The 41,606-nt window shown below is 48.9% G+C and carries 44 protein-coding genes and 4 pseudogenes (1 of these 48 only partly in view); 29 read left to right on the top strand and 19 right to left on the bottom strand.

The genetic code is table 11. The annotated features are described in order from the left end of the window. Positions 1-120 (top strand): annotated as a pseudogene (locus ACLJRE_RS06650) (IS200/IS605 family transposase); the annotation flags it as partial. 252 nt (positions 121-372) lie between these two features. On the opposite strand, the gene ACLJRE_RS06645 reads toward ACLJRE_RS06650, so the two are convergent. Further along, on the bottom strand, positions 373-1,353 hold the full coding sequence (locus tag ACLJRE_RS06645) for an NAD(P)H-dependent flavin oxidoreductase (protein WP_000876799.1): 981 nt from the start codon (positions 1,351-1,353) through the stop codon (positions 373-375). Between the two features lie 173 nt (positions 1,354-1,526). Continuing rightward, on the bottom strand, positions 1,527-2,435 hold the full coding sequence (locus ACLJRE_RS06640) for a LysR family transcriptional regulator (protein ID WP_058214746.1): 909 nt from the start codon (positions 2,433-2,435) through the stop codon (positions 1,527-1,529). A 401-nt stretch (positions 2,436-2,836) separates the two neighbouring features. On the opposite strand from ACLJRE_RS06640, the gene ACLJRE_RS06635 reads away from it, so the two are divergent. Then, complete coding sequence (locus ACLJRE_RS06635) at positions 2,837-3,025, top strand: DUF29 family protein (RefSeq protein WP_023212747.1); 189 nt, start codon at positions 2,837-2,839, stop codon at positions 3,023-3,025. A 275-nt stretch (positions 3,026-3,300) separates the two neighbouring features. On the opposite strand, the gene ACLJRE_RS06630 is transcribed toward ACLJRE_RS06635, so the two are convergent. From ACLJRE_RS06630 to ACLJRE_RS06620, 3 genes and pseudogenes are all read right to left on the bottom strand, one after another. After that, on the bottom strand, positions 3,301-3,633 hold the full coding sequence (locus tag ACLJRE_RS06630) for a DUF1493 family protein (RefSeq protein WP_000253078.1): 333 nt from the start codon (positions 3,631-3,633) through the stop codon (positions 3,301-3,303). After that, a pseudogene (locus ACLJRE_RS06625) lies at positions 3,627-3,725 on the bottom strand (STM2901 family protein); the annotation flags it as partial. The pseudogene ACLJRE_RS06625 and the gene ACLJRE_RS06630, both read right to left, overlap by 7 nt. After that, positions 3,719-3,838, bottom strand: a pseudogene (locus ACLJRE_RS06620) (type II and III secretion system); the annotation flags it as partial. The pseudogenes ACLJRE_RS06625 and ACLJRE_RS06620, both read right to left, overlap by 7 nt. Positions 3,839-3,989: 151 nt before the next feature. Between ACLJRE_RS06620 and ACLJRE_RS06615 the strand changes: the two are divergent. From ACLJRE_RS06615 to ACLJRE_RS06605, 3 genes and pseudogenes are all read left to right on the top strand, one after another. Next, positions 3,990-4,238: a type II toxin-antitoxin system Phd/YefM family antitoxin gene (locus tag ACLJRE_RS06615; RefSeq protein ID WP_000885424.1), complete on the top strand. Its 249-nt coding sequence runs from the start codon at positions 3,990-3,992 to the stop codon at positions 4,236-4,238. Continuing rightward, positions 4,228-4,512 (top strand): type II toxin-antitoxin system RelE family toxin, encoded by a 285-nt coding sequence (locus ACLJRE_RS06610; protein ID WP_000221344.1) that lies wholly within the window; start codon positions 4,228-4,230, stop codon positions 4,510-4,512. Before ACLJRE_RS06615 ends, ACLJRE_RS06610 begins: the two co-directional genes overlap by 11 nt. Positions 4,513-4,630: 118 nt before the next feature. Further along, positions 4,631-4,912 (top strand): annotated as a pseudogene (locus tag ACLJRE_RS06605) (RidA family protein); the annotation flags it as partial. A gap of 57 nt (positions 4,913-4,969) precedes the next feature. Here the strand turns inward: ACLJRE_RS06605 and ACLJRE_RS06600 are convergent. Both ACLJRE_RS06600 and ACLJRE_RS06595 read right to left on the bottom strand, forming a co-directional pair. Beyond that, positions 4,970-6,043 carry an S-adenosylmethionine:tRNA ribosyltransferase-isomerase gene (locus ACLJRE_RS06600; protein ID WP_023212745.1) on the bottom strand — a complete coding sequence of 358 codons (1,074 nt, stop codon included), beginning with the start codon at positions 6,041-6,043 and terminating at the stop codon, positions 4,970-4,972. Between the two features lie 192 nt (positions 6,044-6,235). Then, a complete protein-coding gene (locus ACLJRE_RS06595; RefSeq protein ID WP_001293635.1) occupies positions 6,236-6,724 on the bottom strand; it encodes a MarR family winged helix-turn-helix transcriptional regulator in 489 nt (162 codons plus the stop codon). Positions 6,725-6,768: 44 nt separating this feature from the next. On the opposite strand from ACLJRE_RS06595, the gene ACLJRE_RS06590 reads away from it, so the two are divergent. From ACLJRE_RS06590 to ACLJRE_RS06570, 5 genes are all read left to right on the top strand, one after another. Further along, a complete protein-coding gene (locus tag ACLJRE_RS06590; RefSeq protein WP_023212744.1) occupies positions 6,769-8,277 on the top strand; it encodes an FAD-dependent oxidoreductase in 1,509 nt (502 codons plus the stop codon). Next, a complete protein-coding gene (locus ACLJRE_RS06585) occupies positions 8,267-9,508 on the top strand; it encodes an MFS transporter (protein WP_023212743.1) in 1,242 nt (413 codons plus the stop codon). The genes ACLJRE_RS06590 and ACLJRE_RS06585 overlap by 11 nt, the downstream gene beginning before the upstream one ends. 69 nt (positions 9,509-9,577) lie before the next feature. Then, positions 9,578-11,134 carry a PhoPQ-activated pathogenicity-related family protein gene (locus ACLJRE_RS06580; RefSeq protein ID WP_000476907.1) on the top strand — a complete coding sequence of 519 codons (1,557 nt, stop codon included), beginning with the start codon at positions 9,578-9,580 and terminating at the stop codon, positions 11,132-11,134. A gap of 176 nt (positions 11,135-11,310) precedes the next feature. Then, positions 11,311-12,597, top strand: a complete 1,287-nt coding sequence (locus ACLJRE_RS06575; protein ID WP_000824240.1) for an MFS transporter — start codon at positions 11,311-11,313, stop codon at positions 12,595-12,597. Then, positions 12,572-13,597 (top strand): zinc-binding alcohol dehydrogenase family protein, encoded by a 1,026-nt coding sequence (locus tag ACLJRE_RS06570; RefSeq protein WP_000864927.1) that lies wholly within the window; start codon positions 12,572-12,574, stop codon positions 13,595-13,597. The genes ACLJRE_RS06575 and ACLJRE_RS06570 overlap by 26 nt, the downstream gene beginning before the upstream one ends. A gap of 58 nt (positions 13,598-13,655) precedes the next feature. Here the strand turns inward: ACLJRE_RS06570 and ACLJRE_RS06565 are convergent, their stop codons facing one another. Together ACLJRE_RS06565 and ACLJRE_RS06560 are read right to left on the bottom strand one after the other, a co-directional pair. Continuing rightward, entirely contained in the window at positions 13,656-14,447 is a 792-nt protein-coding gene (locus ACLJRE_RS06565) for a FadR/GntR family transcriptional regulator (RefSeq protein WP_072196343.1), read from the bottom strand. A gap of 45 nt (positions 14,448-14,492) precedes the next feature. Next, a complete protein-coding gene (locus tag ACLJRE_RS06560; RefSeq protein WP_000976505.1) occupies positions 14,493-15,584 on the bottom strand; it encodes a choloylglycine hydrolase family protein in 1,092 nt (363 codons plus the stop codon). Between the two features lie 427 nt (positions 15,585-16,011). Between ACLJRE_RS06560 and ACLJRE_RS06555 the strand changes: the two genes are divergently transcribed. Genes ACLJRE_RS06555 through hypA form a run of 9 tightly spaced genes read left to right on the top strand, consistent with a single transcriptional unit; the run spans position 16,012 to position 23,242 of the window. Then, positions 16,012-17,115: a hydrogenase small subunit gene (locus tag ACLJRE_RS06555; RefSeq protein WP_001194448.1), complete on the top strand. Its 1,104-nt coding sequence runs from the start codon at positions 16,012-16,014 to the stop codon at positions 17,113-17,115. 2 nt (positions 17,116-17,117) lie between these two features. Then, complete coding sequence (locus ACLJRE_RS06550) at positions 17,118-18,920, top strand: nickel-dependent hydrogenase large subunit (protein WP_000331200.1); 1,803 nt, start codon at positions 17,118-17,120, stop codon at positions 18,918-18,920. Further along, a complete protein-coding gene (gene cybH / locus ACLJRE_RS06545; protein WP_000924456.1) occupies positions 18,871-19,614 on the top strand; it encodes a Ni/Fe-hydrogenase, b-type cytochrome subunit in 744 nt (247 codons plus the stop codon). Before ACLJRE_RS06550 ends, cybH begins: the two co-directional genes overlap by 50 nt. 5 nt (positions 19,615-19,619) lie before the next feature. Next, complete coding sequence (gene hybD / locus ACLJRE_RS06540) at positions 19,620-20,228, top strand: HyaD/HybD family hydrogenase maturation endopeptidase (RefSeq protein WP_000852663.1); 609 nt, start codon at positions 19,620-19,622, stop codon at positions 20,226-20,228. Next, positions 20,228-20,527 (top strand): HypC/HybG/HupF family hydrogenase formation chaperone, encoded by a 300-nt coding sequence (gene hypC / locus ACLJRE_RS06535; protein WP_000334904.1) that lies wholly within the window; start codon positions 20,228-20,230, stop codon positions 20,525-20,527. The genes hybD and hypC overlap by 1 nt, the downstream gene beginning before the upstream one ends. Then, the gene (locus ACLJRE_RS06530) at positions 20,524-20,934 is read left to right on the top strand and encodes a hydrogenase (protein WP_000155977.1); all 411 of its coding nucleotides are present in this window, start codon (positions 20,524-20,526) and stop codon (positions 20,932-20,934) included. The genes hypC and ACLJRE_RS06530 overlap by 4 nt, the downstream gene beginning before the upstream one ends. Before the next feature lie 17 nt (positions 20,935-20,951). Continuing rightward, entirely contained in the window at positions 20,952-22,013 is a 1,062-nt protein-coding gene (locus tag ACLJRE_RS06525; protein WP_023212742.1) for a hydrogenase expression/formation C-terminal domain-containing protein, read from the top strand. Further along, positions 22,001-22,888, top strand: a complete 888-nt coding sequence (locus tag ACLJRE_RS06520; RefSeq protein WP_001634162.1) for a dehydrogenase — start codon at positions 22,001-22,003, stop codon at positions 22,886-22,888. Before ACLJRE_RS06525 ends, ACLJRE_RS06520 begins: the two co-directional genes overlap by 13 nt. 12 nt (positions 22,889-22,900) lie before the next feature. Beyond that, positions 22,901-23,242: a hydrogenase maturation nickel metallochaperone HypA gene (gene hypA, locus ACLJRE_RS06515; RefSeq protein ID WP_000544772.1), complete on the top strand. Its 342-nt coding sequence runs from the start codon at positions 22,901-22,903 to the stop codon at positions 23,240-23,242. Positions 23,243-23,382: 140 nt separating this feature from the next. Here the strand turns inward: hypA and ompC are convergent, their stop codons facing one another. Then, positions 23,383-24,501 (bottom strand): porin OmpC, encoded by a 1,119-nt coding sequence (gene ompC, locus ACLJRE_RS06510; RefSeq protein ID WP_000758335.1) that lies wholly within the window; start codon positions 24,499-24,501, stop codon positions 23,383-23,385. A 715-nt stretch (positions 24,502-25,216) separates the two neighbouring features. Here ompC and ACLJRE_RS06505 point away from each other — a divergent pair. Further along, positions 25,217-25,759 carry a YybH family protein gene (locus ACLJRE_RS06505; RefSeq protein WP_023212741.1) on the top strand — a complete coding sequence of 181 codons (543 nt, stop codon included), beginning with the start codon at positions 25,217-25,219 and terminating at the stop codon, positions 25,757-25,759. A gap of 55 nt (positions 25,760-25,814) precedes the next feature. On the opposite strand, the gene ACLJRE_RS06500 is transcribed toward ACLJRE_RS06505, so the two are convergent. The 4 genes from ACLJRE_RS06500 to sad all read right to left on the bottom strand — a co-directional run bounded on the left by ACLJRE_RS06500 (position 25,815) and on the right by sad (position 29,731). Further along, the gene (locus ACLJRE_RS06500; RefSeq protein ID WP_023137026.1) at positions 25,815-26,729 is read right to left on the bottom strand and encodes a bestrophin family protein; all 915 of its coding nucleotides are present in this window, start codon (positions 26,727-26,729) and stop codon (positions 25,815-25,817) included. A gap of 255 nt (positions 26,730-26,984) precedes the next feature. Continuing rightward, on the bottom strand, positions 26,985-27,344 hold the full coding sequence (locus ACLJRE_RS06495) for a DUF4186 domain-containing protein (protein ID WP_000992454.1): 360 nt from the start codon (positions 27,342-27,344) through the stop codon (positions 26,985-26,987). After that, the gene (gene glsB / locus ACLJRE_RS06490; RefSeq protein WP_000090081.1) at positions 27,344-28,270 is read right to left on the bottom strand and encodes a glutaminase B; all 927 of its coding nucleotides are present in this window, start codon (positions 28,268-28,270) and stop codon (positions 27,344-27,346) included. Before glsB ends, ACLJRE_RS06495 begins: the two co-directional genes overlap by 1 nt. A gap of 72 nt (positions 28,271-28,342) precedes the next feature. After that, positions 28,343-29,731, bottom strand: a complete 1,389-nt coding sequence (gene sad / locus ACLJRE_RS06485; RefSeq protein ID WP_000178407.1) for a succinate-semialdehyde dehydrogenase — start codon at positions 29,729-29,731, stop codon at positions 28,343-28,345. A gap of 102 nt (positions 29,732-29,833) precedes the next feature. Between sad and ptrR the strand changes: the two genes are divergently transcribed. Both ptrR and ACLJRE_RS06475 read left to right on the top strand, forming a co-directional pair. Then, positions 29,834-30,706 carry a putrescine utilization regulator PtrR gene (gene ptrR / locus ACLJRE_RS06480; RefSeq protein WP_000366539.1) on the top strand — a complete coding sequence of 291 codons (873 nt, stop codon included), beginning with the start codon at positions 29,834-29,836 and terminating at the stop codon, positions 30,704-30,706. A gap of 115 nt (positions 30,707-30,821) precedes the next feature. Then, entirely contained in the window at positions 30,822-32,012 is a 1,191-nt protein-coding gene (locus ACLJRE_RS06475) for a sugar transporter (protein ID WP_000154621.1), read from the top strand. Between the two features lie 46 nt (positions 32,013-32,058). Here ACLJRE_RS06475 and ACLJRE_RS06470 read toward each other — a convergent pair whose 3' ends face one another. Next, on the bottom strand, positions 32,059-32,724 hold the full coding sequence (locus ACLJRE_RS06470) for a MarC family NAAT transporter (protein ID WP_000968968.1): 666 nt from the start codon (positions 32,722-32,724) through the stop codon (positions 32,059-32,061). A gap of 258 nt (positions 32,725-32,982) precedes the next feature. Between ACLJRE_RS06470 and marR the strand changes: the two genes are divergently transcribed. From marR to marB, 3 genes are read left to right on the top strand one after another with little or no spacing between them, the layout of a single operon-like run. After that, positions 32,983-33,417: a multiple antibiotic resistance transcriptional regulator MarR gene (gene marR, locus ACLJRE_RS06465; RefSeq protein WP_000843434.1), complete on the top strand. Its 435-nt coding sequence runs from the start codon at positions 32,983-32,985 to the stop codon at positions 33,415-33,417. A 19-nt stretch (positions 33,418-33,436) separates the two neighbouring features. Continuing rightward, positions 33,437-33,820: an MDR efflux pump AcrAB transcriptional activator MarA gene (gene marA / locus ACLJRE_RS06460; protein ID WP_000091194.1), complete on the top strand. Its 384-nt coding sequence runs from the start codon at positions 33,437-33,439 to the stop codon at positions 33,818-33,820. Between the two features lie 28 nt (positions 33,821-33,848). Further along, positions 33,849-34,064 (top strand): multiple antibiotic resistance protein MarB, encoded by a 216-nt coding sequence (gene marB / locus ACLJRE_RS06455; RefSeq protein ID WP_000783049.1) that lies wholly within the window; start codon positions 33,849-33,851, stop codon positions 34,062-34,064. A gap of 117 nt (positions 34,065-34,181) precedes the next feature. On the opposite strand, the gene eamA is transcribed toward marB, so the two are convergent. Beyond that, complete coding sequence (eamA, locus tag ACLJRE_RS06450) at positions 34,182-35,084, bottom strand: O-acetylserine/cysteine exporter (protein ID WP_000987754.1); 903 nt, start codon at positions 35,082-35,084, stop codon at positions 34,182-34,184. 227 nt (positions 35,085-35,311) lie between these two features. On the opposite strand from eamA, the gene ydeE reads away from it, so the two are divergent. Further along, positions 35,312-36,499 (top strand): efflux MFS transporter YdeE, encoded by a 1,188-nt coding sequence (gene ydeE, locus ACLJRE_RS06445; RefSeq protein ID WP_001068050.1) that lies wholly within the window; start codon positions 35,312-35,314, stop codon positions 36,497-36,499. 247 nt (positions 36,500-36,746) lie between these two features. Next, a complete protein-coding gene (gene mgtS / locus ACLJRE_RS06440) occupies positions 36,747-36,842 on the top strand; it encodes a protein MgtS (protein WP_000901531.1) in 96 nt (31 codons plus the stop codon). Positions 36,843-37,189: 347 nt separating this feature from the next. On the opposite strand, the gene ACLJRE_RS06435 is transcribed toward mgtS, so the two are convergent. After that, positions 37,190-37,582 carry a YdeI family stress tolerance OB fold protein gene (locus tag ACLJRE_RS06435; protein ID WP_000775494.1) on the bottom strand — a complete coding sequence of 131 codons (393 nt, stop codon included), beginning with the start codon at positions 37,580-37,582 and terminating at the stop codon, positions 37,190-37,192. 427 nt (positions 37,583-38,009) lie between these two features. On the opposite strand from ACLJRE_RS06435, the gene ACLJRE_RS06430 reads away from it, so the two are divergent. After that, on the top strand, positions 38,010-38,537 hold the full coding sequence (locus ACLJRE_RS06430) for a 2-oxo-tetronate isomerase (protein WP_001235363.1): 528 nt from the start codon (positions 38,010-38,012) through the stop codon (positions 38,535-38,537). 119 nt (positions 38,538-38,656) lie between these two features. Here ACLJRE_RS06430 and ACLJRE_RS06425 read toward each other — a convergent pair whose 3' ends face one another. Beyond that, complete coding sequence (locus ACLJRE_RS06425) at positions 38,657-38,839, bottom strand: general stress protein (RefSeq protein ID WP_000807642.1); 183 nt, start codon at positions 38,837-38,839, stop codon at positions 38,657-38,659. Between the two features lie 344 nt (positions 38,840-39,183). Next, positions 39,184-41,226: a peptidyl-dipeptidase Dcp gene (gene dcp / locus ACLJRE_RS06420; protein WP_053296632.1), complete on the bottom strand. Its 2,043-nt coding sequence runs from the start codon at positions 41,224-41,226 to the stop codon at positions 39,184-39,186. 138 nt (positions 41,227-41,364) lie between these two features. On the opposite strand from dcp, the gene ydfG reads away from it, so the two are divergent. Beyond that, positions 41,365-41,606 carry the start of a bifunctional NADP-dependent 3-hydroxy acid dehydrogenase/3-hydroxypropionate dehydrogenase YdfG gene (ydfG, locus tag ACLJRE_RS06415; protein WP_000636564.1) on the top strand. The gene runs 505 nt beyond the window's last position, so 242 of the gene's 747 nt are visible here — the first part of the coding sequence; it begins with the start codon at positions 41,365-41,367; the stop codon falls past the right edge of the window.

Below are 41,606 nucleotides of genomic sequence, written 5' to 3'. Positions count from 1 at the left end.
ACGGTGGGTAAGAACACGGCGAAGATACAGGACTACATAAGGCACCAGCTTGAAGAGGATAAAATGGGAGAGCAGTTATCGATCCCTTATCCGGGCAGCCCGTTTACGGGCCGTAAGTAACGAGGTTTGATGCAAATGTCAGATCGTATGCGCCTGTTAGGGCGCGGCTGGTAAGAGAGCCTTACAGGCGCATCTGAAAAACCTCCGGCTATGCCGGAGGATATTTATTACTGGCGCCGGTAGTCACAGGGTAGGGGAGGAATACAGCCTATGGCGTTTCAATGTCTGAAAACACTACCACATCTTGTGTCAGAGGGCCGCTGCGCGCCAGGCCGTTTCGCAAAGTTCGATTATTTTTGCAGTGTTCTGCCCTTAACAAATGGCCAGCTCGTTCACGACCTCAGCTACGCTCTTGATGCTGCGGATATTTCCGATGCCCGTGCCCAGCGCAATGTATCCTTCATCTGTATTACCTTCCAGCATGCCGATACGCAACCCGCGTAAACCTCCCATCGTCTGGGCCAGTTCTTCATTGCTTGCACCAGCTTTATCCATCGACACGAGCTTGTCAGCCAGCTTGCCAGGAAGTGAGCGGTAGTAATCTGGCAGGGTACGGAAAAGCAGCAAATCCAGGCCGTTAGCATTAATGATTTTATCCTTTACTGACTGCGGCACACGGCTTTCTTCTGTCCCAATAAACACCGAACCAGCAAAGACACCCTCTGCTCCCAGCGCATGGGCAGCACGGGCGGTACGACTATCGGTAATCCCGCCTGCAGCCATGACGGGAACACTCTTCACCGAGTCCGCAATCAGCGGCACGATCGAAAAGGTGCCAAGCGCGGTGCCAGGCAATGTGCCACCTTCATCAAAACCTGTTGCAACAATAATGTCGGCGCCGGCTTTTTCCGCTAAACGTGTATTTTCAGGTGTCGGATTAATATCGCGGTAAATAATTGCAATACCCGACGCTTTTAGTTCATTAAACAGCGAAGTGATAATAGCTCCTTCTCCGTAACCGGTATAAACAACAGCTTTTACTCCCTCTTCCTTTATTACCTGTAGGATAGGCGGAGTCCAGATGTCGTTTTCAGGGGTTGGAATAAGGTTCACCCCGAATGGTTTTTCGGTAAGTTTTTTGGTTTTACGAATTTCTTCACGCATTTTTTCTGCTGTTTCATCAGGTGTTGATACAGCAGTTTCCGCTGTTAAGCCCGCATTTGGGCCAAGCACACCCAAACCACCGGCGTTGCTTACGGCTGCAACCAGTCTTGCATCGGTAAGCCAGGACAATGGGCCTTGTATAACAGGTTTTTCGATACCCAGAATCTGGCAGATACGGTTGTACTTCATGACGTAATCTCCTTCGAACAAATTTTCAGCCAGCCTTTTAGGCGACTGTGGTAGTTAATTAATCTGAAGAAGATCTTAAGCCTCTTTATTGTTACGAAAAACCATCCAATCTTTAAAACAGAATTACTGATAAAGTAACAATAGCCAGGTCGGATATGCACGAAAGAGCGTTATCAGAGATGTGCATCCGGACCAAAAACCTCGCACAGCCAGTCGATGAATACACGAACTTTAGGTGCCAGATACCGACGATCCGGGTAAAGCAGTGAAACCGGTTTTGGCGGGGGCGGGAAATCAGTGAGGATCTCTGTCAGCTCTCCACTGGCAATAAAGGGTGCAAGCGACGGACGCAATCCGTGTAGAATCCCCAACCCCGCCAGCCCACATGAAAGAAACGCTTCTGAATTGTCTACCAGGATGCTGGAGGGTACTTTTATTGACGCAATACTGCCATCAACCGTGAATTTCCACTCCATTATCTGCAGGCTGTGATTACTGAAAAAATTTACAGCCCGGTGGGACTTCATCAGCTCATCGATAGAGTGCGGCGTGCCATGCTTCGCAAGATAAGATGGCGCAGCACAAGTCACCATGGCTGCCGTTCCCAGACGTCTGGCAACAAAACTGGAGTCATTAAGCTCACCAAGTCGGATGACGCAGTCCACACGCTCGGCAATCAAATCAATCTTGCGATCGGACGTGCCAAGTACAATCTCAATATTCGGGTATCGGTTCTGAAAATCTCCAAGAGCCGGAATGATGACTGCCCGGGCGAGCGTAATAGGGACGTCAAGGCGCAGGCGGCCTTTCGGCGGTTGCGTGCGGGAAAATAATCGCCGGACGTCGTCCAGCTCGCTTAGAAGCGACAGGCAACGCTGGTAAAACTCTTCCCCTTCATCCGTCATACTGACCTGTCGTGTTGTGCGATGCAGGAGCTTAACGCCCAGATCATGTTCCAGATTCTGAACGGCGCGGGTAACAGCAGGGCGGTGCAGCTCAAGCACCTCCGCCGCGCGGATAAAGCTCCCTTGCGCTACCACATTGACATAAATATTCATGGCTTCCAGCATATTCAGCTGCATCTGTTCTCAGTCCTCAACCATTATTTGTGTCGAAGGGGGAAGCTCCTTATAACATTCCTGTCTGCTGGAACATATCCCTTTGTGAGCTGATTGTTTTATCTGGAGTAACATACTGCTATCGATACATGACTTTTACCGGGTGGTTGAGGTAAGACATGTCATTTGTAAAATCGCTACCAATTCTTCGCAACCTTTTTGGATGTTCGGCGGCGTCGTATACAAAAACAAACAGGCCAGGCGATACGGTTACGCATGTGCAGGTCATGCCAGGCGCGACGCTAAAATACGAGCCGATTATGTTTGACCGCCGCCAGTGTACGTGGCGAGTGTGAATGCAAGACATTGGCAGACAGAGAATAAACAAACCTCGTGAAATGAGGTTCCCATTAATTTTTTAGCCCATGTCAGCGCAGCGCAGGAAAATTGCCCGTCGTCTGGAAAAAAGCCCGTTATTAAAACGGGAACTGTCGGAAATGGCTGTTGAGTCCTACGGCGATACCGTGTTATCTGCAGCGCGTGAAAAGAGTTTTCCGTCTGAAATGCCGTGGGCGCTCGCTGATACGCTGCGCGACGATTTCATCCTGGACTGACACACTGACAATGACGAACCGAACACAATAGCCGGTTTTTTTATGCCTGAGCGGCGTGTGCTGCGTGAAATCGTGTGCAGGAATAGCGGGTGCAAATCAACAGAATTCGCTCAGCGTCACGGCAGGGAAGGGATCAAACTTATGGGCCAGAAGTTTTTTGACATGCACGAATCCAGCCGCCTTAACATGTCTTTTAAATGTTCTGGTTCATTTAACATAATATACATTATGCGCATTAGAATAGCAGAGGGCGAAAAGCAGCCCCCCAGCGTGAATCAGTCATACAACCAGCGACCAGACCTGGCAGACGCAATGAGCATACCTATCGTGAACTCCGGCACCTGAGGAATATCGTTTTTGCGAAACGGATTAAGCAAATGCTTTAGCGGTGGTTCTGGCGGATAGTATGTTGTGATCGAGAAATTCCCTTTATCTACATTGAATGTCGTAAAAAAATCATCCATCAATGCCAGTGCTTCATCATCTTCTAACCGTAAATCTGAATCCAAATCTGTTGACGGTGTCAGTTCTTTTTTCTTAAAGAGGTAAATTCCATCATGGCTTCTTACCAGTTCATAAATCCGCTGTTCAAGAGCATCACTTACCATATTTTATCGCTTCCTCTGGCAATACGGTTGTAATCCCTGCCTGTACGATATGCAATCTGCGACACGTCAGAGGCCAGAATAATCCATCCGACTGTTCAGCAAGGCCACCAAGTAAAATAATATCACCATCTGCAAGGCTGACTTCGGTTGTTACATCACGCTTGATAAGGGTTGGCGAGTTATTAACGCCGGTTTCAGTGGTCACAAGTTAGGTTCTGGACATCTGAACTTAGCCTTGAAAAAACCGTCAGCTGCCCGCATCACTGACCGGGCTGGAGCTGAATCCCCTTCGTGAAGGATGCTTTTATTAGTACTATTAAAGGTGCTATATTTAGTCATCAACCAGGAGGTAAATTATGGCATTTCAAATTTTAACGACTACTGCAGCAAGCATTACAGAACTGAAACGTGATCCAATGGGAACTTTCAATGCCGGAGATGGCGCTCCAGTTGCCATTCTTAACCGTAATGAACCGGCTTTCTACTGTGTGCCTCCGGCACTTTATGCTCATCTTATGGATATTCTTGAGGATGAAGAACTCGGTCGTATTATCGATGAGCGTGCGAATGAACGCGTCATTGAGGTCAACATTGATGACTTATAAGCTGGCATTTAACGAATCAGCACTAAAAGAGTGGAAAAAACTGGGTCATACCATACAGGAACAGTTTAAAAAAAAGCTAAGGGAACGGCTTGAAAACCCTCGGGTTCCGGCTTCTCAATTACATGGAAGAAAGGATCAGTACAAAATTAAGCTGCGTGGTGCAGGATACAGACTGGTGTACAGCGTCGAAGATGAAATTATCACGGTAACTGTCATTGGTGTTGGAAAGCGTGAAAATGATGCCGTCTACAAAGTGACACAACACAGAAGCTAATCACTCAGGAAATGCTCTCTTTCCCCGTCAAGCGATACGACAAACAGGCTCAGTTCTTTTATGTGACTGCACCTTGACATATGTCACGTATATGAAACTATGGCCTACGTTGTGTATGGTAGGCAGTCACACAGACGGCACGCCGGAGTCTGATTTTCAAAAACAAGTGAGGCTTGCTTTTGAAAACCTGAAAGCAACACTGACTGCAGCAGGATGCACATTCGATGACATAGTGGATGTCACCACCTTCCATACCGATCCAGAGCAACAACTTAACGACGTGATGGCGGTGAAACAGGAGATATTTGCCCATCCCCCTTATCCTAACTGGACCGCTATTGGCGTTACCTGGCTGGCCGGCTTTGATTTCGAAATAAAGGTTATTGCCCGAATCCCCTGATGCTTATTCTCGGTAAAACCGGTAGCATTATGTGTACCGGTTTTATTTTATTCATCCCTACCCTTCATCCTGTATGATTAACATGCAATCACCAAACATATCGAACTTACATGACTGGATATGTTCTGAGGCATAGGCCTTCATGAGTAGATCAACCCCAGCAAATTGACCGGTTAACACCATATGCGTCGTTTTTGGCTGATGTAAGTTCGTTAGCAGGCAGTCAACCACTTTCAGTTGATAGCCTGGATGTATATAAAGCGCAGTCCAGCCAGAACTTGCTTTGAGGCAATTGTGTTCCCTCGAATACGCGGACTCCAGGCATCGTGTAACGGTAGTTCCTACGGCAAAAATACGTCCGCCATTTTGCTTCGCAGTATTAATGATATCCGCTGTAGCTTGTGGAACCTCGTAGTATTCTTCGTTGATAGTCACTTCCTCTACACATTTTGTTTGTATTTTTCTGTTGGACAACATTTCTGTTGATGCAACATGTAAAGTGATGAAGGATATTAACCCACCTTTATCTTTGATTCTTTGGATAAGATCCCAGGTAAAATGAATGCCGGCAGAAGGTATTTCCAAAGAACCATACTTTTTAGAAAAAACGGAACGGTAAGCATCTGGATATTTATAAAACAAGCTGGAGTCCACATACTCATCAAGACGCTCACCATGACTGGCTAAATAGCAAATTAAGGCCTCATGATTTTCCACGACGGCTCGGTACTGACTATCTTCGCTAAACTTTTGCTCTACCTTAATGGAAATTCCAGGGTTATCAACCAAATAGAAAACATCATTCGCGTTAAGCCTTTCTTTTAAAAGTCCGGAAATAATTACTCTATTATTTGGTAAAAATCCCTCTAAAACAATTTTAATTAACCTATTCTGTCTTGTTTTACAGATAAACATATGGTTTATTATAGTACTGTCGTTAAAACAGATTACATCACCTTCTTTGATATAATCTGTTACTTTACTAAAGTCTACCTTATGAATTTCCCCTTTACTCCGGTTGAGGACAAGCATTTTACACTTTTCCCTGTATGAATCATTGGCTATCCAATGAGGTCTGAGTGGGATAGTCATCTGATCGGTAATGCGAAAATCATATTTTTCGGTAAGCATATATTTACCCTTTGAAAAACCATTGATACGGCGATTGTTATATAGCCGTATTCTGCAGTATACGTTGGCCTTTCAAAGGGTGATAATTAACTCGATAAATGTTGTTGTTATATTTACTTTGCTGGCTATTTAATCAATGTCAGATACCGATATTAACCTGGACGATCGGATTTGACCGCCCTTTTCTTTTGCTTATTCCGGCATTGAAGCATCGCTATCCATTGCATCGGCAAACTTTTGCATTAACCGAACAAAGACATCAAGTTCCTCCTGAGGCCAGTCTTTAAAAACAACTTTGCCCATTTGCTCTCGAGCAGCGTCTATACGCTCCGTCATCGCCTTTCCTGTCCGGGAGATAACGGCCTCGCGTATACGACGATCGATGGCATTATGCTGCCGTATTATCAACCCCAGCTTCTCCAGTTTGGCGACCTGTCGGCTTACCGTCGTATAATCACGACCGGCACGTTCGGCTAACTCAACAACGCCAATCGGCCCTAAACGTTCGATACTAATAAGGATCGAAAATAGCGCACGATCGAGTTGAATCCCCGCCTCTGCAATTAATTTCTCATCATTACGAGGCCGGTTAAGCGCGCTCACCACGCGAATCAACGCACCGTGAAGCGCCTTCATTTGCTCGGAAATATGTGTATCTTGCACATTTTTATTTTCTGACATAGCATGTCTCCTCTTATGTGCATAATACACATATCGGAGAGACGATGACAAGATACACCACTACAGATGTACTGATCTGCGGCGCTGGCGTTACCGGGCTTACTTTAGCCATCGAACTGGCGCGTCACGGGGTCTCATTTCGCCTGATTGAGAAAAGAACGACGCCTTTTATCGGCTCCCGCGGTAAAGGTATTCAGCCGCGAACGCAAGAAATCTTCGAGGATCTTGGAATACTCAATAAAGTGGTCGCCGCCGGCGGGCTCTATCCCCGATTACGAACCTACCGTCACGACGGAAGCTATGTAGATTCAGATATTGCGCATCATACAAAACCGACCCACGCCGAACCCTACCATCTGCCATTGATGGTTCCACAGAACGTGACAGAAACGATTATGCGGGAGCAATTAAAAGCATGGGGACATCGGGTGGAGTTCGGCTGCGAATTACGACATTTTGCGCAAACCCCACGCACGGTCACCGCGTATGTTGCCGGGCCGGCTGGAGAAGAGGTCATCATCGCTCATTATTTGATAGGCGCGGATGGCGGCGGAAGCTTTGTCAGAAAGAAATTAGGCGTCAGCTTTTCCGGCCATACGTTGGGAATCCATGCGCTTGTGGCTGACGCTTCACTTTCCGGTCTGAACCGGGATGTATGGCACCATTTTAACGATGGCGATATGGCGCGAATGATAATGATTTGCCCTCTCGCCGGCACGCAGCTCTTTCAAATCCAGGCATTGTTGGCCCCGGACGACTCGCAGAATTTCTCAGCCGACGTGCTCACGGCTTTTCTTACTGAGCGAATCGGGCGGACGGATGTTCGCATCCATTCGATTCCCTGGGTATCGAAGTACCAGATGAATGCGCGCATAGCGGAACATTACCGTGTGGGTAAGGTATTTTTAGCCGGTGATGCCGCTCATGTGCATCCGCCGACGGGTGGACAAGGGTTAAATACCAGCATCCAGGATGCCTATAACCTGGGATGGAAAATGGCAGCCTCGCTGCGGGGCGCAGGAGAAGAGCTTCTCGATAGCTATGAACAGGAACGCCGCCCGGTAGCCGAATCACTGCTCCACCTTTCCACCCGATTACTTGACTCTCAAAAACAGGGCGGCATCAAACGAGAACGCGACGTTCAACAACTTGACATCCAGTATACCAACTCCCCCTTAGCCCACACGTTGCCCGAACGTCAGCATGGGTTACAAGCGGGAGAAAGAGCGCCGGATGCTCCTCTTTTGGGCGCCGGCGGCCAATCATTACGATTATTTCAGTTACTACAAGGCCCGGACTGGAATCTATTGGCCTACGAAACCCACGGTAAGGTCATCGATGCGCGGCGAGGTCTGCGTATTCATCACATTGGCGAGCAGGACGAGCTCATCGATACCCTGGGGCACTTCCGGGAGTCCTATCATCTGGCGCCGGGTCAATGCGTGCTGATCCGACCCGATGGCTATGTCGGCGCATTCTTTCACGGCAAACAGAGCAACGATATTGAAAATTATCTCTCTCGTTTTGCCATAGGGATTAAAGATGAATACTAATGTCTATGAGAACACCGACAGCGAAACTATCACCCCGCTCAACAAGCGGCGTATTTTGCCTGTTTTCCTGCTTGTCGGCCTTTACGCCGCCAGTACAGCGGCAGTGATGTCGGTACTGCCTTTTTATATCCGCGAGATGGGCGGTTCGCCGCTTATCATTGGAATCGTCATCGCCACTGAGGCTTTTAGCCAATTTTGTGCAGCGCCCCTGATTGGCCACCTTTCCGATCGCGTTGGCCGCAAGCGAATACTGATTGTCACGCTGGCTATTGCGGCGATAAGTTTACTATTACTCGCCAACGCGCAATGTATCCTGTTTATCCTGCTCGCCCGCACGCTTTTTGGCATTAGCGCCGGGAATTTGTCAGCCGCCGCAGCTTATATTGCCGATTGTACGCACGTCAGAAATCGGCGCCAGGCAATCGGTATCCTCACAGGCTGCATTGGTTTAGGCGGTATTGTCGGGGCAGGCGTTTCAGGGTGGCTATCGCGTATCAGTCTGAGCGCGCCGATCTACGCCGCCTTTATACTTGTCCTTGGGTCTGCCCTGGTCGCGATTTGGGGGTTAAAAGACCCGTCCACAACATCACGTACCGCAGATAAAATAGCGGCGTTCTCTGCCCGCGCTATTTTAAAGATGCCAGTCCTTCGCGTCTTAATCATCGTAATGCTTTGTCATTTCTTCGCCTATGGCATGTACTCTTCACAATTACCTGTTTTTCTTTCTGACACCTTCATCTGGAATGGGCTTCCCTTTGGGCCAAAAGCGTTAAGCTACCTGTTAATGGCGGACGGGGTTATTAATATTTTCGTCCAGCTATTTCTGTTAGGTTGGGTGAGCCAATATTTTTCGGAGCGAAAGCTAATTATTCTAATCTTCGCCCTTCTTTGTACTGGATTTCTCACTGCGGGTATCGCCACGACCATACCAGTGCTTATTTTTGCTATCGTTTGTATTAGTATCGCTGATGCGCTAGCCAAACCCACTTATCTTGCCGCCTTGTCCGTCCATGTATCGCCTGCCCGACAAGGTATCGTCATCGGAACGGCGCAGGCATTAATCGCAATCGCTGATTTTATATCCCCCGTATTGGGCGGATTTGTCCTGGGTTATGCCCTGTATGGTGTCTGGATCGGTATAGCTATCTCTGTCGCCATTATTGGTCTGGTGACGGCAATGATTTACCTTTCAAAAAGTTCAGTGCTAATAGCGAAACCAGAAACAGAATAATGTGACAACGTCACAAGCATTATTACTCCCTTCTTCCCTTATTTATCAAAAGTATTGTACTTATATTGAATGTTTAAGAGGTATTTATGGAAATTATGCTGGTTGGCATTTGCCCTTGTAAAGCGCGGGGAAAGCATGAAAAAAATATATCTCGTTGTTATCGTACTGTTTTTTATTTCTACAAAAGTTTATACACTACTTCATAACAACATCTTCTTTTGTCGAAACAGCCCGGAGTGTGATTTGTCTCATGTTCTCCCCGACTACCGGGAGAAGATTTCAGGCACACCGCTAAAATATACCTTGATTAGTACAGCTCCATTAGCACAGGTTGTAGTCAGACACTATGAATTATTATCGCAACACTGGTCGCCAGATGACATGGTAACCCCTGCGCAATGGCGACATAACGTTGATATTTATATCCCTGAAACGGCAAAAGAGCACCATGCTTTGGTGGTTGTAAACAACGGAATTAATTATGATAAAGGCGTACAAATCACTGGTAAACCCGGTGATTTCCCCCAGGAAACACTGGCAAGCATCGCCCGTGATACGAATACCATCGTAATATCAGTGAGTGATATACCTAACCAATATTTAACCTTTCAGGATGATAAAAAACCACTGAAAGAGGACGAGAGCGTTTCCCGAAGCTGGGCATTATTTATGGAAGCGCCGGAGCAACGTGAGTTAATGCCCTTAAATATTCCTATGGTCACTGCCCTATCGCAAGCGATGAGATTAGCAAAAAAGGAGTTAACGCAATGGAATATAAATTCCTTTATCATTACAGGTATTTCAAAGCGTGGGTGGACTACCTGGTTGTCAGCTATTGCCGATCCTGATGTTGAAGCAATTGTTCCCTTCGCCATTGATCTACTTGATATTGATGCTTCACTTGAGCATATTTATCAATCATACGGTGGAAATTGGCCCATTACATTCTACCCCTACTACCAGCAAGGCATAGATGAGAAAATAAAATCCCCCACATTTACCCAGCTAAGGCAAATAATAGATCCGTTAAGATATCTCAACACTATTTATCAACCCCGCCTTGCAATACCGAAATATATTATTAATGCAAGCGGCGATGATTTTTTCGTACCAGACAATACTCGCTTTTATTATAGCAAACTCCCTGGCGTAAAATCATTACGTATAGTGCCTAATATGAACCACTACTCAATTAACCAGTTCGCTGAAGAAAGCCTCGTTCCTTTTATTAATAGGTTTCAAAGTAAAAAAACATTACCACAGTTGATCGGCCTTATTCACCACCATCTTCTTACGGTCTATTTCTCAGAAGCGCCGGTAAAAGTCGTTCGCTGGACAGCCAACAATCCAAATGCGCGTGATTTCCGTTATGCCTGTGGCATCCGTTATCAGCCGCTTACAATAGATATTCCCGCCAACAATAAGATCAGTATTACGTTAAATGAACCGAAGACAGGTTGGGAAGCTACCTATATCGAAGCCACTTTTAATGATGGCTATGTCGCCACGAGTCAGGTTTATATTACGCCCGATGAAAAATACCCACAGACAGCACCACCTTCCGTTAACGCCACATGTCAAACGTTACCGGGGCGTGGATTAGGGGAAAACGATAGCCCCGATTGAATTTTCAATTAATTGTCTGATTTTAAAGAATTTTATCCATCACGTTTGCGATGACCAGGAATCCTCTGCGATAAATTTTTGTTATATTGATCACGTTCTAACCACAAGAGAGGTGATTTGAAAATAACCTTAAAATATTGTGGTCAGGCCGCTAGACCACAATAAGAGGATTAATCATGAAAAGAAAAACAATGGGATGGCTTATCGTTTTTCTTCTATTTATAGTTTACATGCTAAACTATATGGATCGTTCAGCATTGTCGATAACTGCCCCCTTGATCGAAAAGGAGTTAGGATTTAACGCCGCGGAGATGGGAATGATCTTCAGCGCATTTTTTATCGGATACGCCCTGTTTAATTTTATTGGTGGCTGGGCCAGCGATAAAGTTGGGCCAAAAACGGTTTTTCTCATCGCAGCGTTACTATGGTCTGTATTTTGTGGCTTAACTGGTTTAGTCACCGGATTGTGGACAATGCTTATCGTGCGCGTTCTTTTCGGTATGGCTGAAGGACCGGTCAGCGCTGCCGGAAATAAAATCATCAATAACTGGATTTCCCGAAAGGAGTCTGCCACGGCGATCGGAATTTTTAGCGCCGGTTCCCCGCTCGGCGGCGCGGTGTCCGGGCCGATAGTGGGCCTGCTGGCGTTATCCTTAGGCTGGCGCCCCGCATTTGGCATTATTTTCTTATTTGGCCTGGTCTGGGTACTACTGTGGTACTTTATCGTTAGCGATAAGCCAACAATGAGTAAACGCCTGGCGCCGGAAGAACGCATTGATTTTGAAAATCATGAGGACGTTATTTTATCTGATGATGGCCGGGCTACGCCTTCACTCGGCTATTACATGAAACAACCAATGGTATGGGCAACAACTCTGGCTTTTTTCAGCTACAACTATATTCTTTTTTTCTTCCTGACCTGGTTCCCAAGTTACCTGAACCATTCGTTACATCTCGATATTAAAGAAATTAGTATCGCCACGGTAATTCCCTGGGTCATCGGCGCGATTGGTATGGTGCTCGGCGGCGTCTGTTCTGATGTAATTTATCGGATTACCGGTAATGCTCTGCTCTCACGTCGACTTATTCTGGGCGTATGTCTGGCAGGCGCAGCGGTATGTGTTGCCGTTTCCGGTACTGTTAGCACTATTGGTAGCGCAATTACGCTCATGTCAGTTTCACTCTTCCTGCTCTATTTAACGGGCCCAATTTATTGGGCGGTTATTCAGGATGTTGTTCATAAAGATAAAGTAGGGAGCGTCGGCGGAGCCATGCATGGCCTGGCTAATATATCCGGCATTATCGGTCCGCTTGTCACCGGTTTTATCGTTCAATTTAGCGGTAAATATGACTATGCGTTCTATCTGGCCGGTGCTATCGCTATCGTTTCAAGCCTGTTGGTCTTCGTGTTTGTAAAAAGTAAAGGATTCAAAGCCAATGAAAGTCAAAGCTGTGTTCATTAATAAGCCTGGTGAAGTTGAAACCCGCTGGGTGGATTATCCCCATAAGAAAGAAAATGAAGTATTAATTAAGGTTGATGCTGCAGGCATTTGCGGATCGGATATCGGGGCTTTTCGTGGAACGAACCCACTTGTTACTTACCCAAGAATTATTGGGCATGAAGTGACCGGAATTGTTCTTCAGGAAGGTGCCGGAATGCCGGACAATATTAAAAAAGGCGACCGCGTGATTGTTGACCCCTATATTTATTGTGGTCACTGCTACCCTTGCTCTGTCGGCAGAACTAACTGTTGTGAAAATTTAAACGTCATTGGCGTGCATGTCGATGGCGCAATGCAGGAGGTGGTGACTCATCCCGCACATTTAATTCATAAAATACCAGATAATGTGCCTTCTGAAATGGCGCCGCTGGCAGAACCGCTGACTATCGCTCTGCACGCGCTGCATCGGGCAAACGTTAAGGCCGGGGAATATGTTGCCATCATCGGCGCGGGGGCCATTGGTCTTATGGCGGCATTAAGCGCGCGTCATTACAAGGCAACGCCTATTCTGATCGATATTGTGGAAGAAAGGCTACGCTATGCACAAAAGCTTGGCGTTCCCTATGTGCTGAACGCCGCTGACGATCAGGTTATCGACGCTATTAAAAATATCACCCACGGCACCATGGCGCAGGTCGTGATAGAAGCTTCCGGCGCAAATAGCGCTATTCGAAATACGCTTGATTTAGCATCGTTTGCTGGTCGTATTTCGTTTACCGGATGGCCAAAACAGGAAACGTCGCTGCCGACGAACCTGATCACCTATAAAGAACTGGATTTACGCGGCTCCCGCACCAGTGCCGGTGAATTTGATGAGGCATTACGTATGCTGTCTACGCTGGAGATTAATCCACAAGATGTTGTCAGTAAGATCGTCAATCTTGATGAGATCCCTGATGCAGTTAAAGAGCTTGATCGCTATCCGGAGCGCTACTTAAAGATTAATGCTGTTTTCCATTGAGTTACGGCGAGTTCTACCGCATGGCATGACCGCCATGCGGTGTTATTCATCGACAAACTTAGCCGCCGACAATCTTTCTCACATAGCGTAAATGTTCCAGAGATCCCTCATAGGCGCTGTCAGCATCAGACTGGCGCATCGCATCCACTATCGCTTTATGCTGTTTGTTGAGATTAAGTAAAACATTTCTGTCTCCAGACTGCTCATCAAACCCGGCATAAGGGATATTAATCCGTTGTTCCCATAACATACGGGACATATCGAACAACACCCGGTTACGGCTGGCCTCAGAGATCGCAAGGTGAAATTCTTTATCCAGCGAGTAAAAGCCGTGGACGTTATTATCGTTAATGGCTTGATCCATACGATGATAAATCGCCTCTATTTGGTTGATGACGTCAACGTTATCGTTTTGTGCGGCTAAGCGCGCACAATGGCTATCGACCAGCTCGCGAGTAGAGAGAATTTCTTCGATGGTATAGTCGCTGGCAAGGTGTTTTTTATCTGAAACGATAACCCCATTACCGGACTGAATCACGATCCATCCGGAGATCTCCAGTACAATAAGGGCTTCTCGCAAGGAGGCGCGGCTCACGCCAAGCTGTTTTGCCAGTTCGCGTTCTGGCGGTAAAAAAGTTCCCGGGGGAAAAATATTATCATTGATCAGCTTAATGATGAGGTTGGCTATCTTCTGATAGAGCCTCTCCTGCCTGACCTCAGGTATAACCATGCGCCCTCCAATCCATATCCAGGGGATTTTGAATGGATTTAGCATACCATCCTGGCGCTGGTGATCGTGATAATTAATTACCGTGCATGATAAAGAGAAGCAACCGCCGGTAGCCTCCATTACCTTCGCCGAGACTACCGGGGAAACTAAACCGAGATGAGCTATTTATCCTTTGACGTTGATTTTCTCGAACACGGGCGCTGTCGCGTTCTTAAACTGAGAAAGAGACCAGGTTTTATAGTTGATATCATTGTAGCCGCGCACCATCATCTCACCGTGCGTTAAGTCAGACAGCGTTGTCCAGACCGTATATTCTGAGACCGGTTTGCGGGTGGCGTTGCCTTCCCCTTCACTCCCCATATAATCAACCGTAATATTTTTCGGACGATCGAAACGGCTCATAATATGCGCAAGCGTATTCATTGCATCGTGGGCGGATGTCGCTTGCGGCGCATATGTGGTGTAATAAACGCCGCGTATAAAACGGGAAACCGACGTATCGGACGATGGCAAGTCTGCAATAGCAATCCCGCTATCAGGCTGCATCACTTTTATCCCGCCCAGTGTGCCTGAAGAGCGGTCCACATTGGTTAATTGCGTATAGTTATTCAGATTTGTCAGATGCCAGGGGAATGCGGGACCATTTGTCATCACGCGAGTGGGATTGTCATAGACATGGAATTTGCCATTTTCCACTTCAACGACAATGCTTCCTCCTTTCTTGTCGTAAAACGCATAATGAAATGGCGATTTCAGATCGCCAAACCGATGCAGTTCCGGTGACCAGAATTTACCCTCTTTTATTGCCTGTTTTACCTCGCCGACAGTAGCAAAACGGGCCAGCGCCCATTCTCCCAACGAGGTGACAGGAATTGCCTGTTTATATTCACTCGCGGGCAATGGCGGCAATTGCGCATTCATGATCATGTTTTCACTAAATGACAATCCCGCGCTATTCATGCCTTCAAGTATGTCTCTGCTATCGCCATCAGTAATGGTGGAAGTAATGGCCAGTATCGGATATTTCGCCTGATAGCTTACTCCCTGACTGCCATCCGGCGTTTTTTTATCAAACTGTGTTCCCGCCGGATAATACGTTAACCATGAGGGTAAATCCTGCATATATTCCAGCGTACGTCCATGAAAAACATCGCCTTGTTTATCCTGAATAGCAAGGGTTGTGCAGGCCTGTGCAGCCAGGGCGTATGAAAACAGCGCCGGAGCGATAAATAACATTGCTTTACTTTTTTTCATCATGCTCTCCTTGTTTGTAAAATGGATTGGATGAATATATTAAATTAAACCTATCAATGGTTATGCAGCACGTAATTAATTGTGATCTTATTTTACAAGCTAATAAATTTAACTGACGGGTTTAAAGGAGAGTTAAACACAGCGAACTAATATGAAACGCGTTATCCGTGTGACCATTTAAAAAAATCCCATCATGTTATAAATAAAAAACACGGTTTCTTATCAACATTAAGAGATACCATCACAACGCTATATTTACTCCACATCACCAATAACATTAAATTAATTTATGTTTTTGAGTAATGTGAGTAGCACACATGTAATCGGTTGTTACGAATTAGAAACATAATTGCTACTAAAACACGTTGAGAAAGACAAGAAATGCAACATATGATGCCCACACTAACTATAGTGGTTTGGGATAAACGTTATGCAAACACAAGATACATTTTATCAAGTTATGCGTAGACACGGCGTGACAAGGCGTAGCTTCCTCAAGTTTTGCAGCCTTACCGCAACGTCTTTAGGCCTGAGCAGTTCGATGATTCCTCAGATAGCTTATGCCCTGGAGAATAAACCGCGTACGCCAGTGATATGGCTGCATGGTCTTGAATGTACCTGTTGTACCGAATCTTTCATTCGCTCTGCGCACCCGTTGGCAAAAGATGCCATTCTGTCGCTCATTTCCCTGGATTATGACGACACCATTATGGCCGCCGCAGGGCAACAAGCCGAGCAGGCGTTGGCGGATGTGATGCGCGAGTACAAAGGAAATTATATCGTTGCCGTGGAAGGTAACGCGCCGCTGAATGAAGATGGGATGTTTTGCATACTGGCTGGTGAGCCGTTCCTGGAGAAGTTAAAACGCGTCAGCGCGGATGCTAAAGCGATTATCGCCTGGGGGTCCTGCGCATCATGGGGCTGCGTGCAGGCAGCCCGTCCCAACCCAACTAAAGCCACGCCGGTTCACAAATTAATTACCGATAAACCCATTATTAAAGTGCCAGGCTGCCCACCTATACCTGAAGTAATGTCCGCCGTTATCACCTATATGCTGGCATTTGATCGCATCCCTCCCCTTGATCGTCTTGGACGACCAAAAATGTTTTATGGCCAGCGAATTCATGACAAATGTTACCGACGCGCGCATTTCGATGCCGGTCAGTTTGTGGAAGCGTGGGATGACGAAGGCGCCAGAAAAGGGTATTGCCTGTACAAGATGGGCTGTAAAGGCCCGACCACCTATAACGCCTGTTCAACCGTTCGCTGGAATGATGGCGTGTCTTTTCCTATCCAGTCAGGTCATGGATGCCTCGGATGTTCGGAAGATGGATTCTGGGATTACGGTTCTTTTTACAGCCGGGCAACGGGCATTCCGCAAACCGGCATTGAGGCTACCGCCGATAAAATCGGACTGGGCGTTGCTGGCGTCGCGGGCGCTGCCGCCATCGCTCACGCCACGGTGAGCGCCATAAAACACGCCCGTAATAAAAACAACACGTCATCAGAAAACGCTCCGGAAGAGAAAAAATAATTATGGCATATCCTTATCAGACTCAGGGTTTTACGCTGGACAATAGCGGACGGCGAATTGTGGTCGATCCGGTTACTCGCATCGAAGGGCATATGCGCTGCGAAGTGAATATCGACAGTAATAATGTCATTACTAACGCCGTGTCGACCGGCACCATGTGGCGCGGCCTTGAGGTTATCCTGAAAGGTCGCGATCCGCGAGACGCCTGGGCATTCGTTGAACGCATTTGCGGCGTCTGCACCGGTACACACGCTCTGACCTCAATCCGTGCCGTAGAAAATGCGCTGGGAATCGCGATTCCGGACAACGCAAACTGTATCCGTAATATGATGCAGGCTACGCTACACGTTCACGATCACCTGGTGCATTTTTATCATCTGCACGCGCTGGACTGGGTTGATGTGGTTGCCGCCCTGAAAGCCGACCCGCATCAGACCTCCGCCATCGCGCAAAGTCTTTCCGCATGGCCGCTATCCTCGCCGGGATATTTCCGCGATTTGCAAAATCGACTGAAGCGGTTTATCGAGTCCGGTCAACTTGGCCCTTTCCGTAATGGCTACTGGGGACATCCGGCGATGAAACTTCCGCCGGAAGCCAATTTGCTGGCGGTCGCCCACTATCTTGAAGCACTCGATTTTCAAAAAGAGATCGTAAAAATTCACACCGTTTTCGGTGGTAAAAACCCGCATCCTAACTGGCTGGTGGGCGGCGTTCCTTGCGCCATCAACCTTGACGAAACGGGCGCGGTCGGCGCAGTGAATATGGAACGCCTGAACCTTGTCAGTTCCATCATCCAAAAAGCTCGCCAGTTCTGCGAACAGGTTTATCTTCCGGACGTTTTGCTGATTGCCAGTTATTACAAAGACTGGGCAAAAATCGGCGGCGGGTTATCGAGCATGAACCTGCTGGCTTATGGCGAGTTTCCGGATAACCCTAACGATTATTCCGCCAGTAATCTTCTGCTTCCGCGTGGGGCTATCATTAACGGTCGTTTCGACGAAATTCATCCTGTCGATTTAACCGCCCCCGATGAGATTCAGGAGTTTGTCACTCACTCCTGGTATACCTATGGTAACGGCAATAACGATAAGGGCCTGCATCCGTGGGATGGTCTGACCGAACCGCAACTGGTCATGGGCGAACACTATAAAGGCACAAAAACCTTTATCGAACAGGTGGATGAGTCCGCTAAATATTCATGGATTAAATCGCCGCGCTGGAAGGGACATGCGATGGAGGTAGGTCCGCTGGCGCGTTATCTGATTGGATATCATCAAAATAAACCGGAATTTAAAGAACCTGTGGATCAACTGCTTAGTGTATTAAAGCTGCCTAAAGAAGCGCTCTTTTCTACATTAGGACGTACTGCCGCGCGTGCGCTGGAATCCGTATGGGCAGGCAATACGCTGCAATATTTCTTCGATCGTCTGATGCGTAACCTCAAGTCCGGCGATACGGCGACGGCAAACGTCACGCTCTGGGAACCCGATACCTGGCCTACATCGGCAAAAGGCGTTGGTTTCAGCGAGGCGCCGCGAGGCGCGCTGGGGCACTGGATAAAAATTGAAAATCAGAAAATCGACAGCTATCAGTGTGTGGTACCGACAACCTGGAATGCCGGGCCACGTGACGATAAAGGTCAAATTGGCGCGTACGAAGCGGCGTTAATGGGGACTAAACTCGCCGTTCCCGATCAACCATTGGAGATTTTACGTACTCTGCACAGCTTCGATCCCTGCCTGGCCTGCTCCACCCATGTTATTGATAATCATGGAGGGGAGCTGGTCAGGGTTCAGGTACGATGACGACGATTCGGAGGTCTCAATGCATCTCAAAGAAATAACCAGCCAGGGGTACTATATCTATGAAGCGCCGGTCCGTTTATGGCACTGGATCACGGCGTTATCCATTGTCGTCCTGGCTGTTACAGGATATTTCATTGGCCGCCCCCTGCCATCGATTCAAGGTGAAGCGACCTTTATGTTTTGGATGGGCTGGATACGACTGATCCATTTTACCACGGCGTATATTTTTACTGTCGCGCTGCTGTTTCGTATTTACTGGGCATGTGTCGGCAATGAGTACGCCAGGGAGATGTTTCTGGTTCCGTTCTGGCGCCGCGCCTGGCGCAAAGGCGTTATCAGCGAAATCCGCTGGTATTTTTTCCTCGAAAAAGAGGCCCATCGTTACTATGGACATAATCCGGTAGCGGGACTGGCGGTAATGTTCTATTTCTGGATGTCCGTACTGATGGTGTGTAGCGGCTTTGCGCTCTATGGCGAAGGACTTGGAACAGACAGTTGGGCGTATCAATGGTTTGGCTGGATGATTCGCCTGACTGGCAACGATAGCCTCGCGCTGCATTTCTGGCACCGGCTGGGCATGTGGTTCATTATCGCCTTCGTCATTGCGCATGTTTATACCGCTATCCGTGAAGACATTATGAGCCGACAAAGCGTGATTTCCGTCATGATAAGCGGCTGGCGCTGGTTCAGGTGATAACAATGGCAGAAGTAACAATCTTAGGGCTTGGCAACCTGCTTTGGGCAGATGAAGGGTTTGGCGTCAGAGCGGCGGAAAAGCTGTTTGAACAGTATGCCGATAACGAGAAAGTTGACGTTGTTGATGGCGGTACGCAGGGGCTGGCACTGCTGCCCTGGCTGCAACAGACCGAAAAACTGTTAATCATGGATGCTATCGATTTTGGTATGGCGCCAGGTTCGCTGGCGATGTTTCGTGATGAACAGGTTCCCGCCTATCTGACGGCGAAAAAACTCAGTTTACATCAGACCAGTTTTTCTGAAGTGCTGGCATTGCTGCAATTAACCGGCGGCCAGTTATCGGAGATTGTGCTGATTGGCGTGCAGCCGGAATGTCTGGATGACTATGGCGGGAGTCTTACGCCGCAGGTAAAGGCGCAACTGATGCCTGCGGTCTGTCTCGCGCAGGAAGTGCTGGCGCAATGGGGTATCACCGCCTCTTCAGCGGCCTTGCCCACTGAAAGACTCAATCATTACAGCCTGTGTATGGAACGCTACGAAGATGAACGGCCAGATGCGCAAAGCGCTTGCCGGGTCGGCGATATTCGGGTGCTACAGAGAGAGAAATCATAATGTGTATCGGCGTTCCTGTGCAGGTTATTTCACCCGGTCAGTGGTTCGCCAAATGCCGCGACCGACACGGCGAGCTTATCGACGTTGATATTCGGCTTGTGGCTCCCCCCTTAGCAGGCGCATGGCTGCTGACATTTGGCGGCGCAGCACGACGAGAAATGGACGAAGCGGAAGCCGCTGAGGTACTGGCGGCGCTGGACTCGCTGGAACAGGCCATGCTTACGCAAAGCGATCCGCTGACCGGTTTTGCCGATTTATTGTCTCGCACGCCTGAATTACCGGAGCATTTAAAAAAATGACTATCTCACCCCAAAATCCTGTTTGTCCACTGGCGGATAAAGGCTTTCTGGTTACCGATGCGCAAACGCTCCCGTCGTTGATTAATGCGCATCCGACTCTGCTGGTTTTGCTGCAAAGCGACCCCAACAAACATCCGGAAGTCGCCGACAGTTGGGTCATTATCCCGGAAATCCTCAAGCAATTTCCGGCGACGTCTTATACCGCGGCATTTGCGGATAGCGAACAGAGTGATCTGATCGCCCGGGAGTATCGCATTCTGAAATATCCGGCGCTGCTTTTCTTTCGCCAGCACCGTTTTGTCGGCAGTCTGGCGGGATTATATAGCTGGCAAGAATACTCTCAGCGGGTGGCCGCATTGCTGACCACACCGGGCTATCGTCAGGATATTCCCGTTATCACGCAATAGAATGAAAGGTAACACACGTGAATCATTCCAGAACTATTCCAGTCGTTAATATTGCCGGACCAGGCTCGCAGCCAGAAGAGGAAGACTTTAACTTTCTTCCTATCCCCGCCGGCATTAATCTACCACTGACGCCGGTTTTACCGGAACAGGCGTTGCCCGCTGAGCTTCGTGTTGCCAGACACATCCTGACTACGCTTATTCGCGATATGGATAACCCGGTGGCAACGCTCCCATTTCCCCTGAGCTATAAGCTGAATGCCACTGAGCAACAGAATAGCGGTTTGTTGGATCAACTGCTCGGCGAAGGTGAAATCTCCGCCCGGGTACTATTATCCGATGGAAAAGAACAGCGTATTCAGGAGACGGTTTTTACGGGCGTCTGGCGTGTACGTGAATATAACGCTGACCAGCAACGGGTTGCCGATGAAATTATCATTGGCCCGATCCCGGAGAGCATCTGGCAGACGCATCCGCAGCCGCCGATTACGCCAGAATTGCCGCCACAACCGGCGGGATTGATGAATGGCGCCTTTATCGCGCATGAAATAGCCGAGCGCGTAAAACAGCCGGTAAAAGAGCCGCATATCATTAACTTAACGCTGTTGCCAGTAAACGATGCCGATCGCGAGTATCTGGAGCATTTTTTAGGCGAAGGCTGTAGCGCTATTTTTTCACGCGGATATGGTAAATGCCGGATTGTAAGCACGCATTTTCCCGGCGTATGGCGGGTCAACTATTTCAATGATATGAACACATTACTGCAAGATATGATTGAGATAGCGGACATTCCTGATATCGCCGTTGCAGGCATCGACGATATCGAAGATGCCTACGCGGGGCTAAAAAATACGTTGGAATGGTTGAAAGAATACCCGGTCACAGAAAATGAGCCAGTGGTGCGCATGGAGTGCAAAGTATGTTGGTGGGTTTACGACCCTGCGCTGGGCGATGATGTATGGCAAATTCCACCCGGCGTGCCCTTCAACCAGTTACCTGATTACTGGTGCTGTCCGGTTTGCGAAACCAGTAAGTCCGGGTTTATGGTGATCGATGAAGGTAATAATTCGTGCAAAGATTGACCGTCTATTCTCACCCGCTACGGATTATCTGGCAGGAGGCGCCGATCGGTCGTTTGTTACAGGGCGCAACGCCGGTATACGCGAAGACGCTTATTTCACGTTTGTTTACGTTGTGCGCTCAGGCACACAGCGCAGCGGCGGCTTTACTGTTGTTTCCTGAAGAGAAGCCAGATATGCAGGCCGCACAACAAGAGCTGGCGCGAGAAACGCTCCGTCGCGCGTTGACCGACTGGCTCCCCCTGTTTAGCCACCGACAGGCAACCGCTGAAGAATGGGCGTTGTTACGTCGCGGAGAGTTATCCCCGCTGGCAAGCACAATCTTTTTTGACGATGATCCTCAGACCTGGCTTGCCGCTGGCGTAAAGGGCTGGGAAGCCTGGTTTTTGCAAGAACGTTCTGAAACCGCCCGCTGGCTGGCGGCAGTACAGAATATCATTACACCTACACTACCGATGGCGTCATCCCCGGACCATACGTTAATAACCCCTGGTCCCCTGGATGTCTCGCCTCTGGCTATCGAATATCCGCTACTGTCAGCCTGTTGTCTTAGCGGAAAAACGACTGCGCTACGTCTGCTGGCCCGCTGCATTACGCTCGCCCGAAGTTTGAGCGCCCTTCCTACCCTGCGCTGGAATCGTTTTGATGATGGCGAATGGAAAATAGCGGTAGTGGAAACCGCGCGAGGATGGTTAGTTCATCAGGCCAGACTGACGACGTCAGGCAATATTCTTGATTACCGTATTATCTCGCCTACCACACGTCACGCCCAATCTGACGGCGTCATTGCTCGCGAACTGGCCACTATTCCACTCTCATTGTGGTCGCAACAGTTACAGGTAATTGATCCTTGTGTCGCCGTAAATATTGTTGAATGAAGGAGCTGGCCCATGCATGAATTAGCCCTGGCGCAAAATATTATCGAATTGCTGGAGGAACAGGCAGTAAATCACCAGTTCAGCAAGGTAAAGCAAGTCTGGCTGGAGATTGGCGTTATGGCCTGTGTTGAGGTGCCGGCGCTGCATTTTGGCCTGGACGTCGCCGCTCGTCATACCCTTGCTGACAATGCGCGTTTCCATATTACTATCGCACCGGCGCAAGGTTGGTGTCTGTCCTGTAATCAACCCTTCACCTCTCAAACATCCACACTCTGTTGCCCCTTTTGTCATTCAGGCAAAGTGCAGATAGATGACAGTAGCAGAATGCGCATTCGCGAGATCGAAGTCGAATAGTCAACGAATAGTCAATAAAAAAGGACGCCAGAAGCGTCCTGAAATAATAAAAGAATAAATTAACAATAATAAAGGTTAAGCAGTGACACAGTTTTGGGAAAAGGAGGGTATCCCTAAACTGTCTTAATCAGCAAGTTTTATCAAAACTCGTAGACTAAGCCGAGCGCCACGGTGTTGTCTGTATTAGGATTCGATGGGTTGCCATCTTTTAGCAGATTGATTTTGTAGTCAACATACGCGGACATATTTTTATTGAAGTAGTAATAGGAACCCACATCAATATATTTCACAAGGTCGAACGAACCCAGTCCATCAACATCATTGGCTCTGGATTGCAGGAACGCCAGTGATGGGCGTAAGCCATTATCAAATTGATATTGCCCTACCATTTCCCAGTTATCGGTTTTATGTGCAAAGCCGCCCAATGTATCACCCATATAGGTCATATCATAAGTACGGGTATAGTTTGCCGCCAGGTAAATATTATTGGCATCATACTTCACGCCGCCAGTCCAGGCTTCAGCGCGGTCACCATTGTCGTATTTATCTTGCGTCATCTGATCAAGCGTGCGTTTGGAACTGGTATAGGCTGCCCCCAGGCTCACCCCCATGCCCAAATCATATGTCGCTGATGCCCCGAAACCATCGCCATTCTGGTACGCGATACTTTTTCTGGCATTATTACTTAAAGGATCGCCTTCTTTCGACAGGCCGTCATTTTTACCCTGATACTGCAACGCAATATTCAGACCATCAACCAGACCAAAGAAATCATTATTGCGATAAGTCAGAACGCCATTCGCGCGTCCGGTCATAAAATTATCGGAAGCTTCATACGAATCATTACCAAATTCAGGCAGTACGTCAGTCCATGAACCAATGTCGTATAACACGCCATAGTTACGACCATAATCAACAGACCCCATATCGGCAAATGCCAAACCAGCAAAACCGAGACGCGTCCAGCTTTGCGGGGAACCGCTGGAGTCACCATCCTCCGGACGATTGGCGTTGACCTGATACTCCCACTGTCCAAAACCGGTTAGTTGATCGGTAATTTGAGTCTCGCCTTTAATACCCATACGGATATAAGATTGATCGCCATCCGTACTATGATTACTGGAAAAATAATGCAGGCCGTCGACCTTGCCATACAAATCCAGTTTATTGCCATCCTTGTTATAGATTTCTGCTGCGTTGGCGGCTCCAGCCATCATCACGGCTGCGGCTACCGCAGATAACACCACTACTTTTTTCATTTTATATGCCTTATTTGTCTTATTTTTGGACTTTCCGCAAAGCCTGCTCGCGGAACTGTCCAGGACAATATCACTAACAATTACCGTGCGTTAAGTTTCAAAGTGTAATATTAGCTTGCTATGTATTAGTGATGTTAAAATGCAAGTTAAGCATGACTACATCAATGATATGCCCTGTTTTCTGCTGTAATAACAAGGGGGTTACCAGTAGAGAACAGGCTTACGGTCGGGGATGCCAGGGTGAGAATGGCACTGAACACTCGGCTGACATTCGTTAAGACGGAACCATAATCAAGTCAGTTGAGGCCACAGCGCTTCTTATTTTTGTGTATAATTTGTTACGTTTACATTTATTTTTAAATTAGCGTTATGAAAATATCAGTACTACTGAAATAGCACTTCTTCGCTTCGTGTATTTTTACTATGGTTAATTATCACATAGCGCAAACGGTCATTTGTGTATCACTATTCATAAGATTAACTATTTACCAGTGGTAATAAACATAAAAGTAAGTCAAGGGACAACAACAATACTGAAACTCTAAATGTTGATATTTTGAGTCATGCCGTTACAAACAAATACGATATTCTTAATTGCACTACTCCCTTTTCGGGGTAATTTTATAAAAGGATGTTTTTATTGTTCGTGAGCCATGCTCCTTTAGTACAAAGGTTAACGTAACAGGAAAGATAAAGTGTCTCAAAAACAGACCATATGGGTATAACTATTATGCAAAAAACGTCACTATTGTTTTCGGCCGCCGCGATAACGTTAACTCTGATGGCGTCATCGGCATCAGCGGCAACGCCAACCGCCGCACAAAATGAAGCTACGTCGACCGTTAAACAAGAAATTACAGAAGGTATTAACCGCTACCTTTATTCAATAGATAAGGCAGACCCAACGTTAGGCAAGCAGCTCTTTTATGTTTCACCGGAAACCAGTTTTATTCATCCACGCGGTCACGAACGCGGATGGTCGCAGATCGCTGAAAATTTTTATGGCACCACTATGGGTAAAACCTTCAGCAAACGCACATTAAAACTGGACGCTTCCCCTGCTATTCATGTGTATGGCAATGCCGCCGTTGCAGAGTTCGACTGGCATTTTACCGCGGTACGCCGTGATAATGGGCAGACTCAACACACGACAGGCCGCGAAAGCCAGGTGTGGGCGAAGATACCAAACACAGGATGGCGAATCGTTCATGTCCACTACTCCGGTCCAGCCAAAACCGGCGTTGGAGAAGGCTATTAAGCTTTGCTCTTCAGGTTATGGCGCAGATGAACATTCTGCGCCAGTTAAGACGATCTCAGGTCAGTTGATAGTGCTTATCCGGTATCCGTTTTGCCGGAATATCCCTTTCATCATTCATTTGCAGTAAATCGATTTCTATCGCATTGCATATCGCATCCAGCGGTAAATCATTATTTTCAGTACCGAACGGATCTTCCAACTCTTCCGCTAACGCATCCAGCGCGATAAACGTATAAGAAATAAGCACCGAAATAAACGGTGTCATATAGTGCAGATCAACCACCAGTGCAAATGGCAACATAATGCAGAAAAGATAAACCGTACGATGCAAAATTAACGTATAGGCAAAAGGCACCGGCGTGTTGGCGATGCGTTCACAGCCGGCCAACACTGACGACATATCATTTAAACGGTTGTTGAGGCTATGAAATAAAATATCGGAAAGCTTTCCGCTGCGGCGGCGAATCGCCAGCCACTCTCCCATCAGCAATAAGATACGATTAGCGGGAGAATGGGAAGCGACAACTTTCTGTAACGCGCCCTGGTTAAGATAGTTGCCCAAAACTTGCGTCTGAAGCTGTCGACGCAATGTCATACGCAAACAGTGGGCAAAAGCGATTTGTAACCGAACAAAATCCTCGATACCGCGTTCATCAGGTAAGGTTGTTTTCACCTCACGCAGTATTGAGCGTGAAGCGATCATCAACTGCCCCCACAAATGTCGCGCTTCGACGTAACGCGCATAACAGGCATTATTGCGAAACCCAAGAAAAATGGCGATAGCGACGCCCAGTATGCTAAACGGCGCAAGGGTAAACTTAATACCCAGCATTGTGTACCAGGGCAGCATGATAATAACGGCGATAGAAAGAAGAAAGTTAAGGAGCAGTCGTGAAAAGATTTTAGATAACACGGAACCATGCCAGACAAATATCAGGCGAATCCAGTGCTGTTGTGGTCTAACGATCATGATTATCTTCAGCAGGTAAAAAAGCACTGTCATTAAACGTGATCCAGATCAAGGTTGCAAGCTTCTGGTGATACACGGATCCCCTGCCTTGTAGAACATTTTTTTGCACAGTGCTGACAGGCGTTGAAAAAAAACAACCAAATGTATGTTGTAACTAAAAAGACACTTCAGCACATGAGATATATGACGGTCAACGGCTGCTATCAGTGGTATAGGGTGTTTTATCGGGGAAAGCGTCAGCAACGACGCGCTGCCCTACCGCTGATTCATTTGTATGACCAGCCAGTAATGGATAACGCTGACAATATACTGTTGCTGCGCTTCGCTCAGCGGTTCTCCCTGAGGAATCTGGTGCCATTTCGCCAGGCACCCGCGGCAGCAGGTTGCCGTCGCATGTTGCGCGATAAATACCGGATGGCCCCGCATCGGCGTTTGCTTACCATCATTCGCCGGGTGAACTGGCGCCAGTCGCTGGGCGATAAAATCGGCGGCGTGTTTATCAATCACCTCCGCGCCTTTATCCCAGCAATATTGTCTTTCTTTTATCCCGAGACGAAAACGCGAACGAAATGTCGATCGCGCCAGGCGGGCAAAGAGCGGTTCAAGCGCATTCATCAGTATACCGAACGTCCTAACGTTTGTGTTAATTGTTCAAGCGCGGCGATGCCTGCCAGAGAGTTTCCTGCAGGATCCAGCTCCGGACTCCAGACGGCAATCGCCATTTCATGCGGCACGATGGCGACAATACCGCCGCCCACGCCGGATTTAGCGGGCAATCCCACCCGCCAGGCAAACTCTCCGGCATTCTGATACATACCGCTGGTCGCCATTAGCGCATTAATCTGCCGGGCCTGCATGGGGGTAACTACCGGCTCGTCGAGATGAAACGCCTCGCCCTGATTCGCCAGAAAGACAAACGTCCTCGCCAGTTCCATGCAGCTCATTTTCAACGCACAGTAGTGAAAGTAATTTTGCAACACGGTAGGCACATCATGATGAAAATTACCGAATGATTTCATCAGCCAGGCAATAGCGGCGTTACGGGCGGAATGCTCAAATTCAGAGCGCGCGACCGTAGCGTCATACGTAATATCCGATACGCCGCAAAGCGCGCGCACAACTTCCAGCATCCGCTGACGCGGCGCGCTAAGCCGCCCTTGCAACATGTCGCATACCACCAGCGCGCCCGCATTGATAAATGGATTACGCGGGATGCCTTGTTCCATCTCTAACTGAACCAACGAATTGAACGGCGAGCCGGAAGGATCTTTTCCGACGCGCTGCCAGATCTCCTCTTCCGGATAATGACGCATCGCCACCACCAGACTAAGCACTTTCGAAATAGACTGAATAGAGAAGCGTTCGTGCGCATCGCCCGCCTGATAATGCTGCCCGTCCACGGTACAAATCGCTATCCCCAGCTTTGAACCCTCGACGGACGCTAATGCCGGAATATAGTCAGCGACTTTGCCCTGGCCAATGAGGGGGCGAACGCGCTGTAAAATCGTCTCTAAAATTGCATTATCCATGGCCCTGGCCACAACATGCTCCTTGCTCGCAGGTCTGAAAAGGCCTGCGAGTATAGCAGAGGGCGCCACGCGACGTCAGGGCGATTAGACGCGGTTCTTCCAGACGGTCTGCACATTACAAAATTCGTGTAAACCAAAGTGCGAAAGCTCACGACCGAAGCCGCTTTTCTTCACCCCGCCGAATGCCACACGCGCATCGCTGGCGCTGTACCCATTAATGAATACCCCGCCGCACTCAAGACGCGCCGCCATCTCCGCGGCCAGCGTATCGTCGGCGGTAAAGATCGTCGCCGACAGGCCAAACTCACTGTCATTCGCCAGCGCGAGGGCGTGCGCCGCATCTTTTGCAACGGTAATGGCGGCAACAGGCCCAAAAAGTTCCTGACGAAATGCCGTCATGTCAGGTGTGACATCCGCCAGAACGGTCGCGGCATAATAGTTGCCCTCCCCGGCGATTTTCTCGCCGCCCAACAGTAACCGTGCACCTTCGGCGACGGAAGCCTGCACCTGTTGATGGAGTTCATCACGCAGATCAAAGCGCGCCATCGGCCCCAGGTCATTCTCTTCAACCAGAGGATCACCTATCTTTAATGCTGCGGCAGCCGCCACAAAACGATCGGTAAACGCCTGCGCAATGCCCTCTTCGACAATAAAACGTTTGGCGGCGGCGCAGACTTGTCCGGTGTTTTGATAGCGTCCTGCAACCGCGGCTTTTACCGCCAGCTCGAGATCGGCATCATTGAGTACAATAAACGGATCCGAGCCACCCAGTTCCAGTACGCACTTTTTCAGCGCCGCCCCAGCCTGAGCACCAATCGCCGCGCCGGCGCGCACGCTACCGGTCACCGTCACCGCCGCGATTCGCGGATCGTTAATCATCTGACTCACGCCCTCATTATTGGCGTTCACCCATCCATAGACGCCAGCAGGAGTACCGGCTTCCGTCAAGATTCGGGCTATCATCTGCGCGCAACCCGTGACATTGGGCGCATGTTTTAACAAGTAGCTATTCCCCGCCAACAGTATCGGCACTGCCCCGCGTAACACCTGCCATAAAGGAAAATTCCACGGCATTATCGCCAGAATGACGCCCAGCGGACGGTATTCAATCACCGCCTGCTGATTTTCTACCAGCGTAGGCTCAGGATTCAGCATTGCCGGGCCATGTTCCGCATACCAGTCGCATAACGCGGCGGATTTCGTCACTTCCGCACGCGCCTGCTTTATGGGTTTACCCATTTCACGCGTAATACATTGCGCCATCTCTTCTGCATGAGCGCGAAGCGCCTGACCAATATCACGTAATGTTTGCGCCCGTTGCGCTACCGATGTCATTTTCCACTTTTTGAAACCGCTCGCCGCCAGACTCAGCGCATGTTCAATCTCTTGCGCGTTAGCCCAGGGCATTGCCGCCAGCGTCTGGCCGGTCGCAGGATTCACGGATAACGCCTGTGTTGCAGTCATCATGGTCATGTTCTTTCTCTCGTTATCAGGGGAGTTGTACCATCATGACGCCCTTTACCCTTTCTGAAAAATGAATAATATTAACCAGACTATTCACGAATTGAGAAAACCATGGACCTGACGCAACTGGAAATGTTTAACGCTGTCGCTCTGACGGGCAGCATTACGCAGGCGGCGGCAAAAGTGCACCGCGTTCCGTCCAACCTGACCACGCGTATCCGCCAGCTTGAAGCCGACCTGGGCGTCTCTCTGTTTATTCGCGAAAACCAGCGACTCAGGCTGTCACCAGCCGGGCATAACTTTTTACGTTACAGCCAGCAGATCCTGGCGCTGGTCGATGAAGCCCGCATGGTGGTTGCCGGAGAGGAACCGCAAGGACTGTTTTCACTCGGCGCGTTAGAAAGTACTGCCGCCGTACGTATCCCCGCGCTGCTGGCGGGTTATAACCAGCGTTACCCTAAAATTCAGTTCGCGTTAACGACCGGTCCTTCCGGCGCCATGCTGGATGGCGTGCTCGAGGGAAAGCTGAACGCCGCCTTTATTGATGGCCCGCTAATGCATCCGGGGCTGGAAGGTATACCGGCTTACCAGGAAGAGATGATGATCGTCGCGCCACACGGCCATTCCGTCGTTTCGCGGGCCAGCGAGGTGAATGGTTATAACATCTATGCTTTTCGCGCCAACTGTTCTTACCGACGGCATTTCGAAAGCTGGTTTCATGCCGATGGCGCGACCCCCGGTACGATTCACGAAATGGAGTCATATCATGGAATGTTGGCGTGCGTAATTGCCGGCGCAGGTATTGCGCTGATGCCAGCAAGTATGCTCAACAGTATGCCAGGACATCATCAGGTGGAAGCCTGGCCGTTGGCGGAGAAGTGGCGCTGGCTTAACACCTGGCTAATGTGGCGGCGCGGGGCGATGACGCGTCAGCTTGAGGCCTTTATCGAGTTACTTAACGCCCAACTGGCGAGCGTCGACTGAAGACGAAACGGCCTGCGAAGTAAATGAGAAGCAGGTCACAAAATGATTGTCTTTTCGCCAGTAAACGTTTTAAGATCGCGGTCTCACCTTCTCGCAACTAACCCGAAATATTTTTATGACAATCAATCCAGTTTCCCGCAAGGTCGCGTGGCTACGGGTAGTTACGCTTGCTATTGCCGCTTTTATTTTCAATACCACAGAATTTGTGCCGGTTGGTTTGCTATCAGACATTGCTGAAAGCTTTCATATGCAAACCGCGCAGGTCGGCATCATGCTAACCATTTACGCCTGGGTAGTTGCCGTCATGTCGCTGCCTTTTATGCTTCTTACCAGTCAAATGGAGCGCCGTAAGCTACTCATTTGTCTGTTTGTTTTGTTTATTGCCAGCCATGTGCTCTCCTTTCTGGCATGGAACTTTACCGTGCTGGTCATTAGCCGTATTGGCATCGCTTTCGCCCACGCTATTTTCTGGTCGATAACCGCCTCGCTGGCGATCCGCCTGGCCCCTGCCGGGAAACGCGCTCAGGCATTAAGTCTGATAGCGACCGGCACCGCGTTGGCCATGGTGCTTGGGCTGCCGATAGGTCGCGTTGTTGGTCAGTATTTTGGCTGGCGCACCACCTTTTTTGCCATCGGCATGGGCGCATTAATTACGCTGCTATGTCTGATTAAGCTTCTACCGAAATTGCCGAGCGAGCATTCCGGCTCACTAAAAAGTTTACCTTTGCTATTCCGGCGCCCGGCGCTGATGAGCCTCTATGTACTGACCGTCGTTGTGGTGACTGCGCATTACACCGCTTATAGCTATATTGAACCGTTCGTTCAGAATGTCGCCGGGCTCAGTGCGAATTTTGCTACCGTCCTGTTACTGATCCTCGGCGGCGCCGGGATCATCGGCAGCCTCGTGTTTGGTAAACTGGGTAATCGCCATGCCTCGTCGCTCGTCAGTATCGCTATTGCCCTGCTGGTTGTCTGTCTGCTTCTGCTGCTGCCTGCGGCGGAGAGCGAAGCGCATCTGGCCATACTGAGCATTTTCTGGGGCATCGCGATTATGGTGATAGGGCTCGGTATGCAGGTGAAAGTACTGGCGCTGGCCCCGGACGCGACCGATGTCGCAATGGCGCTATTTTCAGGCATCTTTAATATTGGTATTGGCGCTGGCGCGCTGGTAGGCAATCAGGTGAGTTTGCACTGGTCAATGTCGGCCATCGGCTATATTGGCGCTATACCCGCCTGTGCCGCGCTGGTATGGGCTGTGCTCATATTCCGCAAATGGCCAGTGACGCTGGAAGAACAACCGCATTAAGACATTCGTCTGCCGGGAACAGGTTTCCGGCAGACGAAAATGCGCCTTAGTGGTACGTTTTAATAATTTCCAACACGCCGTTGATAATAAATTGCACGCCCATACACACCAGCAGGAATCCCATTAAGCGGGAGATCGCTTCAATCCCCCCTTTCCCCACCAGCCGCATAATAGCGCCAGAACTGCGTAAGCATCCCCACAGGATCACCGCCACGGCAAGAAAAATAATCGGCGGCGCGACCATAATGACCCAGTCGGGAAACTCGCCGCCATGACGCACTGTGGAAGCGGAACTGATGATCATTGCGATGGTCCCCGGTCCTGCGGTGCTTGGCATAGCCAGTGGAACAAACGCAATATTGGCCGTCGGTTCGTCTGCCAGCTCCTCCGATTTGCTTTTCGCTTCCGGCGACTCATGCGCCTTCTGCTGCGGGAAAAGCATTCTGAAGCCGATAAACGCCACGATTAACCCCCCGGCGATCCGTAGCCCTGGAATCGAAATACCGAAGGTGTTCATGACTAACTGCCCGGCATAGTACGCCACCATCATAATAGCGAAGACATAAACCGAAGCCATATAGGACTGCCGGTTGCGTTCCGCACTATTCATATTGCCCGCAAGGCCAAGAAACAGCGCCACGGTGGTTAGCGGATTGGCTAACGGGAGCAGTACGACCAGCCCCAATCCAATCGCTTTAAACAAATCCATCATAATACTATCTCTTACCCATCAGCGTTTCATGAACCGGAAGTATAAAGTGAAATTGCCCAGGCGCGCCATTTCGCCAGTGTGCGAATTAATATCCTCTACAACATATAACCTGTAATTATCAATTAGTTACAAGTTATCACAGCACAATACCCCGGACGCCTTTTAGCAAATCGTGGCATCGGCCAATTCATTTAGTTGACTTATACTTGCCTGGGCAATAGTATCTGACGAAACTAATTACTTGCCGGGGCAACCATTTTGAAAAGCACCAGTGATCTGTTCAATGAAATCATTCCGCTGGGTCGCTTGATCTACATGGTAAATCAAAAAAAAGATCGCCTGTTAAATAACTATTTATCCCCGCTGGATATCACCGCAACACAGTTTAAAGTGCTGTGCTCGATACGCTGCGCGGGATGTATTACCCCGGTTGAACTTAAAAAAGTGCTGTCTGTCGATCTCGGCGCATTGACGCGGATGCTCGACCGCCTGCTGTGCAAAGGCTGGATCGAAAGACTGCCGAATCCTAATGACAAACGCGGCGTACTGGTGAAGCTAACGCCGGACGGCGCGGCAATTTGTGAGCAATGTCATCAACGACCAGGGCAAGACCTGCATCAGGAATTAACAAAAAACTTAACGGCGGACGAAGTGGCAACGCTTGAGTATTTGCTCAAGAAAATTCTGCCGTAGACAAAAAAGAGGTATGACGATGTCCAGACGCAACACTGACGCTATTACTATTCATAGCATTTTGGACTGGATCGAGGATAACCTGGAGTCGCCGCTCTCACTGGAAAAAGTGTCTGAGCGTTCAGGATATTCCAAATGGCACCTGCAACGGATGTTTAAAAAAGAGACCGGTCATTCATTAGGCCAATACATCCGCAGCCGTAAAATGACGGAAATCGCGCAAAAATTAAAAGAGAGCAACGAGCCCATTCTCTATCTGGCGGAACGCTATGGCTTTGAGTCACAGCAAACATTGACCCGGACGTTCAAAAACTATTTTGATGTGCCGCCACACAAATACCGGATCACCAATATGCATGGCGAATCACGGTATATGCTGCCGCTGAACCATGGCAACTACTAGTTTGTTTATGCGCCACGCGAAGAGCACCATGAAAATGCTGTTTCCCGCCCTGCCGGGTCTGTTACTTATCGCCTCCGGATATGGCATTGCAGAACAAACTTTGTTACCTGTGGCGCAAAATAGCCGCGATGTGATGCTGCTGCCCTGTGTGGGCGATCCGCCAAATGACCTTCACCCCGTGAGCGTGAACAGCGATAAGTCAGATGAATTAGGCGTGCCCTATTATAACGACCAACACCTTTAACCTCTTTGCCCCGTTTTGCGGGGCATTTTTTTAGTACCGTCTGGCTATACGAGTTCGTCGCTATTACCTCGCGGCATAGTCTGAAATTAGCGTTTGTCTTCTTAGTAACATAATGCCTCATCCCCTGACGCGCGCAGTACGGCGCACACGAAATCCAAACACATTGATATAGAGTCCAGCCATAATCAGTACTGCGCCCGCAAGTTGCATCCCGGTCAACGTTTCCCCGAGTAACACCGCGGCGCTCGCCAGCCCGACTACGGGCACCAGCAATGATAACGGCGCCACGCGCCAGGTCTCATAGCGCCCCAGTAACGTGCCCCAGATGCCGTAGCCAAGTATAGTGGCGACAAAAGCCAGATAAAGCAGCGACAATATCGTCGTCATATCGATGGTAATAAGGCTTTGCGTAATGTGCTCCGCCCCCTCCAGTAGCAGCGATGACAGCAGGAACGGCAGGATCGGGATCAGCGCGCTCCAGACCACCAGCGACATCACCGCCGGGCGCGGACTATGTTGCATAATTTTTTTATTAAAGATATTGCCGCAGGCCCAGCTAAATGCCGCCGCCAGTGTCAGCATAAATCCCGACATCGCTATATGCTGTCCGTTGAGACTGGCTTCAATCAATACCAGTACACCTATAATCGCCAGGGCGATCCCCGCTAACTGCTTACGTTGTAACCGCTCACTAAAAACAAACGCCCCCAATGCCATGGTAAAAAAGGCCTGCGCCTGTAATACCAACGACGCCAGTCCTGCGGGCATACCAAACTTTATCGCGCAAAAGAGAAAGGCGAACTGCCCAAAGCTTATCGTCAGGCCATAGCCCAGCAACAGCGTAAGCGGGACTTTAGGCCGGGCGACAAAGAAAATTGCCGGAAACGCCACCAGTAAAAATCGTAATCCTGCCAGCAATAATGGCGGCATATGGTGCAGGCCTACTTTGATGACAACAAAATTGAGCCCCCATACGACAACCACCAGTAACGCCAAAAAACCGTCTTTACGCGACATCATCGGCCCCTGTCATTATTAAAATTTTGTAAAAAGGTAAGTTATCGGAAATCAGTGCGCCATAACAGGACTTTTCTTTTTACCGTGAGCATGGCATTGAACAACACACGATGGGCAAAATCCTGCGTTATGGTATGTTAAGACTACGCTATAGCGTATAGACATCATGCTTTTGCGGGCACGGTAGATTAAAACGTCCCGATACGTAACCTCCATTTCAGGCAGGAAAAATGAATCCAGGATTGAGACGTTCGACGTTGGCTCTACTCGCCTCATCGCTGTTATTGACAATTGGACGCGGCGCCACGCTCCCCTTTATGACCATCTATCTTAACCGTCAGTACGGTTTAGGCGTGGATCTGATTGGCTACGCGCTGACCAGCGCGTTAACGATTGGCGTCATTTTTAGTCTTGGCTTTGGAATTCTGGCGGACAAGTTTGATAAAAAGCGCTACATGTTACTCGCGATTATCGCCTTCGCCTGCGGATTTATCGCCATCCCAATGGTGCATAATGTCGTACTGGTTGTCCTGCTTTTTGCGCTTATTAACTGCGCCTATTCGGTTTTTTCTACCGTCCTGAAGGCCTGGTTCGCCGATAATCTCACCGCGACAACAAAAACACGGATTTTTTCGCTCAACTATACCGTACTCAATATCGGCTGGACGGTTGGCCCGCCGCTCGGCACGCTGCTGGTGATGCAAAGCATCAATTTACCCTTCTGGCTTGCCGCTATCTGTTCCGCATTTCCGCTGGTCTTTATTCAGGTATGGGTGACACGTTCGGTTGCCGCCAGCGAGGGGAAAAATGCCGCTATCTGGTCTCCCTCCGTTCTGCTGCGCGACAAAGCATTATTGTGGTTTACGCTTTCGGCATTTCTGGCCTCCTTTGTGGGGGGCGCCTTTGCGTCCTGTATCTCACAGTACGTTATGGTCGTTGCCGATAGCGGCTTCGCGGAAAAAGTGGTAGCCGTCGTCCTGCCGGTTAATGCGGTTATTGTGGTCAGTTTGCAATACGCCGTGGGCCGTCGACTTACCGCCGTCAATATTCGACCAATGATGACGACCGGCACCGTCTTTTTTATCGCCGGGCTCATCGGATTTATTTTTTCAGGCGACAATCTGTTTTTTTGGGGGCTTTCAGCGGCAGTATTCACGATTGGCGAAATTATTTATGCCCCCGGCGAATATATGTTAATTGACAACATTGCGCCTGCCGGGATGAAAGCCAGCTATTTTTCAGCGCAATCGCTGGGCTGGCTGGGTGCGGCGGTAAACCCGCTGGCCAGCGGCGTCATCCTGACGACGCTTCCCGCCTGGTCGCTTTTCGTTGTCCTGATAATCGCCATTGTGTTCGCCTGGGCACTGATGTTAAAAGGAATGCGGATTACCCCTACGCAACAGGCTATCACCTGTTAATTATCTGCAGCCAGTGATGTGTGCAGTTTCTGGCGCACTGGGTTAACCCTATATATTGCAGGCTAATTATCTGCTGTCACTGCGACAATTCAGGAATATTCCTGGACGCTGACGAAAATATTCTAATGTTTTACCCTTCCAGTAAAATAAATACGCAATTCAGACTTTGCTTAAGTATAAATTAGTACTATAGTCTGTACGAGGTTTTTTAAAAAAGAGGATGCACGCTAAAATAAGGAGAAACGAGATGTTAGGCAGTATTAACCTTTTTATCGTTGTATTAGGAATTATTTTATTTTCCGGATTTCTGGCCGCCTGGTTCAGTCACAAATGGGATGATTAATGAACGGAGATAATCCCTCGCAGAGCCGGCCCCTTGCTGCATCGTTGCGCAAGGGGCCGCTTTTGTCTGGATGGCAGGCAAAAAAAACCGCCGGTTCACCAGCGGTAAATGCTTGCATGGATAGATTTGTGTTTTGCTTATACGCTACCGGGCAAATTCTTGCGAGGATAACGGATCGCTAACGACTGTAGCACCGTCAATATCAATGAAGCTTAAACGATACGCAACCAGACCTGAATAAGACATTATGGGATCTTTTTGTCCCCCAGGCGCTTTTACAAGACCCATGGTATCAGGCCAGCCGCGTGCCTCGTATGGCTGACCTGGAGATTGCCGGTTAGCGCGCGTTATTTTTGCAGTCGGTTCACGCGAACAAGCGGTTCCTTCGCTTTCTTGTCCAGACTACCGTTAATGTTGATCATTTGATCCGGCTGAACTTCCCGCCCATCAAATACGGCGGAAGGAATTATCACGTTAATCTCGCCGGATTTATCACGAAATACATAGCGATCGTCGCCTTTATGATCAATAAGGTTGCCGCGCAGCGAAACGGTCGCGCCATCATGCAGGGTTTTTGCCTGTTCGATGGTCATTTTTTCTGCATCATCCGTACCGCGATAACCATCCTCAATAGCATGAGGCGGCGGCGGCGCCACGTCTTTTTTTAATCCCCCTTGATCATCCGCTAGCGCGTAAGGCATTATCAGCAAACTTAAAAATGCAGCCACCGGTAGTTTCATGCTCTCTCCTTAATAACGTCTATTTGACGTATTAAGTCTGGCCGCTATTTTTAGTTTTTACAAACATGAATTTACCCGCAGGATATTAAGCAATAAAATCAACCCATCCGGATTAATATGCAACCGATATCAGCGCCGGTGAGCACGAAAGCGTAACGGCGTAATAGTTAACTCGCCACATCGCTGAAGTCATATGCATCAACGTCTTGATAGCAATTCAGAATAATCGGCTTTATTTTTTGAGGATAATGGCCTTACGCATAATCAATGACAGTCATCGCCGCAGAAAAGTAAGCAAGTTATGCAACAGCGGGTTTGTTGGTAACTGGATAAAATAATCATTCACTGACAATGTCATAAAATAAACATGCCATACTTGAGAAGAACGAACAGATTTCTTTTGTCTCTGGTAACGGAAAAATAAACGATGAGATTAGAACAGCACGATATTGTCACCCTTGATGAAGCCGAAACCGTCGATACCCTGACAAAAAAACTTGGTGATTTACTGGTTAACCAGAAACTCCGTCTGACCACTGCAGAATCCTGCACTGGCGGGAAACTGGCTTCAGCATTGTGCGCAGCAGAAGATACGCCCTCATTTTACGGTGTGGGTTATGTCACCTTTACTGATGAAGCCAAAGCAAAAATCTTACGCGTACAACGCCACAGTCTTGCCGAACATACCGCCGTCAGCGAAGCGGTCGTTACTGAAATGGCACAGGGCGCTAAGGATCAGGCTGAGGTCAATATCAGCATAGCGATCAGCGGCTATGGCGGTCCGGAAGGCGGCGAAGATGGCACGCCGGCGGGCACCGTTTGGTTTGCCTGGAATATTAACAATACAACTTTTACAAGCCGACAACATTTCAACGGAGATTGTCAGGAAGTATTGGAAAAATGCGTACGCTTCGCCCTCGCTGAATTGCTTTTTCTGTTAACGAAGAAAGCATAAAAAATAATTTCATCTGACCGGTCAGAATAACTCCCGGTCAGAATAAAAAAATGCGAGCCTATGGCCCGCATCGTATGCGCAATATTTCAGAATATATTTACGAAATATCAGGAGTAAAATTAATTGCCGGATTTCCGTCCGCCACTGTGGCTATTCTGGCCACCTTTTTTACCCGCTTCAGATGCACGCTGTGGGTCGTTTTTAAAGTTCCCACCGCTATGCTGGCCGCCTTTACGACCTGCTTCTGAGGCTTTCTCTTTATCTTCTGCAAAATTACCGGAACCGCCGCGATGTTCTGCCATAATATAATCCTCATGATGATGTTGCGTTTTAAATATGATATGTCTTCTCATATCATGTGATACAGTTCTAAATCTAGTCGCCCTGTGCGCAGTGTCAAATTCATTTCTGCATTATTTACATAATACCACCACATGGCAGAAAATATATTTTTTGAAAACATCAACAGCGAAGCGGTAATAAATCTTTGGCAATCAAGCCACCACGGTAAAATAAGTAGAAAAATCCGAATGCACGCCCTTGTTATATTCAGACAACTTAACCCCATAAATTTAACTGGCTGTCATCAGAAGTGCAGGATTCATTTTCAGGCGGTTGTTCGACAGTGCCGAACAACCGTATCAGCTTAGCGATCGAGCCCACGAGATTGCAACATGGGGTCAATATGCGGTTCATGTCCACGCCAGGCTGAATAAAGCGTTTCTAAATCAGTACTATTCCCCCGGGAAAGGATAGCATCACGAAAACGCTGCCCGTTTTCACGCGTCAGGCCGCCCTGCTCTACAAACCATTGATAACCGTCATCCGCTAACATTTGCGTCCACAGGTAGGCGTAGTATCCCGCTGCGTAGCCGCCGCCGAAGATATGGGCAAAATAACTGCTGCGATAGCGGGGCGGCACTGCCGGTAAATCAAGATGCTCGGCGGCCAGCGCCTGCTGCTCGAACTCAGCGACAGACTGCTCTGCTACGCTCTCCTCCAGCATATGCCAGCGCATATCCAGCAATGCGGCGCCGAGCAATTCAGTCATATCGTAACCTTTATTAAATAAACTCGCCTTGCGCATTCTTTCCTGTAAATCAGCAGGCATTTTTTCACCGCTGTCGACATGACGCGCGTAGCGTTCGAACACACGCGGATGGCTCGCCCAATGCTCATTAATCTGGGAGGGAAACTCAACAAAGTCGCGGGGCGTATTGGTACCTGAAAGCGTGGCATAGCGTTGGACGGCAAACAAACCATGTAACGTATGACCAAACTCATGGAAGAGCGTAATAACGTCGTCCCAAAGCAGTAATGCAGGCTGCCCATCAACCGGTTTCTGATAGTTACAAACATTGTATATAACGGGCCGGGTTTCGTTGAGTGTGGATTGCTCGACAAAATTCCCCATCCACGCGCCGCCGCTTTTCGAGTCCCGCGCGAAGAAGTCGCCATAAAATAACGCCATGCCGACACCATCGGAATCGAAAATCTCCCACACCCGAACATCAGGGTGATACACCGGAATGTCAAAACGCTCGACGAAGGTGATGCCGAATAGCTGGTTGGCGGTCCAGAAAACCCCCTCTTGCAAGACCGTATTTAAGGCAAAATAGGGCTTCAGTTGCGCTTCATCTAACGCATATTTTTCCCGCCGTACCTGTTCGGCATAGAACATCCAGTCCCAGGCCTGAACGGTGTAGCCGCCCTGCTCACCCTCAATGACGTTCTGAATTTCCGCCTGTTCATTGAGTACACGCTGACGCGCTGGCGGCACAATGCCACGCATAAAGCTCAGTGCGGCTTGCGGCGTTTTCGCCATCTGATCGGCCATTTTCCATGCGGCATAATTGGGGAACCCCAGCAGTTTTGCCTGACAGCGACGAATCTCTACCAGACGCTGAACGATAGCGCGGGTATCGTGGGCATCTCCTTTTTCCGCCCGAGTCCATGACGCTGCGAATAAATTTTCGCGAGTCTGGCGATCGCGCAGTGTAGCAAGCGCAGGCTGTTGCGTCGTATTAAGGAGCGGAATGAACCAGCGCTCCTCCAGGCCTTTTTCACGCGCCGCTTCAGCAGCGACGGTCATTTCTTCCGGGCTTAATCCTGCCAGGCAATGCGCGTCATCGACCGCCAGCCCGCCCGCTTTACTTGCCGCAAGCAGACGCTGATTAAACTGACTCATTAAGGTCGCGGATTCAGTATTCAATACCTTCAGTCGCGCTTTATCCTCTTCGGCAAGCTGCGCGCCTGCCAACACAAAACGCTGATGGATCACATCGACCAACCGTAGCGACTCATCATCCAGCCCCAGTGAGTGACGCTGTTGCCAGACGGCATCCACGCGAGCGAATAACGCGCTATTCAGATAAATATCGTTGGAGAGCGCCGCCAGCTCGGCAGAAAAGGCCTCATCCAACCGCTGGAGTTCATCGTTAGTGTGCGCGGCCGTCATCGCGAAAAAAACGCTGGTGACGCGTGACAGAAGCGCCCCGCTTTGCTCCAGCGCCAGAAGCGTATTCGTAAAATCAGGGGCCGCCGGATGATTGACGATGGCCTCGATTTCCACGCGTTTTTGCCGCACGCCCTCATCAAAAGCAGGACGATAATGGCAATCTTTGATCCGATCAAAACGCGGTGCCTGATAAGGCAACATACTCTGGTCTAACAAAGGATTCGTCGACATTTTTCACTCCTGAAAATAGGTTGATCATAAGAGTAAGCTTCCCCCTATGCTGACCGCAACCGTGTTAACCAGGATTACCCTTTCATAAACGCCGCGTGCTATGGTAATACAACACAAAAAGCGTTGAGGAACTGTGTGATGATCGTTTTAGTAACTGGAGCAACCGCAGGGTTTGGCGAGTGCATTGCACGCCGTTTTGTTGAGAATGGACATAAAGTCATTGCCACGGGACGTCGTCATGAACGCCTGCAAGCGTTAAAAGATGAGCTTGGCGAGAACGTATTGACCGCCCAACTGGACGTGCGCAACCGCGCGGCCATCGAAGAGATGATGGCCTCTCTGCCTGCGCAGTGGCGCGATATTGATGTGCTGGTCAATAA

Origin of the sequence: Salmonella sp. SAL04157, from assembly GCF_046551635.1 — a bacterium.
In the GTDB taxonomy this organism is placed as follows: Bacteria; Pseudomonadota; Gammaproteobacteria; order Enterobacterales; family Enterobacteriaceae; genus Salmonella; species Salmonella enterica.
The sequence above is the reverse complement of the archived record's forward strand: the minus strand, read 5'-3'. Positions and strand labels throughout refer to the sequence as shown.

Excerpts from the sequence above, each read along its gene's own strand:
- ACLJRE_RS06580 (WP_000476907.1), top strand. The coding sequence starts at position 9,578 with ATGTTTAAGAGGTATTTATGGAAATTATGCTGGTTGGCATTTGCCCTT.
- ompC (WP_000758335.1), bottom strand. The coding sequence starts at position 24,501 with ATGAAAAAAGTAGTGGTGTTATCTGCGGTAGCCGCAGCCGTGATGATG.
- ACLJRE_RS06615 (WP_000885424.1), top strand. The coding sequence starts at position 3,990 with ATGGCATTTCAAATTTTAACGACTACTGCAGCAAGCATTACAGAACTG.
- ACLJRE_RS06555 (WP_001194448.1), top strand. The coding sequence starts at position 16,012 with ATGCAAACACAAGATACATTTTATCAAGTTATGCGTAGACACGGCGTG.
- ACLJRE_RS06530 (WP_000155977.1), top strand. The coding sequence starts at position 20,524 with ATGACTATCTCACCCCAAAATCCTGTTTGTCCACTGGCGGATAAAGGC.
- ACLJRE_RS06570 (WP_000864927.1), top strand. The coding sequence starts at position 12,572 with ATGAAAGTCAAAGCTGTGTTCATTAATAAGCCTGGTGAAGTTGAAACC.
- ACLJRE_RS06565 (WP_072196343.1), bottom strand. The coding sequence starts at position 14,447 with ATGGAGGCTACCGGCGGTTGCTTCTCTTTATCATGCACGGTAATTAAT.
- ACLJRE_RS06560 (WP_000976505.1), bottom strand. The coding sequence starts at position 15,584 with ATGATGAAAAAAAGTAAAGCAATGTTATTTATCGCTCCGGCGCTGTTT.
- hypC (WP_000334904.1), top strand. The coding sequence starts at position 20,228 with ATGTGTATCGGCGTTCCTGTGCAGGTTATTTCACCCGGTCAGTGGTTC.
- ACLJRE_RS06600 (WP_023212745.1), bottom strand. The coding sequence starts at position 6,043 with ATGCTTACCGAAAAATATGATTTTCGCATTACCGATCAGATGACTATC.
- ACLJRE_RS06495 (WP_000992454.1), bottom strand. The coding sequence starts at position 27,344 with ATGAATGCGCTTGAACCGCTCTTTGCCCGCCTGGCGCGATCGACATTT.
- ACLJRE_RS06475 (WP_000154621.1), top strand. The coding sequence starts at position 30,822 with ATGACAATCAATCCAGTTTCCCGCAAGGTCGCGTGGCTACGGGTAGTT.
- ACLJRE_RS06550 (WP_000331200.1), top strand. The coding sequence starts at position 17,118 with ATGGCATATCCTTATCAGACTCAGGGTTTTACGCTGGACAATAGCGGA.
- ptrR (WP_000366539.1), top strand. The coding sequence starts at position 29,834 with ATGGACCTGACGCAACTGGAAATGTTTAACGCTGTCGCTCTGACGGGC.
- sad (WP_000178407.1), bottom strand. The coding sequence starts at position 29,731 with ATGACCATGATGACTGCAACACAGGCGTTATCCGTGAATCCTGCGACC.
- ACLJRE_RS06595 (WP_001293635.1), bottom strand. The coding sequence starts at position 6,724 with ATGTCAGAAAATAAAAATGTGCAAGATACACATATTTCCGAGCAAATG.
- ACLJRE_RS06470 (WP_000968968.1), bottom strand. The coding sequence starts at position 32,724 with ATGATGGATTTGTTTAAAGCGATTGGATTGGGGCTGGTCGTACTGCTC.
- ACLJRE_RS06575 (WP_000824240.1), top strand. The coding sequence starts at position 11,311 with ATGAAAAGAAAAACAATGGGATGGCTTATCGTTTTTCTTCTATTTATA.
- marB (WP_000783049.1), top strand. The coding sequence starts at position 33,849 with ATGAAAATGCTGTTTCCCGCCCTGCCGGGTCTGTTACTTATCGCCTCC.
- ACLJRE_RS06630 (WP_000253078.1), bottom strand. The coding sequence starts at position 3,633 with ATGGTAAGTGATGCTCTTGAACAGCGGATTTATGAACTGGTAAGAAGC.
- ACLJRE_RS06430 (WP_001235363.1), top strand. The coding sequence starts at position 38,010 with ATGAGATTAGAACAGCACGATATTGTCACCCTTGATGAAGCCGAAACC.
- ACLJRE_RS06585 (WP_023212743.1), top strand. The coding sequence starts at position 8,267 with ATGAATACTAATGTCTATGAGAACACCGACAGCGAAACTATCACCCCG.
- ACLJRE_RS06500 (WP_023137026.1), bottom strand. The coding sequence starts at position 26,729 with ATGATCGTTAGACCACAACAGCACTGGATTCGCCTGATATTTGTCTGG.
- ACLJRE_RS06610 (WP_000221344.1), top strand. The coding sequence starts at position 4,228 with ATGACTTATAAGCTGGCATTTAACGAATCAGCACTAAAAGAGTGGAAA.
- ACLJRE_RS06435 (WP_000775494.1), bottom strand. The coding sequence starts at position 37,582 with ATGAAACTACCGGTGGCTGCATTTTTAAGTTTGCTGATAATGCCTTAC.
- cybH (WP_000924456.1), top strand. The coding sequence starts at position 18,871 with ATGTTATTGATAATCATGGAGGGGAGCTGGTCAGGGTTCAGGTACGAT.
- hypA (WP_000544772.1), top strand. The coding sequence starts at position 22,901 with ATGCATGAATTAGCCCTGGCGCAAAATATTATCGAATTGCTGGAGGAA.
- mgtS (WP_000901531.1), top strand. The coding sequence starts at position 36,747 with ATGTTAGGCAGTATTAACCTTTTTATCGTTGTATTAGGAATTATTTTA.
- ACLJRE_RS06505 (WP_023212741.1), top strand. The coding sequence starts at position 25,217 with ATGGGTATAACTATTATGCAAAAAACGTCACTATTGTTTTCGGCCGCC.
- ACLJRE_RS06590 (WP_023212744.1), top strand. The coding sequence starts at position 6,769 with ATGACAAGATACACCACTACAGATGTACTGATCTGCGGCGCTGGCGTT.
- eamA (WP_000987754.1), bottom strand. The coding sequence starts at position 35,084 with ATGATGTCGCGTAAAGACGGTTTTTTGGCGTTACTGGTGGTTGTCGTA.
- ACLJRE_RS06645 (WP_000876799.1), bottom strand. The coding sequence starts at position 1,353 with ATGAAGTACAACCGTATCTGCCAGATTCTGGGTATCGAAAAACCTGTT.
- hybD (WP_000852663.1), top strand. The coding sequence starts at position 19,620 with ATGGCAGAAGTAACAATCTTAGGGCTTGGCAACCTGCTTTGGGCAGAT.
- ACLJRE_RS06635 (WP_023212747.1), top strand. The coding sequence starts at position 2,837 with ATGTCAGCGCAGCGCAGGAAAATTGCCCGTCGTCTGGAAAAAAGCCCG.
- marA (WP_000091194.1), top strand. The coding sequence starts at position 33,437 with ATGTCCAGACGCAACACTGACGCTATTACTATTCATAGCATTTTGGAC.
- ACLJRE_RS06425 (WP_000807642.1), bottom strand. The coding sequence starts at position 38,839 with ATGGCAGAACATCGCGGCGGTTCCGGTAATTTTGCAGAAGATAAAGAG.
- ACLJRE_RS06640 (WP_058214746.1), bottom strand. The coding sequence starts at position 2,435 with ATGCAGCTGAATATGCTGGAAGCCATGAATATTTATGTCAATGTGGTA.
- dcp (WP_053296632.1), bottom strand. The coding sequence starts at position 41,226 with ATGTCGACGAATCCTTTGTTAGACCAGAGTATGTTGCCTTATCAGGCA.
- ydeE (WP_001068050.1), top strand. The coding sequence starts at position 35,312 with ATGAATCCAGGATTGAGACGTTCGACGTTGGCTCTACTCGCCTCATCG.